Annotated in this window: 59 protein-coding genes and 2 riboswitches (1 of these 61 cut by a window edge); of the genes, 42 read left to right on the top strand and 17 right to left on the bottom strand. The window is 68.4% G+C overall.

Annotated features, from left to right (window positions below; genetic code table 11):
• Positions 1–148, bottom strand: the 5' portion of a protein-coding gene (locus JNJ68_RS07875; RefSeq protein WP_294981099.1) for a type II toxin-antitoxin system HicB family antitoxin. 89 nt of this gene lie to the left of the window's left edge; only the first 148 of its 237 coding nucleotides appear in the window; its start codon is at positions 146–148; its stop codon lies off the left edge, out of view.
• A 27-nt stretch (positions 149–175) separates the two neighbouring features.
• Positions 176–1,057 (bottom strand): LysR family transcriptional regulator, encoded by an 882-nt coding sequence (locus JNJ68_RS07870; RefSeq protein WP_294981096.1) that lies wholly within the window; start codon positions 1,055–1,057, stop codon positions 176–178.
• A gap of 162 nt (positions 1,058–1,219) precedes the next feature.
• Between JNJ68_RS07870 and JNJ68_RS07865 the strand changes: the two genes are divergently transcribed.
• From JNJ68_RS07865 to JNJ68_RS07850, 4 genes are all read left to right on the top strand, one after another.
• The gene (locus JNJ68_RS07865; RefSeq protein ID WP_294981093.1) at positions 1,220–3,403 is read left to right on the top strand and encodes a thiamine pyrophosphate-dependent enzyme; all 2,184 of its coding nucleotides are present in this window, start codon (positions 1,220–1,222) and stop codon (positions 3,401–3,403) included.
• The gene (locus tag JNJ68_RS07860; RefSeq protein WP_294981091.1) at positions 3,400–4,431 is read left to right on the top strand and encodes an ACP S-malonyltransferase; all 1,032 of its coding nucleotides are present in this window, start codon (positions 3,400–3,402) and stop codon (positions 4,429–4,431) included. The genes JNJ68_RS07865 and JNJ68_RS07860 overlap by 4 nt, the downstream gene beginning before the upstream one ends.
• Positions 4,428–5,921, top strand: a complete 1,494-nt coding sequence (locus JNJ68_RS07855; RefSeq protein ID WP_294981089.1) for an aldehyde dehydrogenase family protein — start codon at positions 4,428–4,430, stop codon at positions 5,919–5,921. The genes JNJ68_RS07860 and JNJ68_RS07855 overlap by 4 nt, the downstream gene beginning before the upstream one ends.
• A gap of 221 nt (positions 5,922–6,142) precedes the next feature.
• Positions 6,143–7,222, top strand: a complete 1,080-nt coding sequence (locus JNJ68_RS07850; RefSeq protein WP_294981087.1) for a saccharopine dehydrogenase C-terminal domain-containing protein — start codon at positions 6,143–6,145, stop codon at positions 7,220–7,222.
• Positions 7,223–7,277: 55 nt separating this feature from the next.
• Here the strand turns inward: JNJ68_RS07850 and JNJ68_RS07845 are convergent, their stop codons facing one another.
• The gene (locus tag JNJ68_RS07845) at positions 7,278–8,033 is read right to left on the bottom strand and encodes a pyrroline-5-carboxylate reductase dimerization domain-containing protein (protein ID WP_294981085.1); all 756 of its coding nucleotides are present in this window, start codon (positions 8,031–8,033) and stop codon (positions 7,278–7,280) included.
• The gene (locus JNJ68_RS07840; protein WP_294981082.1) at positions 8,030–9,352 is read right to left on the bottom strand and encodes an aspartate aminotransferase family protein; all 1,323 of its coding nucleotides are present in this window, start codon (positions 9,350–9,352) and stop codon (positions 8,030–8,032) included. Before JNJ68_RS07840 ends, JNJ68_RS07845 begins: the two co-directional genes overlap by 4 nt.
• A gap of 67 nt (positions 9,353–9,419) precedes the next feature.
• Between JNJ68_RS07840 and JNJ68_RS07835 the strand changes: the two genes are divergently transcribed.
• The 5 genes from JNJ68_RS07835 to JNJ68_RS07815 all read left to right on the top strand — a co-directional run bounded on the left by JNJ68_RS07835 (position 9,420) and on the right by JNJ68_RS07815 (position 15,068).
• Positions 9,420–10,010, top strand: a complete 591-nt coding sequence (locus JNJ68_RS07835; protein WP_294981079.1) for an XRE family transcriptional regulator — start codon at positions 9,420–9,422, stop codon at positions 10,008–10,010.
• Between the two features lie 62 nt (positions 10,011–10,072).
• Positions 10,073–11,884 (top strand): DNA mismatch repair endonuclease MutL, encoded by a 1,812-nt coding sequence (mutL, locus tag JNJ68_RS07830; RefSeq protein WP_294981076.1) that lies wholly within the window; start codon positions 10,073–10,075, stop codon positions 11,882–11,884.
• Entirely contained in the window at positions 11,881–13,041 is a 1,161-nt protein-coding gene (gene rmuC, locus JNJ68_RS07825) for a DNA recombination protein RmuC (RefSeq protein WP_294981075.1), read from the top strand. The genes mutL and rmuC overlap by 4 nt, the downstream gene beginning before the upstream one ends.
• 55 nt (positions 13,042–13,096) lie before the next feature.
• Positions 13,097–14,524 carry an aminotransferase class V-fold PLP-dependent enzyme gene (locus JNJ68_RS07820; protein ID WP_294981073.1) on the top strand — a complete coding sequence of 476 codons (1,428 nt, stop codon included), beginning with the start codon at positions 13,097–13,099 and terminating at the stop codon, positions 14,522–14,524.
• 10 nt (positions 14,525–14,534) lie between these two features.
• Complete coding sequence (locus JNJ68_RS07815) at positions 14,535–15,068, top strand: HutD family protein (RefSeq protein WP_294981070.1); 534 nt, start codon at positions 14,535–14,537, stop codon at positions 15,066–15,068.
• 5 nt (positions 15,069–15,073) lie between these two features.
• On the opposite strand, the gene JNJ68_RS07810 is transcribed toward JNJ68_RS07815, so the two are convergent.
• Together JNJ68_RS07810 and JNJ68_RS07805 are read right to left on the bottom strand one after the other, a co-directional pair.
• Positions 15,074–15,715 carry a ChrR family anti-sigma-E factor gene (locus JNJ68_RS07810; protein ID WP_294981067.1) on the bottom strand — a complete coding sequence of 214 codons (642 nt, stop codon included), beginning with the start codon at positions 15,713–15,715 and terminating at the stop codon, positions 15,074–15,076.
• Between the two features lie 15 nt (positions 15,716–15,730).
• Positions 15,731–16,276, bottom strand: coding sequence for a sigma-70 family RNA polymerase sigma factor (locus JNJ68_RS07805; RefSeq protein WP_294981064.1), 546 nt, complete (start codon positions 16,274–16,276; stop codon positions 15,731–15,733).
• Positions 16,277–16,604: 328 nt separating this feature from the next.
• On the opposite strand from JNJ68_RS07805, the gene JNJ68_RS07800 reads away from it, so the two are divergent.
• Complete coding sequence (locus JNJ68_RS07800) at positions 16,605–17,186, top strand: alpha/beta hydrolase (protein WP_294981062.1); 582 nt, start codon at positions 16,605–16,607, stop codon at positions 17,184–17,186.
• A 24-nt stretch (positions 17,187–17,210) separates the two neighbouring features.
• Here the strand turns inward: JNJ68_RS07800 and JNJ68_RS07795 are convergent, their stop codons facing one another.
• Positions 17,211–17,351, bottom strand: coding sequence for a hypothetical protein (locus tag JNJ68_RS07795; RefSeq protein WP_294981059.1), 141 nt, complete (start codon positions 17,349–17,351; stop codon positions 17,211–17,213).
• A 96-nt stretch (positions 17,352–17,447) separates the two neighbouring features.
• The gene (gene cobO / locus JNJ68_RS07790) at positions 17,448–18,080 is read right to left on the bottom strand and encodes a cob(I)yrinic acid a,c-diamide adenosyltransferase (RefSeq protein WP_294981057.1); all 633 of its coding nucleotides are present in this window, start codon (positions 18,078–18,080) and stop codon (positions 17,448–17,450) included.
• Positions 18,081–18,116: 36 nt separating this feature from the next.
• Positions 18,117–18,314, top strand: a riboswitch (cobalamin riboswitch).
• 84 nt (positions 18,315–18,398) lie between these two features.
• Here cobO and JNJ68_RS07785 point away from each other — a divergent pair.
• From JNJ68_RS07785 to cobJ, 7 genes are all read left to right on the top strand, one after another.
• A complete protein-coding gene (locus JNJ68_RS07785) occupies positions 18,399–18,773 on the top strand; it encodes a DUF1636 domain-containing protein (RefSeq protein WP_294981054.1) in 375 nt (124 codons plus the stop codon).
• The gene (cobW, locus tag JNJ68_RS07780; protein ID WP_294981051.1) at positions 18,770–19,804 is read left to right on the top strand and encodes a cobalamin biosynthesis protein CobW; all 1,035 of its coding nucleotides are present in this window, start codon (positions 18,770–18,772) and stop codon (positions 19,802–19,804) included. Before JNJ68_RS07785 ends, cobW begins: the two co-directional genes overlap by 4 nt.
• 295 nt (positions 19,805–20,099) lie before the next feature.
• Positions 20,100–23,492 carry a cobaltochelatase subunit CobN gene (gene cobN / locus JNJ68_RS07775; protein WP_294981050.1) on the top strand — a complete coding sequence of 1,131 codons (3,393 nt, stop codon included), beginning with the start codon at positions 20,100–20,102 and terminating at the stop codon, positions 23,490–23,492.
• 142 nt (positions 23,493–23,634) lie between these two features.
• The gene (gene cobG / locus JNJ68_RS07770; RefSeq protein WP_294981048.1) at positions 23,635–24,819 is read left to right on the top strand and encodes a precorrin-3B synthase; all 1,185 of its coding nucleotides are present in this window, start codon (positions 23,635–23,637) and stop codon (positions 24,817–24,819) included.
• Entirely contained in the window at positions 24,803–25,432 is a 630-nt protein-coding gene (locus tag JNJ68_RS07765) for a precorrin-8X methylmutase (RefSeq protein WP_294981044.1), read from the top strand. Before cobG ends, JNJ68_RS07765 begins: the two co-directional genes overlap by 17 nt.
• A 2-nt stretch (positions 25,433–25,434) precedes the next feature.
• The gene (locus JNJ68_RS07760; RefSeq protein ID WP_294981042.1) at positions 25,435–26,178 is read left to right on the top strand and encodes a precorrin-2 C(20)-methyltransferase; all 744 of its coding nucleotides are present in this window, start codon (positions 25,435–25,437) and stop codon (positions 26,176–26,178) included.
• The gene (gene cobJ, locus JNJ68_RS07755) at positions 26,175–26,909 is read left to right on the top strand and encodes a precorrin-3B C(17)-methyltransferase (RefSeq protein WP_294981038.1); all 735 of its coding nucleotides are present in this window, start codon (positions 26,175–26,177) and stop codon (positions 26,907–26,909) included. The genes JNJ68_RS07760 and cobJ overlap by 4 nt, the downstream gene beginning before the upstream one ends.
• Positions 26,910–26,989: 80 nt before the next feature.
• Here cobJ and JNJ68_RS07750 read toward each other — a convergent pair whose 3' ends face one another.
• The gene (locus JNJ68_RS07750; protein ID WP_294981036.1) at positions 26,990–27,721 is read right to left on the bottom strand and encodes a cobalt-precorrin-6A reductase; all 732 of its coding nucleotides are present in this window, start codon (positions 27,719–27,721) and stop codon (positions 26,990–26,992) included.
• Here JNJ68_RS07750 and cbiE point away from each other — a divergent pair.
• From cbiE to JNJ68_RS07695, 11 genes are all read left to right on the top strand, one after another.
• Positions 27,720–28,895 (top strand): precorrin-6y C5,15-methyltransferase (decarboxylating) subunit CbiE, encoded by a 1,176-nt coding sequence (gene cbiE, locus JNJ68_RS07745; protein ID WP_294981033.1) that lies wholly within the window; start codon positions 27,720–27,722, stop codon positions 28,893–28,895. The two genes, JNJ68_RS07750 and cbiE, sit on opposite strands and share 2 nt — an antisense overlap.
• On the top strand, positions 28,877–29,251 hold the full coding sequence (locus JNJ68_RS07740) for a cobalamin biosynthesis protein (RefSeq protein WP_294981031.1): 375 nt from the start codon (positions 28,877–28,879) through the stop codon (positions 29,249–29,251). Before cbiE ends, JNJ68_RS07740 begins: the two co-directional genes overlap by 19 nt.
• A 67-nt stretch (positions 29,252–29,318) precedes the next feature.
• Positions 29,319–30,104 carry a precorrin-4 C(11)-methyltransferase gene (cobM, locus tag JNJ68_RS07735; RefSeq protein WP_294981029.1) on the top strand — a complete coding sequence of 262 codons (786 nt, stop codon included), beginning with the start codon at positions 29,319–29,321 and terminating at the stop codon, positions 30,102–30,104.
• Positions 30,101–31,420: a cobyrinate a,c-diamide synthase gene (locus JNJ68_RS07730; protein ID WP_294981026.1), complete on the top strand. Its 1,320-nt coding sequence runs from the start codon at positions 30,101–30,103 to the stop codon at positions 31,418–31,420. The genes cobM and JNJ68_RS07730 overlap by 4 nt, the downstream gene beginning before the upstream one ends.
• On the top strand, positions 31,417–32,154 hold the full coding sequence (gene cobA / locus JNJ68_RS07725) for a uroporphyrinogen-III C-methyltransferase (protein WP_294981024.1): 738 nt from the start codon (positions 31,417–31,419) through the stop codon (positions 32,152–32,154). Before JNJ68_RS07730 ends, cobA begins: the two co-directional genes overlap by 4 nt.
• Positions 32,151–32,468, top strand: a complete 318-nt coding sequence (locus JNJ68_RS07720) for a DUF1636 domain-containing protein (protein WP_294981022.1) — start codon at positions 32,151–32,153, stop codon at positions 32,466–32,468. The genes cobA and JNJ68_RS07720 overlap by 4 nt, the downstream gene beginning before the upstream one ends.
• A 57-nt stretch (positions 32,469–32,525) precedes the next feature.
• Positions 32,526–32,746: riboswitch (cobalamin riboswitch) on the top strand.
• A 38-nt stretch (positions 32,747–32,784) separates the two neighbouring features.
• Complete coding sequence (locus tag JNJ68_RS07715; RefSeq protein ID WP_294981452.1) at positions 32,785–32,958, top strand: CbtB domain-containing protein; 174 nt, start codon at positions 32,785–32,787, stop codon at positions 32,956–32,958.
• Positions 32,959–32,970: 12 nt separating this feature from the next.
• Entirely contained in the window at positions 32,971–33,744 is a 774-nt protein-coding gene (locus JNJ68_RS07710) for a CbtA family protein (RefSeq protein WP_294981019.1), read from the top strand.
• A 130-nt stretch (positions 33,745–33,874) separates the two neighbouring features.
• Positions 33,875–34,549: an energy-coupling factor ABC transporter permease gene (locus JNJ68_RS07705; RefSeq protein ID WP_294981017.1), complete on the top strand. Its 675-nt coding sequence runs from the start codon at positions 33,875–33,877 to the stop codon at positions 34,547–34,549.
• A 55-nt stretch (positions 34,550–34,604) separates the two neighbouring features.
• Positions 34,605–35,351, top strand: coding sequence for a precorrin-6A synthase (deacetylating) (cobF, locus tag JNJ68_RS07700; RefSeq protein ID WP_294981015.1), 747 nt, complete (start codon positions 34,605–34,607; stop codon positions 35,349–35,351).
• Positions 35,344–36,294 (top strand): phosphotransferase, encoded by a 951-nt coding sequence (locus JNJ68_RS07695; RefSeq protein WP_294981013.1) that lies wholly within the window; start codon positions 35,344–35,346, stop codon positions 36,292–36,294. Before cobF ends, JNJ68_RS07695 begins: the two co-directional genes overlap by 8 nt.
• Positions 36,295–36,323: 29 nt before the next feature.
• On the opposite strand, the gene JNJ68_RS07690 is transcribed toward JNJ68_RS07695, so the two are convergent.
• Both JNJ68_RS07690 and JNJ68_RS07685 read right to left on the bottom strand, forming a co-directional pair.
• A complete protein-coding gene (locus tag JNJ68_RS07690) occupies positions 36,324–37,211 on the bottom strand; it encodes a DMT family transporter (RefSeq protein WP_294981449.1) in 888 nt (295 codons plus the stop codon).
• Positions 37,211–38,095 (bottom strand): LysR family transcriptional regulator, encoded by an 885-nt coding sequence (locus tag JNJ68_RS07685; protein WP_294981010.1) that lies wholly within the window; start codon positions 38,093–38,095, stop codon positions 37,211–37,213. Before JNJ68_RS07685 ends, JNJ68_RS07690 begins: the two co-directional genes overlap by 1 nt.
• Positions 38,096–38,247: 152 nt before the next feature.
• On the opposite strand from JNJ68_RS07685, the gene JNJ68_RS07680 reads away from it, so the two are divergent.
• The 13 genes from JNJ68_RS07680 to JNJ68_RS07620 all read left to right on the top strand — a co-directional run bounded on the left by JNJ68_RS07680 (position 38,248) and on the right by JNJ68_RS07620 (position 47,543).
• The gene (locus JNJ68_RS07680) at positions 38,248–39,132 is read left to right on the top strand and encodes a glycosyltransferase (protein ID WP_294981007.1); all 885 of its coding nucleotides are present in this window, start codon (positions 38,248–38,250) and stop codon (positions 39,130–39,132) included.
• Positions 39,133–39,327: 195 nt separating this feature from the next.
• The gene (gene ffh, locus JNJ68_RS07675) at positions 39,328–40,845 is read left to right on the top strand and encodes a signal recognition particle protein (RefSeq protein WP_294981004.1); all 1,518 of its coding nucleotides are present in this window, start codon (positions 39,328–39,330) and stop codon (positions 40,843–40,845) included.
• A complete protein-coding gene (locus JNJ68_RS07670; protein ID WP_294981001.1) occupies positions 40,842–41,408 on the top strand; it encodes a demethoxyubiquinone hydroxylase family protein in 567 nt (188 codons plus the stop codon). Before ffh ends, JNJ68_RS07670 begins: the two co-directional genes overlap by 4 nt.
• Positions 41,405–42,004, top strand: coding sequence for a GNAT family N-acetyltransferase (locus JNJ68_RS07665; protein ID WP_294981000.1), 600 nt, complete (start codon positions 41,405–41,407; stop codon positions 42,002–42,004). The genes JNJ68_RS07670 and JNJ68_RS07665 overlap by 4 nt, the downstream gene beginning before the upstream one ends.
• The gene (locus tag JNJ68_RS07660) at positions 42,004–42,297 is read left to right on the top strand and encodes a chorismate mutase (RefSeq protein WP_294980998.1); all 294 of its coding nucleotides are present in this window, start codon (positions 42,004–42,006) and stop codon (positions 42,295–42,297) included. Before JNJ68_RS07665 ends, JNJ68_RS07660 begins: the two co-directional genes overlap by 1 nt.
• A 42-nt stretch (positions 42,298–42,339) precedes the next feature.
• The gene (gene rpsP, locus JNJ68_RS07655; protein ID WP_294980996.1) at positions 42,340–42,693 is read left to right on the top strand and encodes a 30S ribosomal protein S16; all 354 of its coding nucleotides are present in this window, start codon (positions 42,340–42,342) and stop codon (positions 42,691–42,693) included.
• Between the two features lie 4 nt (positions 42,694–42,697).
• Complete coding sequence (gene bluB, locus JNJ68_RS07650; protein WP_294980993.1) at positions 42,698–43,330, top strand: 5,6-dimethylbenzimidazole synthase; 633 nt, start codon at positions 42,698–42,700, stop codon at positions 43,328–43,330.
• Complete coding sequence (gene rimM, locus JNJ68_RS07645) at positions 43,330–43,836, top strand: ribosome maturation factor RimM (protein ID WP_294980989.1); 507 nt, start codon at positions 43,330–43,332, stop codon at positions 43,834–43,836. The genes bluB and rimM overlap by 1 nt, the downstream gene beginning before the upstream one ends.
• Positions 43,837–43,884: 48 nt before the next feature.
• Positions 43,885–44,862: a hypothetical protein gene (locus JNJ68_RS07640; RefSeq protein ID WP_294980987.1), complete on the top strand. Its 978-nt coding sequence runs from the start codon at positions 43,885–43,887 to the stop codon at positions 44,860–44,862.
• A 45-nt stretch (positions 44,863–44,907) separates the two neighbouring features.
• On the top strand, positions 44,908–45,708 hold the full coding sequence (gene trmD / locus JNJ68_RS07635; RefSeq protein WP_294980985.1) for a tRNA (guanosine(37)-N1)-methyltransferase TrmD: 801 nt from the start codon (positions 44,908–44,910) through the stop codon (positions 45,706–45,708).
• Positions 45,709–45,986: 278 nt separating this feature from the next.
• Positions 45,987–46,361: a 50S ribosomal protein L19 gene (gene rplS, locus JNJ68_RS07630; RefSeq protein WP_294980983.1), complete on the top strand. Its 375-nt coding sequence runs from the start codon at positions 45,987–45,989 to the stop codon at positions 46,359–46,361.
• Positions 46,362–46,372: 11 nt separating this feature from the next.
• Positions 46,373–46,594 carry a 50S ribosomal protein L31 gene (rpmE, locus tag JNJ68_RS07625; RefSeq protein ID WP_294980981.1) on the top strand — a complete coding sequence of 74 codons (222 nt, stop codon included), beginning with the start codon at positions 46,373–46,375 and terminating at the stop codon, positions 46,592–46,594.
• A gap of 139 nt (positions 46,595–46,733) precedes the next feature.
• Positions 46,734–47,543, top strand: coding sequence for a division plane positioning ATPase MipZ (locus tag JNJ68_RS07620; RefSeq protein ID WP_294980978.1), 810 nt, complete (start codon positions 46,734–46,736; stop codon positions 47,541–47,543).
• Here the strand turns inward: JNJ68_RS07620 and JNJ68_RS07615 are convergent.
• Both JNJ68_RS07615 and JNJ68_RS07610 read right to left on the bottom strand, forming a co-directional pair.
• A complete protein-coding gene (locus JNJ68_RS07615; RefSeq protein ID WP_294980976.1) occupies positions 47,512–47,685 on the bottom strand; it encodes a hypothetical protein in 174 nt (57 codons plus the stop codon). The two genes, JNJ68_RS07620 and JNJ68_RS07615, sit on opposite strands and share 32 nt — an antisense overlap.
• Before the next feature lie 161 nt (positions 47,686–47,846).
• Positions 47,847–48,632, bottom strand: coding sequence for a GH25 family lysozyme (locus JNJ68_RS07610; protein ID WP_294980973.1), 786 nt, complete (start codon positions 48,630–48,632; stop codon positions 47,847–47,849).
• Between the two features lie 144 nt (positions 48,633–48,776).
• Between JNJ68_RS07610 and JNJ68_RS07605 the strand changes: the two genes are divergently transcribed.
• Positions 48,777–49,787: a glycosyltransferase gene (locus JNJ68_RS07605; RefSeq protein WP_294980970.1), complete on the top strand. Its 1,011-nt coding sequence runs from the start codon at positions 48,777–48,779 to the stop codon at positions 49,785–49,787.
• A gap of 10 nt (positions 49,788–49,797) precedes the next feature.
• Here the strand turns inward: JNJ68_RS07605 and JNJ68_RS07600 are convergent, their stop codons facing one another.
• The 4 genes from JNJ68_RS07600 to JNJ68_RS07585 form a co-directional block, all read right to left on the bottom strand.
• Positions 49,798–50,874, bottom strand: coding sequence for an FAD-binding oxidoreductase (locus JNJ68_RS07600; RefSeq protein ID WP_294980968.1), 1,077 nt, complete (start codon positions 50,872–50,874; stop codon positions 49,798–49,800).
• Positions 50,875–50,969: 95 nt separating this feature from the next.
• On the bottom strand, positions 50,970–52,055 hold the full coding sequence (locus tag JNJ68_RS07595) for a BMP family ABC transporter substrate-binding protein (protein ID WP_294980965.1): 1,086 nt from the start codon (positions 52,053–52,055) through the stop codon (positions 50,970–50,972).
• A gap of 52 nt (positions 52,056–52,107) precedes the next feature.
• Complete coding sequence (locus JNJ68_RS07590) at positions 52,108–53,040, bottom strand: ABC transporter permease (protein ID WP_294980962.1); 933 nt, start codon at positions 53,038–53,040, stop codon at positions 52,108–52,110.
• Between the two features lies 1 nt (position 53,041).
• Entirely contained in the window at positions 53,042–54,121 is a 1,080-nt protein-coding gene (locus tag JNJ68_RS07585) for an ABC transporter permease (RefSeq protein ID WP_294980960.1), read from the bottom strand.
• Positions 54,122–54,126 lie beyond the last annotated feature (5 nt).

Raw genomic sequence — 54,126 nt, 5'->3', positions numbered from 1 at the left:
CGTGGAAGGCCTCGCGCAACCCCCCGACCGTGTCGGCATGGAACCCCACCCCGTCCCGAATCCCAGCCAGCCGTCCGGTGAAAATGCCATCGTCGTCGTCATATTCGACCCGCGCCGAATAGCCCTTGTAATTCATCGCATTGCTCATGGGGTCACTCCGCCTGCTGCAAATCCACTATGGCGATTTCCCCAACCACTCCAACAACATCCCCAGCGGCCTGCTGACCGCCCGCCCCTTCGGCCAGACCAGCGAGTAGCTGCCCTCCAGCTCCTCGAACCCTTCCACCGCGGCCACCAGCCTGCCGCGAGACGCCTCGGCCTCGAAGAGGAACGACGGCAGCAGCGCCAGGCCGAAGCCGAGCGCCGCCGCTTCGGACATATGCGCGAAGGTGTCGAACAGCATCCCCCGCAGCCGGTCGACCGGGACCTTGCGGCGGGCGAACCAGTCCTCCCAGGCGCCGGGGCGGCTTTCGAGGTGGAGGAGGGGGAAGCCCAGCAGTCGGCCGGGCGGCAGCGGGCCGTCGGGAAGAAGGGATGGGGATCCGGCGGGAATGACCCGTTCGCGCATCAGGGGCAGATACTCCACGCCCTGCCAGTCGCCGGTGCCGAAATGTACGGCGGCGTCGAACGGGTCGCGGGCGAAGTCGAAGGAGGCGAGGCGGGTGGAGAGGTTCACCGTCACCTCGGGATGCGCGTCGGTGAAGGCCTTCAGGCGCGGCAGCAGCCAATGCGTCCCGAAGGCGGGCAGGACGGCGAGGTTGAGGGACATCCGCGCCCCGGCGGCGCGCAGTTTCAGGCTGGAGCGGGCCAAGTCCTGCAGGTAGCCGCGCGCGGTAGCGGCATAGTCCCGGCCCGCGGGCGTCAGCGCCAGCGCGCGGCCGGTGCGTTCGAAGAGGGTGACGCCGATCTGGTCCTCCAGGTGCCGCAGCTGGCGCGAGATGGCGGAATGGGTCAGCGACAGCTCCCCCGCCGCGAGGGTGGCGGACCCCAGCCGTTCCACCGCCTCCAATGCCAGAAGCGAGCTGACCGAGGGCAGGAAGCGGCGCGGGGCGATCATGTGCGGAAAGCTCACATATTGGCGACATTTCGTCGGTTCTACTGGAGTTTTTCTTCAGATACACTGCTCAAAACACCGATCGGTCCGCAGATGAACTTGTCCGCCTTCCCGTGCCGCCCCGCCCCCGGTGGCGATCATCCCGCATTTGTGGGAGTGTGACCCGTGGACCGTTGCGAGATCGTGCATGACAATTTCCTGTGCCGCGTGGCGGCGCGGGATTTCCCCGTGGGGAAAGCGCCCAGCGGGCCGCTGACGGCGGAGCTTGCCGTGCAGGCCTTCCGCGCGGGCTGCCTGACCCGGGCGCTGGACCGGCAGAGCCGCGCGATGCAGCGGGCGGGGCAGGGGTTCTACACCATCGGCTCGTCCGGGCATGAGGGGCTGGCGCCGGTGGCCCTGGCGCTGCGGCCGACCGACATGGCCTTCCTGCATTACCGCGACGCCGCCTTCCAGATCGCGCGGGCGGGGCAGGTTCCGGGGGAAAATCCGGCCTGGGACATGCTCCTGTCCTTCGCCTCCTCGACCGATGACCCGATCTCCGGCGGCAGGCACAAGGTTCTGGGGTCGCGCAAGCTGATGATCCCGCCGCAGACCTCGACCATCGCCTCGCATCTGCCGAAGGCGGTCGGCGCCGCCTATTCCATCGGCGCGGCGCGCCGCCACCGGCCCGAACACGCGATCCTGCCGGAAGACGCGCTGGTCATGTGCAGCTTCGGCGATGCCTCTGCCAACCACTCCACCGCGCAGGGGGCGTTCAACACCGCGCAGTGGACCAGCTACCAGTCGGTGCCGCTGCCGCTCCTCTTCGTCTGCGAGGACAACGGGATCGGCATTTCCACCAAGACCCCGAAGGGCTGGATCGAGGCGACGTTCAGCGCCCGCCCCGGCCTGACCTATTTCAAGGCCGATGGCCTCGACCTTTACGACACCTACCGCGTGGCGGCGGAGGCGGCTGACTTTGTCCGAACCCGGAAGAAGCCCGCCTTCCTGCATCTGCGCACGATCCGGCTGTATGGCCATGCGGGGGCGGATGTGCCGACGACCTACCTGCCGCGCGACGAGGTAGAGGCCGAGGAGGCGCAGGATCCGCTGCTCCATTCCGTGCGGCTTCTGGATCAGGCGGGAGTGATGTCCCCGGAGGACGCGCTGACTGTCTATCGCGACACCTGTGCGCGTGTCGAACGGGTGGCGGGCGATGCGGCCAAGCGGCCCCGGCTGAAGACGGCCCCCGAGGTGATGGCCTCGCTGATCCCGCCCGCACGGGTCTGCAAGCCGACCAACGGGCCGACGCCCGAGGCGCGGGCCGAAGCCTTCGGTGCCGACCTCAAGGCGATGGACGAGCCGCAGATCATGTCGCGGATCATCAACTGGGCGCTGACCGACCTGATGCTCGCCCACCGCGAGATCGTGATGATGGGCGAGGATGTGGGCCGCAAGGGGGGCGTCTATGGCGTCACCCAGAAGCTGACCCAGCGCTTCGGGCCTGACCGGATGATCGACACGCTTCTGGACGAACAGTCGATCCTCGGCCTCGCCATCGGCATGGCGCAGAACGGCTTCGTGCCGATGCCGGAAATCCAGTTCCTCGCCTATCTGCACAATGCCGAGGACCAGCTTCGCGGCGAGGCGGCAACGCTGTCCTTCTTCTCCAAGGGCGCCTTCACCAACCCGATGGTGCTGCGGATCGCTGGCCTCGGCTACCAGAAAGGCTTCGGCGGGCATTTCCACAACGACAACTCGGTGGCCGTGCTGCGCGACATTCCGGGGCTGATCCTTGCCGTGCCCTCGAACGGGGCCGACGCCGCGCGGATGGTGCGCGAATGCGTCCGTCTGGCGCGCGAGGAGCAACGGGTGGTGGTCTTCCTGGAGCCGATCGCGCTCTACCCGATGCGCGATCTGCATGGGGACAAGGACGGGCTGTGGATGACCCGCTACCCCGACCCCTCCGAGCGGATCGGGCTGGGCGAAGTGGGCATCAGCGGCGAGGGGGCCGACCTTGCCATCGTGACCTTCGGCAATGGTGTCTACCTGTCCAACCAAGCGCTGCCCGAGATTGCAAAGGCGGGGATCAAGGCCCGGATCGTCGATACCCGCTGGCTCTCTCCCCTGCCGAAAGCGGCGCTGACGGCGGCGGTCGAAGGCTGCCGCAATATCCTCATCGTCGACGAAACCCGCCATTCCGGCGGCGTGGCCGAGGCGCTGATGGCCCACTTCCACGAAGCCGCGCCGGGGGTGTCCTTGGCCCGCCTGACCGCCGAGGACAGTTTCATCGCCACCGGCCCGGCCTATGCGGCGACCATGCCGTCCTCGGCGGGAATCGTGGCGGCGGCGAAAGGGCTGGCCAAATGAAAACCGCCGTCCTGATCTGCCCCGGTCGCGGGACCTATACCAAGACCGAACTCGGCTCGCTGGCGAAGTTCCCCGACGCGGCACTCCTGTCCCGCTTCGACACTGAGCGCGCCCGGCTGGGGCAGGAGACGCTGACCGCGCTGGACGGGGCGCAAAGCTATTCCGTTTCCCGCCATTCGCGCGGCGACAATGCCAGCGCCCTGATCTACGCCTGCACGCTGGGCGACGCGCGCTCGTTGCAGGGCGTGGAACTGGTCGCCGTCACCGGCAATTCGATGGGCTGGTATTCCGCGCTCGCCTGCGCCGGGGCCGTGTCGCCGATGGACGGCTTCACCCTGGTCAACACGATGGGCACCCTGATGCAGGAGGCCCTGATCGGCGGGCAGCTGGTCTATCCGTTCATGGCCGAGGACTGGCAGGACGCCCCCACCCGCCGCGCCGAGCTTCTGGCGCTGGTCGAGGACATCGGCGACCGGCCCGGACATGACCTTGCGCTGTCCATCGACCTCGGCGGGATGCTGGTCATCGCCGGGAACGAGGCTGGCCTCAAGGCTTTCGAGGCTGCCGTTCCCCCGGTGCAGGGCCGCTTCCCGCTGCGGCTCGGCAACCACGCCGCCTTCCATACCGCCCTCCAAGCCCCGGTCGCAGCGAAGGGGCGCGCGGCGCTGCCGGAAAGCCTGTTCACCCAGCCGAAGACCCCGCTGATCGACGGTCGCGGCCATGTCTGGTGGCCCGGTTCGGCCACCACCGGCGCGCTCCGCGACTATACGCTGGGGCATCAGGTGGTGGAGCCCTACGACTTCACCGCTGCCATCCGCACCGCCGCCCGCGAATTCGCGCCGGACTACTTCATCGTCCCCGGCCCCGGCACCACTTTGGGCGGGGCGGTGGCGCAAAGCCTGATCCGCGCCAACTGGCGCGGGTTGTCCAACAAGGCCGACTTCCAGCGGTTGCAGGCCGACGACCCCTTCCTTATCTCGATGGCGCTGCCCGATCAGCGCAAGCTTGTCACCGGAGACACCCAATGACCCATGCCGAAATCCTTGCCGCCGCCGGGCTGACCAAGGCCGACCTGACCGGGGGGACGCTTGCCGTCCATTCGCCCATCGACGGCGCCGAAATCGCGCGGGTGGCCGAGACGAAGGCCGAGGCGATGCCCGCGATCATCGCCCGCGCGCGAGCCGCCTTCCGCCAGTGGCGCGACGTTCCCGCCCCGCGCCGGGGCGAACTCGTCCGCCTGCTGGGCGAAGAACTGCGCGCGGCGAAGGCCGAACTTGGCGCGCTGGTGACGCTGGAGGTCGGCAAGATCACCAGCGAGGGCCTGGGCGAAGTGCAGGAGATGATCGACATCTGCGACTTCGCCGTCGGCCTGTCGCGCCAGCTGTACGGCCTGACCATCGCCTCAGAACGCGCCGGGCACCGGATGGCGGAAACCTGGCTTCCGGTGGGGCCGGTCGGCGTGATTTCCGCCTTCAACTTCCCCGTCGCCGTCTGGTCGTGGAACGCCGCGCTGGCGCTCGTCTGCGGCAACCCGGTGATCTGGAAACCGTCGGAAAAGACCCCGCTGACCGCGATGGCGACGCAGAAAATCCTGGAAAAGGCGCTGGCCCGCTTCGGCGACGCGCCGGAAGGCCTGTGCCAACTGGTCATCGGCGGGCCTGCCGTCGGCGACGCGCTGGTGTCGTCGAAGGATGTGCCGATCCTCTCGGCTACCGGCTCCACCCGGATGGGCAGCGTGGTCGGCCCGAAGGTCGCCGCGCGCTGGGGCCGGGCGATCCTTGAACTCGGCGGCAACAACGCGATGATCGTCGCGCCCTCGGCCGATCTGGAAATGGCCGTCCGCGCCATCGCCTTCGGCGCGGTGGGCACGGCGGGCCAGCGCTGCACCTCCTTGCGGCGGCTGATCGTGCATCGCTCGGTCCGCGACGATCTGGTCAAGCGGCTGGCGAAGGTCTACGCCAACCTGCCGGTGGGCGACCCGCGCAAGGCGGGCACGCTGATCGGCCCGCTGATCGACGCAGGCTCGCGTGACCGGATGCTCAAGCAACTTGACAAGGCCCGCGCCGAGGGCGGCACCGTCCACGGCGGCAAGGCGGTCGACGGCGTCAAGGGCGGGGCCTATGTCACCCCGGCCCTGGTCGAGATGCCGGGCCAGACCGCCACGGTCTGCGAGGAATGCTTCGCGCCGATCCTCTATGTCCTGACCTATGACACGCTGGACGAGGCCATCGCGCTGCAGAACGAAGTGCCGCAGGGCCTGTCCTCCTGCATCTTCACCCTGAACCTGCGCGAAGCGGAGACCTTCCTCTCCGCCTCCGGCTCGGACTGCGGGATCGCCAACGTCAACATCGGGCCTTCGGGCGCCGAGATCGGCGGGGCTTTCGGGGGCGAGAAGGAAACTGGCGGCGGGCGCGAAAGCGGCTCGGACGCCTGGAAGGGCTATATGCGGCGGCAGACCTCGACGGTGAACTATTCCGCCAAGCTGCCGCTGGCGCAGGGCGTTGAATTCCCGGTCTGAGTCCGGGACAGACAGGACCAAGGCGCGCCGGTTCCGACCGGCGCGCCTTTCCATTTTCAGCCTGTCGACCGGCACTGATAGAATGCCGAAAGCGCCGTCATTCTGTCAGGTATTGCCAGTGATTTCGCCGAACGGCCCGGCGCAACCGGCAGCCTCCGCGGATAGCCTTCCGCCGTAAGAAGATCGCCGCGCAGGAACTGCGGCTGAGAAAGGAAATACCCATGTCGTTCAGGAAAGTGGCCGTGCTTGGCCTTGGCAAAGTCGGCCATCTCGCTGCCGAGCTTCTGGTGGAATCGGGCTTCGAGGTGACCGGCGTCGACGCCCGCAAGGTCAACGCCCCCTTCCCGACCCGAACCGTCGACCTGCAGGACCAGACCGCCATCGCCGATCTGCTGAAAGGCCAGGAAGCCGTCCTGTCCTGCCTGCCCTTCCACCTGAACATCGGCGTCTCGACCGTGGCGCATTCTCTTGGCCTGCACTACTTCGACCTGACCGAGGACGTGCCGACGACCAAGCACATCCGCGAGCTTTCCACCACCTCCAAGGGCCTGATGGCCCCGCAATGCGGCCTTGCCCCCGGCTTTGTCGGCATTGTCGGCGCGCATCTGGCCGAACAGTTCGACAAGGTCCGCTCGATCCGCCTGCGCGTCGGCGCCCTGCCGCAGAACCCGACCGGGCTTCTGGGCTATGCGTTCAACTGGTCGCCGGAAGGCGTGGTCAACGAATACCTCAACGACTGCGAGGTGATCGAGGAAGGCGTGCTGAAGACCGTCTCGGCGATGGAATGGCTGGAGACGATCTACATCGACGGCATGCAGCTGGAGGCCTTCACCACCTCGGGCGGGCTTGGCACGATGTGCGAAACCTATGCCGACAAGATCGAGAACCTCGACTACAAGACCATGCGCTATCCGGGCCATGTGAAGCTGATGAATTTCTTCTTCCACGAGCTTCTGATGCGCGAGAACCGGGCCGAGGCGGGCCGCATCCTGACCAATGCCAAGCCCCCGGTCGACGAGGACGTGGTCTATGTCCATGTCGCCGCCGAAGGCTGGCAGGGCGGGCAGCTGCGCCGCAAGGAATTCGTGCGGTCCTATTACCCGATCGAGATCGGCGGCAAGATGCGCACCGCGATTGCCTGGACGACCTCGGCTTCGGTGGTGGGCGTGATCGAGATGGTCCGCGGCGGCCACCTGCCGCAGCAGGGCTTCCTGAAGCAGGAGGCGATCCCGCTGGAGCCTTACCTCAAGACGCGGACCGGCAACTACTACAACATCGGCCACCGCAGCCGCCACGCCTGAGCGGGGCATCCCGTCACGGAGCCTGTCTGGGCTCGTGACGGCTTCCGGGGCGGGCCTACCCGCCGATCCGCTTCAGCACCCGGTCCAGCCCTTCGTCCCAGGCCGCCAGCGCGCCCCTATTGGCCAGCGCTGCCAGCACCATCTCGCTGATCCCGCCCTTCGTCACCACGCTGCGGGCAATGTCCTCCAGCGGCCGGTCCTCGCGCAGCAGCACTTCGGCATTGCCGCGCAGGGTGGCGGCGATCAGGGTTCGGGCGGTCTCGGGCGGCAGGCCCTGACCCTCGAACCAGCCGATGACATGCGCCATCCAGCCGAAAGTGGCGCCCGAGAACCCGCCGAAGGTCGCGGCGATGGTGAATTGCGCCTCGTCGTCGAAGGCGATCACCGGGCCGGTCTTCGACAGGAAATCGCGCCAGAACCCGTCCTCCGGGCACAGGATCGACGGGCCGACGCCATAGGCATTGGCATAGCCCGGCATCATCGTCACCGCCGCGCGGCCCGGGCCGATCAGCGATTGAAGCCGGGCAAGTCCGGTGCCCGCCATCGCCGACAGCACCGGCTGGCCGGGGCGGAAGCGCAGGCCAGCCAACTCCTCCGCCCCGGTGGCCGCAGGCAGCGAGACGAACACCCCCTCCACCGCATCGACCACCGCCTGATTGCTCACCGCAACTTCGCAGCCCTGCTCCGCCGCCAGCCGCGCCGCGACCCCGGCATTGCGGGGCGACAGCACCAGCCGGTAGCCCGACCCCGCCAGCCCCCGCACCATCAGTTCGGCCAGATGCCCGACCCCGAGGATGCCGATGGTGGTCACGGCATTTCCTCCAGCACCTCGGCCATCGCAGAGGCGGTGGCGGCGATGTCGGCCTCGGTATGGACGATGGAGGACAGCGAATGCAGCGTCGCCGAGGGGTTCATGTAGACCCCCTTCTCCATCAGCCGCAGCGCGAAGTCGCGGAACTTCATCCGGTCGACATGGGTGCAGAAATCGCGGTAGTCGCTGATCTCGGGCCGGTCGGTGAAGAAGATCTGGAACATCGAGTTCACCCCCTGCACCACCATCCCGTGCCGGTTGGAATGCTTGGCGAGATTGCGGATTTCGTCCGTCATCGCCTTGCCGAGGTTCTTGATCCGCCGGAACCCGGCCTGATCGTCCGCCAGCATCGTCTCCAGCATCACCTTGGTCACATGCAGCGCCAGACGGCCCGCGTTGTGAGTGCCGAAATGCAGCACCTTGCCCCATTCGAGGCCCGCCATCACCTCGGCCCGCCCGCCGATCATCGCCATCGGCAGGCCCCCGCCAAGCGCCTTGCCATAGGTGACGATGTCCGGGGTCAGGCCATAGAGTTCCGCACAACCGCCCGCCGCCAGCCGGAAGCCCGTCACCGTCTCGTCCAGATAGAACAGCGCCCCATGCGTCCGGCACAGCTCCTGCATCCGGTTCAGGTAGCCCGGCTTCGGCGGGATCACCCCCATGTTGGACATGACGCCTTCGGTCACGACGCAAGCCGCCTGATCCCCATGCAGCGCCATCGCCCGTTCCAGCGCGTCAAAGTCGTTCCAGCGCACGACGATGGTGTCCTTCCAGGCCTCTTCGGGGATGCCGGACGAATCCGGAATGCGGATCGGGTCGTTCGGATGGCCCAAGAGGGTCGGCGGATAGGGGTTGGTGTTGATCAGCACCGAATCCCACCAGCCGTGGTAATGCCCCTCGAACTTGATGATCTTGCGCCGCCCGGTATGCCCCCGCGCCAGCCGGAAGGCGGCCATCGCGGCCTCGGTCCCGGTATTGGCGAAGCGCACCTTGTCGACATGCGGGAGGAGGGCGACCAGCATCTCGGCCACCTCGACCTCGACCTCCAGCGCGGTGGCGAAATGGGTGCCCCGCGCGGCTTCGCGGGCGATGACCTCAACTACCTTCGGATGCGCATGGCCCAGCGGCAGCGCGCCGAAGGCCATCATCCAGTCGATATACTCGCGCCCGTCCACGTCATAGAGCCGGGCGCCTTCCCCGTGGCTCATGTAGCGCGGCGCCCCGCCAAAGGTCGCGGGTCCACGAGAGGCGGAAGAGACCCCCTCGACCAGCACCTTCTGGCCCCGTTCGAACAAGCTTTGCGATTTCGGACCGGCCATCTGATGCCCCTTGTGATTGCTGCGGTGATTGTTATTATAAGAACATCCTGCCGTCAAACGGAACATCATGCCGCCGCTCACCGACCGCCCCCGCGCTGTGGAACCGCATCAGGAACTGGCGAGCCGCATCAAGCGCTGGCGCGAGGCGCGGGGCTGGAACCAGCAGGCTCTGGCCGAGAGGGCAGGGTTCGCCCGCTCCACCCTGTCGAAGATCGAGAACGGGCTTCTCTCGCCAACCTTCGAAATCCTCCTGAAACTGGCGCAGGGCTTCGGCTGTGATCTGGCCGACCTCGTGCGCGCCGAAACCCCCAGCCTCGTGGGCCGCATGGTCATTGACCGGGGCGCGCCGAGTGAGGCGATCACCAACCCCAACACAAGCCTCTGGCCGCTGGGCTCGGCGCTGAAAGGGCGACCGTTCCAGTCGATGCTGGTGGAGTTCACCCAAGCCGACCTTGCCGCTTTCGGCGACTGGAACCGGCATGACACCGACGACCTCCTGCATGTCCTCTCCGGCACCTTGGTCCTGCATACCGAAGGCTACGCCCCCGCCACCCTACACCCCGGCGACACGGTGCATTTCGACGGAACGATGCCGCATGCCTGCCTGAAATCCGGGCCGGAAACCTGCCGCTGCCTCTACGTCTTCGCCCCGCGCTAAGCGAGGACAGAGGCCACGTTTCGTTCTTCCCCGACTCACGGGCGGCTGCTACAGATGGGGGCATGACGCTTCACACCCCCAAGATAACGGGCGCTTCCGGCCGCCCGGTGATCCGGCAACTGGATGAGGCCGCGATCAACCGCATTGCCGCAGGCGAGGTGGTGGAGCGTCCGGCCTCTGCCGTGAAGGAACTGGTGGAGAACGCGCTCGACGCGGGCGCGGGGCGCATCCAGGTCGATATCGCCGATGGCGGCAAGACACTGATCCGGGTGACGGATGACGGCTGCGGGATGGGCGCAGAGGACCTGCCCTTGGCCCTGTCGCGCCATGCCACCTCGAAGATCGACGGCTCCGATCTTCTCGACATCCGCAGCTTCGGCTTCCGGGGCGAGGCGCTGCCCTCTTTGGGAGCGGTCGGTCGCCTGACCATCACCTCTCGCGCCGAAGGCGAGGCCGCGCAGATCGCCTGCGAGGGCAGCCGGATCACCCCGGTCCGCCCCGCTGCCCTGACCCGTGGCACGGTGGTCGAACTCCGCGACCTGTTCTTCGCCACCCCCGCCCGGCTGAAATTCCTCCGCTCCGACCGCGCCGAAATGCAGGCCGTGACCGAGGTCATCCGCCGTCTGGCGATGGCCGAGCCGCAGACAGGCTTCACCCTGCGCGACGTGACCGGGGGCGAGGCCCGCACCCTGTTCCGCGCCGACCCGCAATCGGGCGACCTCTTCGACGCCCTGCAATCCCGCCTTGCCACCGTCATCGGCCGCGACTTCACCGACAACGCGCTGCGCATCGACGCCGAACGCGAGGGGTTGCGCCTGCAGGGTTATGCCGCGCTGCCCACCTATTCGCGCGGCTCCTCGGCGCAGCAATACCTCTTCGTCAACGGCCGCCCGGTCCTGGACCGGATGCTCTATGGCGCCCTCCGCGCCGCCTATTTCGACGTCCTCTCCCGCGACCGCCACCCGGCGGCGGTGCTGAACCTGATCGCCGACCCCCAGCGCGTCGATGTGAACGTCCATCCTGCCAAGGCCGAAGTCCGCTTCCGCGAGCCCGACGCCGCCCGCAGCCTGATCATCACCGCGCTGAAATCGGCGCTGACCGGAGCCGGGCACCGCGCCTCCTCCACCGTCGGCGCGGCGACCTTGCAGGCGTTTCGTCCCGTCTACCAGATGGAGCGCCCCAGCCAGCCAGCCCTCTCCCGCGCCTTCGCCTTCCAGTCGCCCGGCTTCGCCGAGGCCCCCCAAGCCCCCGCCTTCGCGCCCCCCCGCGAGGAGGAGCCGCAGGCGAACGAGGAGCATCCGCTGGGCGCCGCCCGCGCGCAGCTGCACGAGAACTGGATCGTCGCCCAGACCGCAACCGGCATCGTCATCGTCGACCAGCACGCCGCCCACGAACGCCTCGTCTACGAGCGCCTGAAGCGCCAGATGGCCGAGACCGGCATCCGCGCGCAGGCCCCGCTGATCCCCGAGATCGTCGACCTCTCCCCCACCGACGCCGCCCGCATCCTCGACGCCGCCTCTGCGCTGGCGGGGATCGGCCTCGCCATCGAACCCTTCGGCGGCTCTGCCATCGCCATCCGCGAAACCCCCGCCATCCTTGGCCCGGTCAACGGCGCGGCGCTGCTCCGCGACATCCTCGACGAACTGGCCGACTCCGGGGACAGCCAGCTCATCCAGACGAAGATCGACGCCATCCTCTCCCGCATGGCCTGCCACGGCTCCGTCCGCTCCGGTCGCCAGATGCGCGCGGAGGAGATGAACGCGCTTCTCCGCGAGATGGAGGCGACGCCGCTTTCCGGCCAGTGCAACCACGGCCGACCCACCTATGTGGAACTCAGCCTCCACGACATCGAACGCCTCTTCGGCCGCCGATGATCACCCTTTTCGGCCAGACCTACGCCTGGAACGCGCCCGAGATGCTCCTTCTCGGCGGGGCGGCCCTCATCCTGCTTGCCCTCCTGATCCTCATCCTCCGCGCCGCCGGACGCGCCTCCTCCACCGCCGAGCCGCTCTTGCGGGAGGTGTCCTGGCTCGCCTCCCGCGTCCAGACGCTGAACGACGGGCAGGAAAGGCTGGCGGGGGGGCTGCACCATGTTTCCGAAGCGCAGGCCGTCAGCCAGACCGCCATGCTTCAGGTGATGGAACAACGCCTCGCCGAAGTGCAGCGCCAGATGACCGAGGCGCTGCACGGCACCTCCACCCGCACGGCGCGGTCCCTGGGGGAACTCCACCAACGCCTCGAAACCATCGACAAGGCGCAGGCCAACATCGAAAAGCTGTCCGGCAACGTCCTGTCGCTCCAGGACATCCTGTCGAACAAGCAGACCCGGGGCGCCTTCGGGGAGATCCAGCTCCATGACATCGTGCAGAAGGCCCTGCCGAAGGACGCCTATTCCATGCAGGCCACGCTTTCGAACGGCAAACGTGCCGACTGCCTGATCCACCTGCCCAACCCCCCGGGCCCCATCGTCATCGACGCCAAGTTCCCGTTGGAAGCCTATGAGGCGCTCCGCCGCGCCGACACCCCCCGTCTGGCGCAAGAGGCCGCCCAGCAGATGCGCGCCGCCGTCCGCGCCCATATCCGCGCCATTGCCGAGCGCTACATCCTCGAGGGCGAAACGGCAGATGGCGCGCTGATGTTCCTGCCCTCGGAAGCGGTCTACGCCGAACTGCACGCCAACTTCCCCGACCTCGTGCGCGAGGGCTTTGCGGCGAAGGTGTGGATCGTCTCGCCCACCACCTGCATGGCGACGCTGAACACGATGCGCGCCGTGCTGAAGGACGCGCGGATGCGCGAACAGGCGGGGGCGATCCGCAGGGAACTCTCGCTCCTCTACTCGGACGTCGAACGCCTTGGGGCGCGGGTTGAAAACCTCGACCGCCATTTCGGCCAGGCGGCGAAGGACATCGAGGAGATCAAGATCTCCTCTGACAAGGCGACGAAACGCGCCCGCCGGCTCGACAATTTCGACTTCGAGGAACTGGCCCCGGACAGCCCCGCCAAGGTGATCGGCGCGACAGCGGCAGAGTGACTCGACCGACCGCTTCGAAAGGCGCAAGCTGGTTCTTTCGCAGGAGAACCCGGACATGCCTATGACCGAGAGCAATCCATTCCTCAGCCAGAGCCGTCTTGCGCTTGATCCCGAAGACCGGCAGGCGATGGAGGCCGCCCTTCGCCATGCCATCGCCTTTCGCGAAGGCATCGACGGCGGCCCGGCCAGACCGAAGCTGCGGCCCGCCGATCTGGTCGACCGGTTCAGTGGCCCGCTGCCGGAAACGGGCGAACCGGCCCCTGCGGTGATCGAAGCCCTTGCCACCGAAGCACGGGACGGCATCCACCCCCACCTCTCGCCGCGCTTCTTCGGCTATGTCATCGGCGGGTCGATGCCGGTGGGCACGGCGGCGGATTTCCTGGTCTCCGCCTGGGGCCAGAATGCGGCCTCCTCCTGGGAAAGCCCCGCGGTCGCGGTGATCGAACAGACCGTCTGCCGCTGGTGCCTCGACCTCCTCGGCCTGCCTGCGGACAGCGGCGTGGGCATCGTCACCGGCGCGACCGTGGCCAACACCCAAGGCATCATGGCCGCCCGCGATGCGCTCCTCGCCCGGCAGGGCTGGGACGCGGGCGAGCGCGGCCTGTTCGGCGCCCCCGAAATCCCGGTGCTGATCGGCGCCGACGCGCATTCCGCCCCGCTGGCCGCCCTGCGCTATGCGGGCTTCGGCCCGGGCCGGGCGATCCGGCTGGACACCGACGGCCAAGGCCGCATCCGCCTCGAGGCGCTGGAAAACGCGCTGAACGACTGCGCCAACCCGCCTCTGGTGGTTCTGCAAGCCGGACAGATCAACACCGGCGCGTCCGACCCCTTCGCAGAAGCGATCCCGCTGATCCATCGCCACCACGGCTGGGCGCATGTGGACGGGGCTTTCGGCCTCTGGCTCCATGCCGTCCCCGCCCTGCGCGACCGGCTGAAAGGGGTCGCGCAGGCCGACAGCTGGGCGGTCGACCTGCACAAATGGCTCAACGCCCCTTATGACGCGGGCCTCTCTATCGTGCGCGACCGGGCGGCACTGGTCGCCGCGATGACCGCGCGCGGCGCCTATCTGCCCGAGCCCGGCAAGACCTGGGAGCCGAGCGATTCCACCCTGGAACTCAGCCGCCGCGCCCGCGGGGTGCCAAGCTATGCGATCCTGAGACACCTCGGCGCCTCGGGGGTGCGCGACATGATCGCCCGGCACTGCGCGCTGGCCCGCTATCTGGCCGACCGGCTTGCGTCCGATCCGGGGATAACCGTGCTGAACGAGGTCGTCAGCAACCAGGTCGCGCTGGCCTGCGCCGACGACGCGACGACGCAAGCCGTGCTGGACCGCGTCCAGACCAGGGGCCGCGTCTACCCCAGCCATGGCCTCTGGCGCGGTCGCAAGATCATCCGCTGCTCGATCAGCAACCATGCCACCGACCGGGCCGACATCGACGTGCTGGTGGAGGAGTTGCTGGCGGCGCTGCGGGAGGCGGGCTAGGCTTGGCGGCATGATGATCCACCTCACCGCCAAGGACTACGTCCGCCAGCCCTGGAAGAACGGGCGCGGCACGACCGTCGAATTGCTGCACCTCCGCGACCCCGCGAGCGGCGCCACGCTTCTCCGCCTGTCCCGGGCCAGCGTGGTCGAGGACGGCCCCTTCTCGCTCTTCCCCGGCATCGAGCGGAACCTGACCGTCCTCTCCGGCCCGGGCTTCCGCCTGACTGGCCCCGGCCTCAACCTCCGCTGCGACCCTCTGGTCCCGGTCGCCTTCCCCGGCGATGTGCAAGTCATGGCCAGCGAAACCCAGGGTCGGCAAAGTGACGATTTCAACGTGATGACAGCACGGCACCTGCCCCGGCCGCGGGTGATCGTGGCGCAGAATGACAGGTTCGATGGGGAAGGGCGATTGGCGCTCTATGTCCTTGGTCGCTGCCGGGTCGACGGTGCAGCCGCTGCGCAGGACGATCTGATCCTGACCGCCGGACCCGTAAGCCTCACAGGCGACGGGCCGGTGATCGTCGTCAGCTATTCCGGCGTCTGAACCCGTCAGATCCGCAGGAAGGGCTGCGCCAGCCGAGCGATCAGCCCCCGGAACCGCAAGGGAGCATCGGTCGCCGCAAGGCAGATGCAATCCTGCCCGGCAAGGACCGTCGGTGTGTGCTCGACCGTCTCGTCGGAAATCTCCACATCGCCGGGGCCGAAGCTTTCGTCCCGGTCGGCGAAGGCGCCTTGCAGGACCAGCGTCAGCTCCATCCCCCGGTGGCCGTGGTCGGGCACCGCCATTCCCGCCGGGATGAACAGAAGCCGCGCTGTCGCCCCCTTGCCGGTCGGCAGGATCGCCTGCTTCACGCCCCCGCCGACCCGCCGCCAGCGCACCGCATCCGGGCCGCCGCCCACATGACCGGCCAGCGGCGCGGGGAAGATGCCCGCCGGCTTCGGCCCCTCGGTCCGCGCCTGCGGCAGGCCTTCGATCCGTGCCAGCGCCTGTGCCAGGGCATCCTCGCCCATGGCACTCTCCCCGGCCTCTTCCAGAAGCGCGCCACCCAGCGCGTCGAAGGACCCGGCCTGCGCCCGGCAGTCGTCACACAGCGACAGATGCGTGGCCACGACCAGGCTGAACGCCTCGGGCAACCGGCCGGCCGCATAGGCCATCAACAGCTGGTCGGAAAGATGGTGGCGTATCGTCATTCGCTTCCGCAGTCCCTAGCTCATCTGGCGGCGCAGCTTCTCCAGCGCCAGCCGTATCCGTGACTTGATCGTCCCCAGCGGCAGCCCGGTCTCCGCCGCGATCTCGCTGTGCGAGAGGTCGCCGTAGAAGGCGCGCTCGATCAATGTCCTCTGCGGGGCAGGTAGCGCCCCCAGCGCGCGGGCCAACCGCTCGGTTTCTTCCTGTGCCGCCAACGCCTCGGCCTGGTCGGGCGCGGGCTCCGGCCCCCAGTCCAGCTCTTCCGGCTCGGCCCGGCGCGCCTTGCGCAGCGCGTCGATTCTCCGGTTGCGGGCGATGGTGTAGACCCAGGTGGCCACGCTGGCCCGTGCGGGGTCGAAGAGCTGCGCCTTCTGCCACAAGACCGCCATCACGTCCTGCGCGCATTCCTCGGCCAGCGCAGCCCCCGCGCCGGACTTCATCAGGAAGGCCTTCACCCGCGGCGCGAAATGCCGGAACAGCTGTGCGAAGGCCGCCGGGTCCGCATCGTCGCGCACCCGTTGCAGGAGACCTGCCCAGTCAGTCTCGTCTTCCGGCGTCGCCACCGATCCTTCCCTCGACCATGACCTGCCACAGCATGCAATCACCCCGATCCAGTGCGGTGGCCCGGTCTTGCCTGTCATGGCGGCGCAATCGGCGTCAAGCATCATGGTCCGTGATACGCCGGTCGAGCGCTGTCGGATCACCAGTCTGCGCCCGGGCTTCCTTCCGGCCGGGCAGGTCTCGCCACCGCAGCCGACCATGATCTCGCGAAGCGTCGGGCCCGCACCTCCGGCAGGGGCATCCCCGCCTTGCGCCCCTCGGCGCTTCCGCTTTACGCTCCACGCGCGGCCGGGCGCGTGGTGCTCCCGCTTTCACGGTGAAGACCCGGCCATGCCAGACCTCCTGCACGCCTTCGACTTCCTGCTGCTTCCCTGCCGCGACAATGCGGGTCCGGGTCACTGGCAAAGCCACTGGCAGGCAGCGCTTCCCAACATGACCCGGGTCGAGCAGGACGAATGGATCTCGCCGAAGCTCGGCCCCTGGGCGGCGCGGCTGGACGACCATGTCGCCCGGGCGCGGCGGCCCGTCGTGCTGATCGCGCACAGTCTGGGGACATCGCTCATCATGCATTGGGTCTTGCGCGGGAATACCTCACGCATTGCGGGGGCCTTCATGGTCGCGCCCTCCGACCGTGGTCCCGCCGACATCTGGCCCGAGGCTGCGGACAGCGGCTTCGCGCCGATGGTGCTGCAACCCCTGCCCTTCCCGGCGATGGTCCTTGCCAGCCGCGACGACCCCTATGTCGCCTTCGACCGCGCCCGGACCTTCGCCGCAGCCTGGCGGGCGACCCTGGTCGATATGGGCATGTCCGGCCACATGGGCAATGCGGCCAACCTCGGGCTCTGGCCTGCCGGCCTCGTCCACCTCGGCGCCTTCCTCGCGACGCTGGGTCGCGTCGCGCAAGACCCGTAGGTCGGGGCTTGCCCCGACTCTCCCTCAGAACAGCCCGTCGCCGCCCTTGTCCTGCTCGACCGCTTCGTCGGCCACCACCGCCGCAGCGCCACCGACCAGCAGGGGGGCACAACCCGCCGTGGTCAGCACCAGAAGCGCCGCCAGCATCAGACCTGTCTTGCTCATCCTCGTCTCTCCTGTTGCAGATCTTGCCAATCCGTTAACGTCCGCGACCAACATATTGATATCATTGACGCTGAAATTCTGTCCACCGTGGACAGATCAGAACTCCACCCCCGGCTGGCCCTTGACGCCTGCCCGGAACGGATGCTTCACCAGCGTCATCTCCGTCACCAGATCCGCCGCCTCGATCAGCTCTTCCTTCGCATTCCGCCCGGTCAGCACCACATGCGTCAAGGGCGGTTTTTCGGCCTTCAGGAACTCTAGCACCTCGCCGATGTCCAGGTAATCATACCGCAGCGCGATGTTGATCTCGTCCAACAACACCATCCTGATCTCCGGGTTCCGGATCAGCTCCTTCGCCTTCTCCCACCCCGCCCTTGCGGCGGCGATGTCGCGGGTCTTGTCCTGCGTTTCCCAGGTGAAGCCCTCGCCCATCGCGTGGAACTGGCAGAGGTTGCTGAAATGCCCGGTGATCAGCCGCCGTTCGCCCGTATCCCAGGCCCCCTTGATGAACTGCACTACCGCGCAGGGCATCCCGTGCGCGACGCAGCGCAGGATCATCCCGAATCCGCTGGAGGACTTCCCCTTCCCCGCCCCGGTGTGGACGATGATCAGCCCCTTCTCGCCTTCCTTCCCCGCCATGATCTTGTCCCGCGCGGCCTTCTTCTTGGCCATCTTCTGGGCGTGCCGGGCAAGCTCGTCGGTCTCGGGTGTCGCAACATGCTCGGTCATGGTCGGTCGTGTCCTTGACAAGGGGGGGCTGCTTGCCTCAGGTGGGCTGGCGCTGGTTCCTGTTTATGACAGGCGAAGAGGGAATGCGACAGGTCGGAATCGACCCAGGCAGCCGCCCCCGCGACCGTGACCGGAGAGGTCCCAAGGCCACTGGCGTCAGCCGGGAAGGCGGGGTCCGTTGGGGCAACCCAGTATCCGCAAGCCGGGAGACCTGCCAGCGCGACGGAAGAAACCGGCGGACGGGGTGTTCCGCGACCGGGTGAGGGTGGAAGCGCCCTCGCTGGCCCCTGCCCCCCCCATGCCACTTGGAAGGCTTCGATGGGCGCGACCCTCTACGTCTGCACCACCTGCAAGGCCGGCCTGCCGGTGCCCGAGGGGGAACTCCCCCCCGGCCTGCACCTCTATGCCGCCCTGAAACGCGCAGGCGCGCCGGAAGGGGTGCGGATCGTCGGGGTGGAGTGTCTGTCGGCCTGCAACACCGGCTGTGCGGTCTCGCTGACCAAGCCCGGCGCCTGGTCCTATGTCTACGGTCGCCTGACCCTTGACGACGTTCCCGCGATCCTGGAAGGCGCCGGGAAATATGCCGCCAGCGCCGACGGCATCGTCCCCTGGCGCGACCGCCCGACCGTCTTTCGCAAGCAAAGCATTGCCCGCATTCCCCCCCATCCGCCCCATGAAGAGGCCGCCGAATGACCGACCTGACAAAAATCCCCGTGACCGTGATCACCGGCTTCCTTGGCGCCGGAAAGACCACTCTGATCCGCCACCTGATGCAGAACCCGCAGGGCAAGCGACTGGCCATTCTGGTCAACGAATTCGGCACCGTGGGCGTCGACGGCGACATCCTGAAATCCTGCGCGGATGAGAACTGCCCGGTGGAAAACATCGTTGAACTCGCCAACGGCTGCATCTGCTGCACCGTCGCCGACGATTTCATCCCCACCATCGAGACGCTGATGGCCATGCCGCAGCGCCCGGACCATATCCTGATCGAGACCTCGGGGCTGGCTCTGCCGAAACCGCTCCTGAAAGCCTTCGACTGGCCCGCGATCCGCAGCCGCATCACCGTCGATGGCGTGATCGCGCTGGCCGATGCCGAGGCGGTTGCCGCCGGTCGCTTCGCCCCGGACGTGGAGGCGGTGGAAGCCCAACGCGCCGCCGACGCCAGTCTCGACCACGAAACGCCGCTATCCGAGGTCTTCGAGGACCAGATCCTCTGCGCCGACCTGATCCTGCTGTCGAAAGCCGACCTCGCTGGGGAAACGGGCCTGCAAGCCGCCCGCGAGGTCATTGCCGCCGAGCTGAACCGCCCGGTCCCGATGCTGCCGATGACCGAAGGCGTGATCGACCCCCGCGTCGTGCTGGGCCTTGCCGCCGCTGCCGAGGATGATCTTGCCCAACGCCCCTCGCACCATGACGGGGCCGACGACCACGAGCATGACGATTTCGACTCTGTGGTGATCGACCTGCCCGAGGTGTCCGACATTGACGCCCTGACCGCCTCGATCCAGCGCCTCGCCCGCGAGAACCGCATCCTGCGGGTCAAGGGCCATGTCGCCGTGACCGGCAAGCCGCTGCGCCTCCTGGTGCAGGCCGTGGGTGCGCGGGTGCGGACCCAGTTCGACAAACCCTGGGGCAGCGCCCCGCGCCGGTCGCAGCTTGTCGTCATCGCGGAACATGACGACATCGACGAACCGGCGATCCGCAAGGTGCTGGGGGCCTGACAGCGTGATCCGTGCCCTGTCCAACCCTGGCCGCATGGAGCCACCCTCCCCCCCGGTGGGGGAGGGATGGGGTGGGGGGGCACGCCTGGCATCTGGCGCGACTTTCGGCAAGCTCCCCCCGCCCCCGACCCCTCCCCACGCGGGGGAGGGGAGGCGCCCGACCGCCGCCCTTCGTGCAAGGCTTTTCGCCGCCAGTCGGTCCCGCCACTTCCGCCCCGCACCTCCCTCCCCCCTTCGTGGGGGAGGGTCGGGGTGGGGGGGCGTTCCCCAAGCACCCCGCAAGGGGGCCTGACCGATGCACGTCGTCTTCCGCGAAAGCCACGGCCTCGAAGAAACCGAAACCCCCTTCGACCTGGGTCAGGACCCGGCCGATCTCATCGTGCTGTCCTTCTCCGACAGCGACCTCGGCGCTTTTGCAGCGGGTTATGAACGGATGCGCCGCGCGGGCACCGCGACCCCGACCGTCCGCCTCGCCAACATCGTCGCCCTGAAGCATCCCGTCTCGGTCGACACCTATGCCGAGCGCACCCTCTCCGGGGCGAAAGCCATTCTGGTGAGACTGATCGGCGGCGAGGCCTACTGGCCCTACGGCCTCGCCACGCTGCAAGACCTCGCCCGCCGCAATGGCACCGCACTGGCGATCCTCCCCGCCGACGGCCGCCCCGACGAAAGGCTTGACCAGCTTTCCACCCTCCCCGTCTCCACCCTCCGCCGCTTGCAGGCCTTGTGCGACGAAGGCGGGGCGGTGGCTGCCCATGCCGCGCTGGCGCAACTGGCACTGGCCGCTGGCCTCTATGTCCCGCCCGTCACCGGCGACAAGACGGTCCCGCAGATGGGGTTCTACGACCCCGACCGGGGCGTCATTCCCGCCCCGGAAGCCCCCCACCCCCCACCCCTCCCCACAGAGGGGGAGGGGAGGCACCAGGCTGCCGCCAGTTCCACAAATGCGACGCCGCAGGATCATCCCGACACCACAACCCGCGCCTCCCTCCCCCCTTCGTGGGGGAGGGATGGGGTGGGGGGAGCGCCCGAGCCAAAAGGCGCCGTCCTCGTCACCTTCTACCGCAGCTACCTCACTTCCGGCGATACCGCCCCGATCGACGCCCTGATCCACGCCCTGCGCGCCGAGGGCTTCCCCGCCCACGGCGTCTTCGCCCCCAGCCTGAAATCCCCCGGCTTCGCCACCTGGCTGGCCCCGCACCTGACGACCAACCCCCCGGTCGCCATCCTCAACGCCACCGCCTTCTCCGCCAAGTCCGACGACGGCTCCACCCCCTTCGACGCCGCCACCTGCCCGGTCTTCCAGGTCGCCCTCTCCGGAGCCCGCCGCCGCGACTGGCTGGCCTCCGACCGCGGCCTCTCCCCCGCCGACCTCGCCATGCACGTCGTCCTTCCCGAGGTCGACGGCCGCATCCTCGCAGGCCTCGTCAGCCACAAATCCCCCGGCAGCCGCGACCCCGACCTGCAATTTTCCCGCTTCGCCCATCGCCCCGACGCAGGCCGGATCAAGGCCGTGGTCGACCGCATCACCCACTGGCACCGCCTCGCCGCCACCCCCGCCGCCGACCAGCAACTGGCGGTGATCCTCTCCACCTACCCCGGACGCGCGCACCAGATGGCCCATGCCGTCGGCCTCGACGCGCTCGCCTCGACCGAGGCGCTCATCGAAACCCTCGCCGCCGAGGGCTATACCACCACCCAAGGCGCACCTCTCCCGGATGCCCTGACGGAAACCCTCACCTGGCCCCTCCCAGCTTATGAAGCCGCCCTCGCCACCCTGCCGGACCCCCTCCGCGCCGACCTCACCCAAGCCTGGGGCGACCCCGCCTCCGACCCTTCCGTCCACCAGGGCCAGTTCCACTTCCCCGCCACCCGCCGGGGCAACGCGCTCATCGCCCTGCAACCCGAGCGCGGCGATGTCGCCCAAAGGGACAGCGACTACCACGACCTTTCCCGCACCCCGCGCCACGCCTATGTCGCCTTCTACCTCTGGCTCCGCGCGCAATCCCTCCACGCCCTGATCCACATGGGCGCGCATGGCACGCTGGAATGGCTCCCCGGCAAGTCCGTCGCCCTGTCGGAAACCTGCTGGCCCGAGGCCCTGATCGGCCCCACCCCGGTGATCTACCCCTTCATCGTCAACGATCCCGGCGAAGCAGCGCAAGCCAAGCGCCGCATCGGGGCCGTCACCCTCGGCCACCTGCCGCCACCGATGGCGCAAAGCCAGGTCCCGCCCGAGCTTCTCCGCCTCGAACGCCTGCTCGACGAATATTCCACCGCCGATGGCCTCGACCCCGCCCGCCGCACCCGCCTCATCTCCAGCATCCGGGATGAGGCCAGCGCCTCCGGCGTCGCCGCCGACCTCGGCCTCGCCGCCAATGCCACCCCGGCGGAAGCGATCACCCGGATCGACCGCTTCGTCTGCGACCTGAAGGAAAGCCAGTTCGGCCAAGGCCTGCACATCTTCGGCGACGGCCAAGGCGAACGCGAAGGCCTCCTCGCCGCCCTGAACGGCCACAAGGTCGCCCCCGGCCCGGCCGGTTCCCCCAACCGGGGCCGCAGCGATGTGCTGCCGACGGGAAGAAACCTCTTCTCCGTCGACCCCCGCGCCGTGCCCTCGCGCAACGCCCATGCGCAAGGCGTAAAGCTGGCCGAGGAGCTGGTCCGCCGCCACCTGCAGGACCACGGCGACTACCCGCGCGGGCTGGTGGTCGACCTCTGGGGCAGCGCCACCATGCGCACGGCGGGCGAGGAATTCGCCATGGCCCTCCACCTCGCAGGCCTTTCGCCGAAATGGGACGAAGGTTCCGCCCGCGTCTCCGGCTTCGACATCCTCCCCCTCGCCCTCCTCGGCAGGCCACGCATAGACGTCACCCTCCGCGTCTCCGGCCTCTTCCGCGATGTGTTCCCCACCCTCGCACAACTCTTCGAAGCCGGCGCCGTGGCCCTGTCGCACCGCGAAGAAACCCCCGAGGACAACCCCTACACCACCCTCAGCGCAAGGGTCTTCGGCCCCAGACCCGGCCTCTACGGTCTCGGCATGGGCACCGCCGCCGACACATTCACCGACGAGGCCCGCCAGGCCGCGGGAGAGGCCTGGCTCGCCGCCTCAAGCTGGGCCATCGGCCCCGACGGCGGGTCGACCGAGGCCCGCGAAGCCCTCGAACAGCGCGTCCTCAGCGCCGAGGCCTTCGTCCACGCCCAGGACTTGCCGGAAACCGATGTCCTCATCGCCGCCGACTACGCCGCGCATGAAGCCGGGTTCGCCGCCGCCGTGGCAAAGCTCGGTGGCACGAAACCCACCCTCTACCACCTCGACGCCACCCGTCCCGACACCCCCCACGCCCGTACCCTGACCGAGGAAATCGCCCGCGTCACCCGCGCCCGCGCCGCCAACCCCGACTGGGCGCAGGGCATGATGACCCACGGCTTCCGCGGCGGCGCCGAGATCGCGGCAACGCTCGACCACATGGCCGCATTCGCCCATCTGGCGCAGGTCGTCCCGCCGCATCTCTTCGACCTCTACCACGAGGCCACGCTCGGCCGCGACGAGGTCCGCGACTTCCTCGCCCGCGAGAACCCTGCCGCGCTGGCCGCGATGGAAGACCTCTTCCGCCGCCTGCGCGACGCGGGCCTCTGGCAGACCCGCCGCAACTCCATCGCCGCAAGGCTGGACGGTGCCGCATGACGCCCGTTCATTTTCTGTCGCCAAATATCCCCGCCGGAGGCCGCCCGAGCCGGTTGCGCGCCCTTCGCGCGCAGAGGCGAGACAAAAGGCTTGCGGCGCAGCCGCTCGATTCAACACCCGCCCCAACCCAAGGGCGCTCCGCATGACCGCCTGGAAGATCAAGGGCTGGTGCCCCGGAGCCCTGCGACCGATGCAGTCGGGCGACGGCCTCGTTGTCCGCATCCGCCCGCCCCTGGGCCGCCTGACCTCGGCGCAGGCACAGGGCATCGCCCAAGCCGCCGCGACCCACGGCAACGGCGTCATCGACCTCTCCGCCCGCGCCAACCTGCAACTGCGCGGCGTGACCGAGGCCAGCCACGGCCCGCTGATCGACGACCTTCGCGCGCAAGGCCTGATCGACCCCAACATCGAGACCGAATCGCTGCGGAACCTTATCGTCACCCCGTTTCGCAGAAGCCCCTTCGCGTCGGGAAGCTCTCCGGTCAGACAGGCGCCTGACGACACCGACACCCTCGCCGCCACCCTCACTGCCGCGCTGGCGAGAATGCCCCGCCTTCCCGGCAAGTTCGGCTTTGCGCTGGATACCGGCCCCCGCCCCGTCCTGACCGCCGCCTCAGTCGACATCCGCGTCGAGCGCGCCGCTGACGGAAGCCTGATCCTGCGCCCCGAGGGCCACCCGCTCGGCCAGCCCGTCGCCGACCTGGCCCGCGATGCCATCGCCATGGCAGGCTGGTTCGTCGCCCATGGCGGCATCAGCGACGGCCGGGGCCGCATGGCCGCCCTCATCGCCAGGGGCAGCATCCCGCCCGGCTGCACCCTCGCTCCTGCCGAGCCGCTGCCAAAGCCTTCCCCCGGCCTCCACCCCGACGGAGCCATCGTCGCCCTCGCCTTTGGCCAGATGCGGGCCGAAACGCTCCAGACCCTCGCCGCGCTTGGCCATGAAATCCGCCCGACCCCCTGGCGGATGCTCCTCCTCGTCGGCGCGACGACGGTCCCGGACCTCCCCGGCCTGATCACCGATCCCGCCGATCCGATCCTCCGCATCACCGCCTGCACCGGCGCTCCCGGCTGCCCGCAGGCCCAGGGCGACACGCGACACCTCGCCCGCCGGCTTGCCCCGCACCTTGCGGAAAACCAGACCCTCCACCTCTCCGGCTGCGCCAAGGGCTGTGCCCATCCCGGCCCCGCCGAGACCACCCTCACCGCCACCGGCCAGGGCTACGACCTGATCCGGCACGGCACCGCCCATGACACCCCCAGCCTGACGGGCCTGACGCCCGAGGCGATCCTGACCTACCTGAAAGCCCCCGATGCCCCACGCTTATGAAACCGACGGCGCCGCGATCTATCTGCAAAGCTTCGCCATGATCCGGGCCGAGGCCGATCTTGCCCGCTTCACGCCCGAAGAAGAGATCGTCGCCGTCCGCATGATCCACGCCGCCGGGATGGTCGAACTTGCCCCGCACATCCGCTTCACCCCCGGCATGGCCACCCAAGCCCGCGCGGCCCTGGAGGACGGCGCCCCCATCCTCTGCGACGCCCGCATGGTCAGCGAAGGCATCACCCGCGCCCGCCTGCCGCGAAACAACGAGGTCATCTGCACCCTGCACGACCCGCAGATCCCCGCGCTGGCGAAGGAGATGCAGAACACCCGCTCCGCCGCCGCCCTCGAACTCTGGCGCCCGCACCTCGCCGGGTCCATCGTCGCCATCGGCAACGCCCCGACCGCCCTCTTCCACCTTCTGAACATGCTGGAAGACCCCGCCTGCCCCCGCCCCGCCGCGATCATCGGCTGTCCCGTGGGCTTCGTCGGCGCCGCCGAGTCGAAGGACGCCCTCATGGCCGCCCCCCCCGTCCCCAGCCTCATCGTCCAGGGCCGCCTCGGCGGGTCCGCGATCACCGTGGCCGCCGTCAACGCGCTTGCCTCCCGGAAGGAATGATCATGGCCCCGACAACCGGCAAGGTGATCTGCGCAGGCCTCGGCCCCGGCGACCCCGACCTGATGAGCCTCCGCGCCGCCCGGGCCATCGGCGAAGCCCGCCATGTCGCCTATTTCCGCAAGGCCGGGAGGGCCGGTCAGGCGCGGCGGATCGTGGAAGGGATGCTGAACCCCTCGGCCACCGAATACCCGATGGAATACCCGGTCACGACCGAGCTTCCGTTCGACAGCCCCGATTACACGCAGGCGCTGGCGCATTTCTACGACGACTGGGCCGACCGCCTCGCCACCCTGGCCGCGACCGACGACATCCTCGTGCTCTGCGAGGGCGACCCGTTCTTCTACGGCTCGTTCATGCACCTCCACTCCCGCCTGCAAGGCCGCGTCCCCGTCGAGGTGATCCCCGGCATCACCGGGATGACCGGCTGCTGGAATGCCACCGGCACGCCGATCACCTGGGGCGACGACGTGCTGACCGTGCTGATGGGCACCCTGCCCGAGGAGGATCTGGTCCGCCACATGGAACAGGCCGATGCGCTGGTGGTGATGAAGACCGGCCGCAACCTGCCCCGCGTCCGCCGCGCGCTGGAACGGACCGGGCGGCTGGATACCGCCTGGCTGGTGGAGCGCGGCACCATGCCGGGACAAAGGGTCGCGCGCCTCAGCGAGGTTCAGGACCACGACTGCCCGTATTTCGCGATCGTGCTGGTCCACGGCCATGGCCGCCGCCCGGAAATCGCCGAATGACCGGCTGGCTTGCCATCGCGGGCCTCGGGCCGGGAGATGACCGGCTGGTAACGCCGGAAGTGCAGGCCGTGTTGGCCGAAGCGACCGATGTCGTCGGCTACATCCCCTATGTCGCCCGCATCGCCCCGCGTGAGGGCCTCGCCCTCCACCCCTCCGACAACCGCGTCGAGCTGGACCGCGCCCGCGCCGCGCTGGAGATGGCCGCCGCGGGTCACCGCGTCGTTATCGTCTCCTCCGGCGACCCCGGCGTCTTCGCCATGGCCTCGGCCGTCTTCGAGGCGCTGGAGGGCCGCCTCGACTGGCAGGCGCTCGACATCCGCGTGTTGCCTGGCATCACCGCGATGCTCGCCGCCGCCGCCGCCGCCGGAGCGCCGCTCGGCCACGATTTCTGCTGCATCAACCTCTCCGACAACCTGAAACCCTGGGAGGTGATCGAAACCCGCCTCCGCCACGCCGCCCGCGCCGATTTCGCGATGGCCTTCTACAACCCCCGCTCTGCCTCCCGCCCCGAAGGCTTCGCCAAGGCCCTCGCCACCCTGCTTCAGGAATGCGGACCCGACCGCCTGATCACCTTCGCCCGCGCCGTCTCCACCCCCGACCAGCACCTCACAACCGTCACCCTCGGCGAGGCCACGCCCGAGATGGCCGACATGCGCACCGTGGTCATCCTCGGCAACTCCGCCACCCACCGTGTCGGGCGCTGGGTCTACTCCCCCCGGAGCGTGCGATGACCCGGCCCCTCGTCGTTCACTTCGTGTCCTCCTCGGAGGCGCCAAGCGAGGAGGCAACGAAGTGCCCGACGAGCCCTCCGTCAGCGCCCCAGCCAGCCCATGACCTCGCCCACCGTCCGCGCCACCCGTCGCTCCGGCACCAAGGGCCGGTCGATCAGCACCACCGGCAGCTTCAATTCCCGCGCCGCGACCAGCTTCGCCTCGGCCCCCGCGCCGCCCGCATTCTTGGCGACGATCACCTCGATCCGGCGATCCTTGAGCAACGCCAGATCCCCGGCCACCTCGAACGGCCCGCGCGCGATCACCGCCTCGGCGTGGGGCAGGGGCAGCGGCTCGATGGGCGGGTCCACGAGTCGGAGAAGATAGTGATGCTGTGGCGCCCCCGCGAAGGCGCTCAGGTTCTGCCGCCCGATGGCAAGGAACACCCGGCGCGGAGCCTCTCCCAAGGCGGCGACGGCGGCGGCGAGATCCGGCACATGGGTCCAGCGGTCGCCCTCGCCCGCCTGCCACGGCTCCCGCTCCAGCGCGATCAGGGGAAAGCCCACTTCGGCACAGGCCTCTACCGCGTTCCGGCTCATCTGCGCGGCGAAAGGGTGGGTGGCGTCGATCACATGGCTGATCCCTTCGGCCTTCAGGTAGGCCGCCAGCCCCGCCACCCCGCCGAAGCCCCCAACCCGCACCGGCAGCGGCTGCGCGACCGGAGCCTCGGTCCGGCCCGCATAGGAATAGACCGCATCCACCCCCGCCTCGGCCAGGGCACGGGCCATGGCCGCGGCCTCGGTGGTTCCGCCCAGAAGCAGGACGCGGGTCATGGCTGATCCTTGGCTCACGATCATCGGTCTGGGCGAAGATGGACCGGAGGCCCTGTCGCCCGCAAGCCGCGAAGCACTCGCCGCCGCAACGGCCATCTTCGGCGGCCCGCGTCACCTGTCCCTTGTCGGCGCCGGAGAGAGAGGCCAGCCCTGGCCCATCCCCTTCGACCCCACCCCCGTCCTCGCTCACCGGGGCGCACCCGCCGTCGTCCTCGCCTCCGGCGACCCGTTCTGGTTCGGCGCGGGCGGCAGCCTCATGGCCCGTCTCTCCCCCGGCGAATGGATCTCGCACCCTGCCCCCTCCACCTTCCAGCTCGCCGCAAACCGCCTCGGCTGGCGGCTTGAGGAGACGCTGACCCTCGGCCTCCACGCCGCCCCCTTCGCCCGCCTTCGCCCCGTGCTGGGCAAGGGCATCCGCGCCATCTGCACGGTCCGCGACGGGGCGGCGGTCGGTGAAATCACTGAATGGCTGAGCGACAACGGCCACCCCAACGCCCGCCTGACCGTCCTCGAACGCCTCGGCGGCCCGCACGAACGCATCCGCCCGATCACCGGCGAACCCCCACAGGACATCGCCGCCCCCGTCGCCCTCGCCATCGAGGGGCACGACCCCGGCCTGCCCCAAGCCTCCGGCCTGCCCGATGACCTCTTCCAGCACGACGGCCAGCTCACCAAGCGCCCGGTCCGCGCCCTCACCCTCTCCGCCCTCGCCCCCCGCCCCGGCGAGACGCTGTGGGACATCGGCGCTGGCTCCGGCTCCATCGGCATCGAATGGCTGCTGGCCGGGGGCGCCCGCGTCGAGGCGCTGGAGGCCGACCCCACCCGCGCCGCCCGCGCCCGCTTAAACGTCGAAAGCTTCGGCCTCAGCCACCGCCACCGCCTGCACGAGGCCCGCGCACCCGAAGGACTGTCCACCCTGCCCACCCCCGACGCCGTCTTCATCGGCGGTGGCGCTTCGGACGCCCTCCTCACCCACCTCTGGACCCTGATCCCCCCCGGCACCCGCTTGGTGATGAACGCCGTCACGCTGGAAACCGAGGCCCTCGTCCTCGACTGGTCCGCCCGCCACGGCGGCCATCTCCTGAAGGTCGAGCTTTCGGAAACCGCCCCCATCGGTCGCAAACGCGGCTGGAAAGCGGCGCTCCCGATCCTGCAATGGAGCACCACCCGATGATCGTCGCGGGCTTTGGGTTCCGCTCGGGCGCGACACTGGCCGCGCTTCTGGACGCGCTGGTGAAAGCCGGGGGGCCGGAGGGCGTGACCCATCTGGCTACCCTCGCCGCCAGGGTCGAGGGATTGCGATCCCTGGCGCAGGCGCTGGTCCTGCCGGTCGTGGCGCTGGAGCCAGACGCCTTGCGCGGTATCCCGACACTCACCCGTTCCGACCGCATCGAAGCGCTCTTCGGCACGGGTTCGGTCGCCGAGGCGGCAGCTTTGGCAGCGGCAGGGCCGGGGGCGCGGCTGCGGGGGCCTCGGGCCGTATCGGCGGATGGGACGGCGACAGCGGCGATTGCGGAGGGCTCTGGATGAAGAGCCTCCGGCGGGGATATTTGGGCCAATGTGAAAGGGCAGGGGTGCACCTCTGCATGGAGAAGCGATGACCGTTCATTTCATCGGAGCCGGACCGGGCGCGCCGGATCTGCTGACCTTGCGCGGGCGCGACCTGATCGCCGCCGCGCCGGTCTGCCTGTACGCCGGATCGCTGGTGCCCGAGGGCGTTCTGTCGCACTGCCCCCCCGGCTGCCGGATCGTGAACACCGCCCCGCTGTCGCTTGACGAGATCGTCGCCGAAATCCAGGCGGCCCATGCCGCCGGGCAGGATGTGGCGCGGCTTCACTCCGGCGACCTCTCGGTCTGGTCGGCGATGGGCGAGCAGCTGCGCCGCCTGCGCGACCTCGGCATCCCCTATGACGTGACGCCCGGCGTGCCCTCCTTCGCGGCGGCGGCGGCGGCGCTGGGGGTGGAACTCACGCTGCCCGGCCTCGCCCAGTCGGTCGTCCTGACCCGCACCGAGGGCCGGGCTACACAGATGCCGTCCCGTGAAAATCTTCCCGCCTTCGCCGCCACCGGGGCGACGCTGGCGCTGCACCTCTCGATCCACCTGATCGACAAGCTGACTGCCGAGCTGATCCCCCACTACGGCCCCGACTGCCCGGTGGCCGTTGTCTGGCGCGCCAGCTGGCCCGACCAGCGGATCATCCGCGCGACCCTCGCCACGCTTGCTGCCAGCGTTCCGCCCGAAGTGGAGCGCACCGCGCTGATCCTCGTCGGCCCCTCGCTGGCGCAGGAGGGGTTCGACGAAAGCCGCCTCTACGCCGGCGACTACGACCGTCGCTACCGCCCGGTCGGCACCCATCCGCGCTTTCCGGGAACGGGCAGGTGACCCCCGGCCTGATCATCGCTGCCCCGGCCTCGGGCACTGGCAAGACCACGGTCATGCTGGGGCTCCTGGCCGCGCTGCGCGACCGGGGGCTGACGGTGCAGCCCTTCAAGAACGGGCCGGACTACATCGACCCGGCCTTCCACCGTGTCGCCTCGGGGCGCCCTTCGGTCAACCTCGACACCTGGGCGATGGGGCCTTCGATGCTGGCGGGGCTGGCCTCGGCAGGGCAGGGGGCGGATCTGGTGCTGGCGGAAGGCTCGATGGGCCTTTTCGACGGGGTGGCGCGCAAGGGGGCCACGGGCACCGGCGCGGGGGCGGACCTCGCGGCGCTGATGGGTTGGCCGGTGGTGCTGGTGATTGACGCGAGCGGGCAGGCGCAGACGGCGGCGGCGGTGGCGCTGGGATTGGCGCGGTTCCGGACGGATGTGCGCGTGGCGGGGGTGATCGTGAACCGCGTCGCCTCGCCCCGGCACGAGGCGCTGGTCCGCGCGGGCATGGCCGAGGCGGGGTTGCCGGTGCTCGGCGTCCTGCCCAAGCGCGGGGCGATCGCCATGCCAGAGCGTCATCTGGGGCTGGTGCAGGCCGAGGAACAGCCCGCCCTGCAGGCGCTGATCTCCGACGCCGGCCAGCTTGTGCGCGAGAATGTCGATCTCGACGCCCTGATCGCCGCCGCCGCCAGCACGGCCGCCCCCGCAGCGCCGCCGAGGATCGCGCCCCCCGGCCAGCGCATCGCCCTTGCCCGCGATGCCGCGTTTTCCTTCGTCTATCCGCATCTCCTGCAAGGCTGGCGCGATGCGGGGGCGGAAGTTCTGCCCTTCTCGCCCCTCGCCAACGAAACCCCCGACCCCTCCGCCGACGTCTGCTGGTTGCCCGGCGGCTATCCGGAACTGCATGGGGCAACCCTTGCCGATGCCAACAACTTCCGCACCGGGCTCAGGGCCTTTGCCGAAACCAAGCCCGTCCACGGCGAATGCGGGGGCTACATGGCGATGGGCGAGGCGATCATCGACAAGGACGGTATCCGGCATCCGATGGTGGGGCTTCTGAGTCTGGTGACAAGCTACGAGAAGCGGAAGATGCATCTCGGCTACCGGCTGGCGCGCCTGGCGCAGCCGATTCCGGGCCACACCAGTGGCAGCAGTCTCCGGGGGCACGAGTTCCACTATTCCACCATCCTCAGCCAACCCGATGCGCCGCTTGCCGAGGTGATCGACGCCAATGGCGACCCGGTCCCGGAGACCGGCAGCACTCGACTCCAGCCGGGGGGCGGGCTATCGACCGGCACCTTCTTCCACCTGATCGCGGGCGCATCATGACCGGCAGCACCAAGGGCCATGTCACCTTCGTCTCCGCCGGTCCCGGCGACCCGGACCTCTTGACCGTCAAGGCGGTGAAGGCCTTGGCCGCCGCCGATGCCGTGCTTTACGACGACCTCTCCTCTGGCCCCATCCTGGCGCTGGCAAGGCCGGGGGCCGACATGGTGGGCGTGGGCAAGCGGGCCGGTCGTGCCTCGCCCAAGCAGGATCATGTCAGCCGGCTCTTGGTGGACTACGCCCTTACAGGCTCCAACGTGGTGCGGCTGAAATCCGGCGACAGCGGCATCTTCGGTCGGCTGGAGGAAGAGCTGACCGCCGTCCGCGCCGCCGGAATCAGTTGCGAGATCATCCCCGGCGTGACCTCGGCCGCCGCCGCCGCCGCCGCCGCGGGCATCCCGCTGACCCGCCGCCAGCATGCCCAACGGATCCAGTTCATCACCGCCGCCGACGTGACCGGCAACCTGCCCCCCGGCCTGAACATCCCGGCCCTTGCCGACCCGCAGGCGACGACCGTCATCTACATGGGCAAGCGCACCTTTCCAGCGCTCGCAACCCTCCTGATCGCGGCAGGCCTGTCGCCCGACACCCCCGCGCTCTTGGCCGAGGCCGTCTCTACCCCCGAGCAATACCTGCACCGCACCACCATCGCCGGGCTGGCCGCGTCGCTGGCTGAAGACCGCTCGCCCCGCCCCGGCCTGATCATCCTGGGCGCGCTGGCCGAGGGGTCGCTGTGATCGTCACCCTCTGCGCCGGTTGCGCGCTTGGACGCACCGGCTTTGCCACCCCCTTGCAAGCCGCACTGACCGCCGAGGGCCTGACCGCCCGCGTCGCCACTGTGGACTGCATGTCCGGCTGCACCCGCCCCTCGACCTGTGCCTTCCGCGCGCCGGGCAAGACCGCCTATCTCTTCGGCGACCTTACCGCCGACGACCTGCCCGACCTCCTGACCTTCGCCCGCCATTACGCGGCCTCGCCCGATGGCAACCTGCCCGATGCGCGGGTACTGGGCGGGCTGCGGATGAAGGCCATCGCGCGGATTCCCGGCTGATCGGTCGCAAACCGCCCGAGAGGGACGCAAATCGCCTTGACCCGGCGCCAGTCATGGTGGCAACTGAACGGGCATGGTGTCCGGCAAGACGCAAAGCGTTCGGACTGAAACGGGAATGGGACCAAGCGTACTGATCACAGCGCCTTGAACCCCGACCGCCCCCGCGACTGTATGCGGAGAGCGGCTTTCCATCGGCCACTGGCCCCTTTCGGGCTGGGAAGGCGGAAAGCAGCTTCGACCCGCGAGTCAGGAGACCGGCCAGGCGAAGGAAACCCGAACTGCCGTCGGGTGTGACGGCAAGGAGCATATGATGAACATGACGACCACCACCTCGACCCGCGCCTCGGAAAAGACCACCGCCCTGCTGTCCGTTCTGGGCATGCTGATGCTGGGCATGGTGATCCTGTTCGCCGCCGGTCACGCGCAATCGGCCACCCTGCATGACGCCGCCCATGACGTGCGTCACGCGACCGGCTTCCCCTGCCACTGACGCCTTGATCCCATGATCCAACGGATGCTGACCAGCGCGCTTGTCGCTGGTTGTGCGGCATGGCTGCTTGCGGTCGTGCTGCATTTCGCTTTCGTGCAGAAGTACATCCTTCTGGGCGAGGAATATGAAACCGGGGCAGCCGTGCATTATGCCGGTGTCGCCCCCGCGACCGATGCCGTGGCAGAGGAGGCGCACAGCCACGACGATGCCGCCGCCGAAGCGGGTCACAGCCATGACGGGGCCGAAGCAGCCCATGACCACGGGGACGGCGAAGAGGTCTCGACCTTCACCCGCAACCTGTGGACGACGGTGTTCTTCGGCCTCGTCTATGTCGCCTATGCCCTGATCCTGGTCGCGGGCTTCGGCCTTGCCCGGGTCTACGGCAAGGTCGTCACCGCGCGCGAGGGTCTGCTCTGGGGCATCGCGGGCTTTGCCGCCTTCCAGATGGTTCCCGCCATGGGCCTTGCGCCCGAACTGCCCGGTACGCTTGCCGCCGATCTGGGCGCGCGTCAGCTCTGGTGGTGGGGCACGGTCGCCGCGACGGTCGCAGCCCTTGGACTCCTCGGCTATGGCCGCAGCCTCGTGACTGCCGGGCTCGCCATCGTCCTGCTGGCCCTGCCGCATGTCATCGGCGCGCCTGAACTGGACGGCTTCAGCGGCGTCGCCCCGCCCGAGGTCGCCGGGGCCTTCTCGGCCCGGGTCCTGGGCGTCGGCCTTGCGGTCTGGGCTCTGATGGGCTGGGTCGCGGGCTTGGTCTGGGCGCGAGACACCGGCACTCTGGCCTGACCCTGCACATAGTACCGCAACCCCGTCGGGGTTGCGGAGCGTGGCTGCGGTTTGCGGGAAACCTGCCTGCCGCCCGCGCTTCCCCGAGTCCACTTCAACCGCCGTCGCACAGGACGGACAGGAGCACCAAATGCATATCGAACCGGGCCTCGTCAGCGAGGCAAAGATCGCGCTCAGCTATGCCACCGCCGCTGCGGCGGGCGGGGTCGCGCTTTTCCACATCGCCACCACCGCGCGGGAGCAGGGCATCGCCTCGCTCGCCGCCCGCGCGGTCATCGCCACCCTCGGCGTCTTCATCTTCTTCGAGGTGATGCCGCATTTCCCTGTCGGAGTGTCGGAGGTCCACTTCATCCTCGGCTCGACCCTGTTCCTGATCCTTGGTGCCGGTCCGGCCGCCATCGGGCTGGCGCTGGGTCTGCTGATCCAGGGGCTTTTCTTCGCGCCCTTCGACTTGCCGCAATACGGGATGAACCTGACCACGCTTCTGGTCCCGCTCTTCGCCCTGCATGAAGTGGCCAAGCGCGTCATCGCGCAGGGCACGGCCTATGTCGATCTGCAATACCGTCAGGTGCTGGCGCTGTCGCTGGTCTATCAGGGCGGCGTGGTGGCCTGGGTCGCCTTCTGGGCGATCTACGGTCAGGGCTTCGCGGCCTCGAACCTTGCTGCGATCGGCACTTTCGGCATCGCCTACATGGCTGTTGTCCTGATTGAACCGCTGGCTGACCTTGCGGTGCTGGCGGCCGCCAAGGCGATCAGGGCTCACGGATCAGCCTTCGTGACACCGCGCCTCTACACGGCGATCTGACCCGTTCCCGCGGCGCGGCCTTGCAAAGGGCGGCGCCTCTTTCTATGGCGCTGCCATGACCACCCTTTCCCTCATCGGCATCGGCACCGGCAATCCGGACCATGTGACCGGCCAGGCCATCCGCGCGCTGAACGCGGCCGACCTGATCCTGATCCCGCGCAAGGGCGAAGCGAAGTCCGACCTCGCCGACCTGCGCCGCCTGATTCTTGCGCAGGTGCTGACCGCCCCGGTCTTGGTGGCGGACTACGACGTGCCGCAGCGCGCCGACCGGGATGATTACCTCGGCGCGGTGAACGACTGGCACGACGCCATTGCACAAGTCTGGGCCGAGACCATCGCCGCCCACAGACCCGGTGCGGCCAATGTCGCGCTGCTGGTCTGGGGCGACCCCTCGCTCTACGACAGCACGCTGCGCATCGCCGCCCGGTTGCCCGGTCTGACGGTCAAGGTGATCCCCGGCATCACCTCGCTTCAGGTGCTGACCGCAGCCCATGCGATTCCTCTGAACACCCTCGCCGCCCCCGTCACCATCACCACCGGGCGACAGGTTCGCGATCACGGCTGGCCGGAAGGAGCCACGACGCTGGCCGTCATGCTGGACAAGGGCGGCGCCTTCACCGCTCTCGACCCCGCAGACACGCATATCTGGTGGGGCGCCTATGTCGGCATGCCCGAGGAGACCCTGATCCACGGCCCCCTTGCCGCCGTCGCGCAAGAGATCCTCGCGACCCGTGCCCGCCTTCGCGCCGAACACGGCTGGATCATGGACATCTATCTCCTGCGCCGCGGCACCGATGTCTGACCTGATCGCCCGCGCGCTGCCGATCTACGGGCTGCCACCGGATACGCCCCTCACCCTGCTCAACCGTTCGGAAAACGAGACCTGGAGGGCCGGGCCGCTGGTTCTCCGCCTGCATCGCCAAGGCTATCATACCAGACCCGAAATCGCCTCCGAACTCGCCTGGCTTGGCACCTTGCAAGACCTGCCCGGCCTGAACACTGTCCGCCCCGTTCCCGGTGCGCAGGGCCTCGTCACCGAGGTGGATGAACGCTTCCTCGTCGCCTTCGCCCCGATCCCCGGCCAGGAACTGCAACCTGGCGACGACCTCGCCCGCTGGTTCGCGCCGCTGGGAGAGATCACCGCCCGCCTGCATCTGCACACCCGGCAATGGACCCCGCCGCCGGGCTTCACCCGCAAGCGCTGGGATGTGGAGACGATCCTCGGCCCCGATCCGCACTGGGGCCACTGGCACCAGGCGCAGGGCCTCGACCAGCCGGGTGCCACGCTTCTCGCCCGCGCGACAGAGGCCCTTGCCGCAAGGCTTGCCGCCTACGGCACCGGGCCGGAAGTCTTCGGCCTGATCCACGCCGACCTGCGGCTTGCCAACCTGATGGTCGACGGCGACGCGCTCACCGTCCTCGACTTCGACGATTGCGGGCTCAGTTGGTGGGCCTACGACCTCGCCGCCGCCTTGTCCTTCTACGAGACCGACCCGCGGCTGCCCGATCTGATCGCCCGCTGGTGCGAGGGCTACACCGGCATCTCCCCCTTGCGCCCCGAGGATCGCGCGATGATCCCGTCACTGATCTTCCTGCGCCGGGTGCTGCTCACCGCATGGCTCGCCACCCGCGCCGACAGCGACACCGCGCAGGGCTTCGGCGGACCGGCGTACACGCAAGGCACGCTGCAACTGGCCGACCGCTACCTGACCGACGGCCTTGTCGCGTTTCGCCCCGCAGCCTAAAAATTTTCTAGAAAATTTTTAGGCTTCGCTCATTCCTCCAGCAGCAACCCCAGCGCCAGCACCGTCAGCGCCACGCCCACCAGCACCAGCCCCGGCGGCACGGACCCATGCAGGATGATCTCCCACAGGATCACCCAACTCGGGACCAGATAGGTATAGGCCATGACCTTCGCCGCGGGCAGCCGCAGGCTGGCGTATTGCAGCAGGACGAAGGTCAGCGCGCTCGCCGCCACCGCCACATAGACCAGCGTCACCCAGACCACCCAGGGCAGCGTCGCCCAGTCGGTCGCCAGCACCGCAGGTCCGGCATAAAGCGCCAGCAGGACCGTCCCGGCCAGCATCATCCCGAAGGTGAAGACCACCGCCGGCTCGCCCCGGTTCAGCTTGCGCACCAAGGGCGCATAGGCGGCATGGGCCACGCAGCCGACGAAATAGATCACCTCGCCCCGCCCGATCGCCATCGCCTTCAGCGCGGCAAGGTCAGCGCGGAAGATCACCCACAGCGCCCCCACCCCGCCGATCCCCAGCGCCACGGCCATCCGCCCGGTCAGCCGCTGGCGCAGGAACAGCCAGCCGAACCCTGCCGCCATCAGCGGCGTCAGGGTGAACACCGCCGCCGCCGAGACCGGGGGCGCCGTCTTCAACCCCTCGAACATCAGCACGAAATAGGCGCCCAAGAGGCCGCCCAGCACCAGATAGCGCCAGGGCGCCACCCAGGCGCTGCGCGGGATACCTGTCGTCGCCACCGCCGCCGCACCGACCAGCACCCCCGCCAGCACGAAGCGTGCCACCGACAGCGCGCCGGGGTCGATATGCGGCGCGGCCAGCACCCCCAGCGAGAACGACCCCGCCACCAGCGCCGAAAACGCCAGCATCGCTAGGTGCCCGCGCGCGGATTGGCTCAGGCCCGCCAGCATCAGGTGCAGAACTTCCACTCCTTCGCGGCGTCCTTCAGATGGGTCAGGAAGGCCTGCACCTTCCGGGTCCGGTGCAGGTCGACATGGGTGACGATCCGCAGCGCCGATTCCCACTCGGGCCGCGGCGGCAGCACCTCGGCCAGACCCGCATCCTCCGAGGCGCGGAAGCGCATCATGAAACCGATCCCCGCCCCCTGCCGCACCGCCTGTTCCAGCGCGGCGGGTTCGGTCGCGGCATAGGCGACCTGCTCGGGATGCACGGTCGCCCGCAGCCAGCGGTGGAAGGGCGCGCGCGTCACCTCGGCATCGGTGCAGACGAAACGATGTCCCGCGAACTCCGCCTCGGACGCAGGCTTGCCGAAGCGGTCGACATAGGACTGCGCGGCGTAAAGCCCCACCTTCATCCGCACCAGGGGCTGCACCACATTGTCCGGCTCCTCCGGCCCGTTGCCCGCCCGCAGCGCCACATGCGCCTCGCCGTAGTCCAGCCGGAACACCCGCATGTCGGTCAGGAACCGCACCCGCACCTCCGGGAACTTCTCCTGGAACCCCACCATCACCGGGGTCAAGAGATCGGCGATCCCCGCGATCGAGGTCACGACCAGCTCGCCCGAGACCGTCTCGCCCTGGCCCTTGATCCGGCTGACCAGATGGGCGAACTGCTCCTCGGTGGTCTGCGCCACCGCCAGAAGGTCGCGGCCCGATTCCGTCGGCGTGTAGCCCCGCGCATGGCGCTGGAAGAGCTTCACCCCCAGCCGCTTCTCCAGCGCGTCGATATGGCGGATCACCGTGGCATGATGCACCCCCAGCACCTCGGCCGCGCCTGACACCGTGCCCAGCCGGGCCACCTGGAAGGCCGTGCGGATTTCGTCCCAGTTCTCCATGCCCGGCCCTTTCCACTGTGCGGGGATGCACAGGAAACCTTGCATTCCGGCGCAACACAAGGGGCGCTCTTACGGATTTCCGCGACCGGGTTCCTTGACAGCGCCGCGACGCCCGGTCCTTTCTGGCACCTCGAGACAAGAACGAGGCGCGCGTGTTCGATCATCGGCCCATCTACGGGCATATCCGGTTTTCCTTCTACGGTTTCACCGACACCCGTCTGAAGCCGGACCCTGACGACAGCGCGCTGGCCGAGCTTTACGACGAGACGCGGATGGCGCGGCGGTTCTTCCTGTTCGAGAACCTGACGCTGCCCAGCCTGATCGCCCAGACCGACCGCGACTTCACCACCGTCCTCATGTCCTCGGACGTGATGCCCGACAGGTTCAAGGACCGGCTGGTCGCGCTGGCAGCCCGGCTTCCCGGCGCCGTCGTGGAGTTCTCGGCCTCGCGCCGCGGCGATCTCGCCTTCCGCAAGTTCATCGCGGAGTCGCTGGCGCCCAGGATGAGCGGAACCGCAGTCCATTTCCGGCTGGACGATGATGACGCCCTTGCCATGTCCTATATCGCCCGGCTCCGGCAGATCTCGCAGACCCTGCCGCCCAGCACGCATATCTGCTTTCCCTCCGGGATCATGCTGTTTCCCTCCGGCCGGGACGAGCCCTCCGGCGCCTCCATGCCGCACCAGCGGTTTCTGACCGCGATCGGGCTGGCGACGGTGAACAGCGCAAGGTTCACCAAGAACCCCTTCCAGATGATGCACAGCAATGTCTGGACCCGCTGGCCTGTCATCTCGGACCCCAGCTTCCCCGCTTTCATCCGCACGCAGCATTTCGCGAATGATACCGCGGCAAAGCAGGACCGGATCGTAAGCGGGCTTCAGCGGGAAAGATTCAGCCGCCGTGCCGGTCGCTACACCACGGCGGTCGAGGCGATGCTCGCGCAGCATTATCCCTTCCTCACGCGAGAGCGGCTGGACGGGCTTCTGGGCGAAAGCCTGGCGATCAGGGGCATGGCCGACCTGCCTCCGGTCGGCTGACCGCCTTCCCGCTTGACTCGGGCGACCCGCAGGCGTATCCGCCCGTGAATTCCCCGGAGGCATGCGCTTCCGGTCCCTTGGGCATTTCCCGGGATCGCCATCCGTCAGCGCGTCTGCGCCCACGGGTGCCCTTCCGCTTTGCAGCAGGGTTTCGCCGCCCCATATCGGGGCGAACACGACTGAAAGGGTGACGCGATGTTCGAAAGCCTCTCCGAACGCCTTGGCGGCGTCTTCGACCGCCTGACCAAGGCCGGTGCCCTGACCGAGGCTGACGTTGTCACCGCACTGCGCGAGGTTCGCGTCGCCCTGCTGGAAGCCGACGTTTCGCTGCCCGTCGCCCGCGACTTCATCAGGCGCGTCACCGAAAAGGCCACCGGCGCCGCCGTGACCAAGTCGATCACCCCCGGCCAGATGGTCGTGAAGATCGTCCATGACGAGCTGATCCGGGTGCTGGCCGGAGACGATGCTCCGGAAGCGCTGAAGATCGACAACCCGCCCGCCACGATCCTGATGGTCGGCCTGCAAGGCTCGGGCAAGACCACCACCACGGCCAAGCTGGCGAAACGCCTGAAGGAAAAGAACGGCAAGAAGGTCCTTCTCGCCTCGCTCGACACCAACCGCCCCGCGGCGATGGAACAGCTGGCGATCCTCGGCACCCAGATCGGCGTGGACTCGCTGCCCATCGTCAAGGGCGAAACTGCCGTCCAGATCGCCAAGCGGGCGAAGACACAGGCCAACCTCGGCGGCTATGACGTCGTCTTCCTCGACACCGCCGGGCGTCTCCACATCGACGAAGTCCTGATGGACGAGGTCCAGTCCGTCCGCGACATCGCCCAGCCGCGCGAAACCCTGCTGGTCGTCGACGGCCTCACCGGCCAGGACGCGGTGAACGTCGCCACCGAGTTCGACGGCAAGGTCGGCATCTCGGGCGTCGTCCTGACCCGGATGGACGGCGACGGTCGTGGCGGCGCGGCGCTTTCCATGCGCGCGATCACCGGCAAGCCGATCCGCTTTGTCGGTCTGGGCGAGAAGATGGACGCGATCGAGCCCTTCGAGGCCGAGCGTGTGGCGGGCCGCATCCTCGGCATGGGCGACATCGTGGCGCTGGTCGAAAAGGCGCAAGAGACGTTCGAGGCCGAGCAGGCCGAACGCATGGCCAAGCGCTTCGCCAAGGGCCTGTTCAACATGAACGACCTGAAGATGCAGCTCGACCAGATGCTGAAGATGGGCGGGATGCAGGGCCTGATGGGCATGATGCCCGGCATGGGCAAGATGGCCGGTCAGGCCGAGGCCGCGGGCATCAACGACAAGATGCTGCATCACCAGATCGCGCTCATCAACTCGATGACCAAGAAGGAACGCGCGAACCCCGACCTTCTCGCCGCCAGCCGCAAGAAACGCATCGCCGCCGGGTCAGGCCTCGACGTTGCCGATCTCAACCGCCTCCTGAAGCAGCACAAGCAGATGGCGGACATGATGAAGAAGATGGGCAAGGGCGGGATGATGAAAAATCTCGTCAAGCAGTTCCTCGGCAAGGGCGGGATGCCCGACCCGTCGAAGATGTCGCCCGAACAGCTGGCAGAGATGGCCAAGGGCATGCAACAGGGCGGCGGGCTTGGCGGCATGGGCGGCGGCCTGCACCCCGGCCTCGGCGGCCTGCCGCGCGGGATCACTTTGCCAGCGGGCCTCTCGGGGCTGATGCGGAAGAAATGACTCAGGCCGAGCGCCTCTCAGCGATCCGCATCGCCAAGGTCAATCATGCCGGGGAATACGGCGCGATACGGATATATGGTGCGCAAATCGCGATCAGTCGCTGGTTCTGGCCACGGCTTGCCGACCGGCTGGCCGAGTTGAAGGCGCATGAGGTCACCCATTGCCGCCTTTTCGCACAGTCGCTTGCCGAACGCGGCGGGCGCCCTTGCCGCGCCATGTATCTGTGGAGCGCGGGGGGTTGGGTTCTAGGCGCCGCCTCCACTCTTTTTGGCCCTAACATGATCTGGGCCTGCACCGAGGCGGTCGAGGATACGGTCCACCACCACATGACCGACCAGCTCGCCTTCCTGCATAGCCGGGATGCCGGGCTGCACCGGCTGATCGAAAGCATCCGCGCTGAGGAAGAAGGCCATTTGTCCCTCGCACGGCAAGAGAAGACCCGCACCACGTGGCTGACCCGCGCTTTCGAGACCGTAATCCGGGGTAGCGTTGAAGTGGTCATCTGGCTGTCAACCTGGGGCGACTCTACCCGAATGCGTCGCGACCTCTCGGGGGCCGCATGACCTACGCCCTCCCCCTCGCAATCCCCACCCTGCAAACCGACCGCCTCACCCTGCGCGAACCGCGCGAGGCGGATTTCCCCGCCATGCTCGCCTTCAACGACAGCCCCCGTGCTGCATTCGTCGGCGGCACGCTGGAACGCCGCTGGATCTGGCGCGGCATCCTCGCCAACATCGGCCACTGGGCGTTGCGCGGCTATGGTTTCTTCTCGGTCGACACCCGCGACGGCGATTTCATCGGCCGCGTCGGGGTGATCTTCCACGACGGCTGGGACGAGCCCGAACTCGGCTGGCACCTGTTCGACGGGTTCGAGGGCAAGGGCTATGCGCTGGAAGCCGCGCTGGCTGCCCGCGCCGACTACCACGCCCGGATCAGCAACCACCCGCCGATCAGCTACATCGACCCGGCAAACCGCCGGTCGCAGGCATTGGCAGAACGTCTGGGCGCGGTGCCCGAACGCGAAGCCGTCTTCCACGACCATGCCATCACCGTCTGGCGGCACCCGGCCCCGGAGGTGCGGAACCCAGGCCAGACCGACGCCCATACGGTTTCCATACCGAAGCCATACGCTTTCCAGACGTCGAAAAGAGGGGACTGATGGACACCGCCACCCATGCCGCCACCCTGCTGAAGGACCACCGCGAGTCGATCGACCGGCTGGACGCGATCCTTGTCTTCACGCTTGCCGAACGGTTCAAGCACACCCAGGCCGTGGGGAAACTCAAGGCCGAACACGCCCTTCCGCCGTCGGACCCGGCGCGCGAAGCACGGCAGATCGAACGGTTGCAGCGCCTGGCCGAAGAGGCCGACCTCGATCCGGAATTTGCCAGGAAATTCCTGAACTTCATCATTTCCGAAGTCATCAGGCACCACGAAACCTTCCAGAAATGACCGGGATCATCCCGGCACCCAGCCATCCAAAGGAGTAACATCATGGCTATGAAGATCCGTCTTGCGCGCGGTGGTTCCAAGAAGCGCCCGTTCTATTCCATCGTTGCGACCGACTCGCGGATGCCCCGCGACGGCCGCTTCCTGGAAAAGCTCGGCACCTATAATCCGCTGCTCGCCAAGGACGACGAAAAGCGCGTCGTGATGAACATGGAACGCGTGCAGCACTGGCTGAGCCAGGGCGCCCAGCCGACCGACCGCGTTGCGCGATTCCTCGAAGCCGCCGGTGCCCGCCCGAAGGCCGCCCGCAACAACCCGAAAACCGGCACCCCCGGCAAGGCGATGGCCGAGCGCGCCGCCAAGAAGGCCGCCCGCGCCACCGAGCCGGCTGCCGAGTGACCCTGTGACCGGCCAGTTCAGCCCTGCCTTCCGGGAGGAGCTGGCCGCGCTCATGCGGTGGCGGCGCGACGTGCGCCGCTTCCGCACCGACCCCGTGCCCGAGGACAGCCTCGCGCGCGCCCTGCACGCCTTCACGCTCGCCCCCTCGGTGGGCCTTTCCGAACCCTGGCGCCTTCTCCGGATCGACTCCGCCTCCGCCCGGGCCGCCTGCCTTGCCAATTTCAGCGACTGCAACGCCCGGGCCCTGAACGGCTTCGACGGCGACCGCGCCGCGACCTACAGCCGCCTGAAACTCTCGGGCATGGCCGAAGCGCCCGTCCACCTTGCCGCCTTCTGCGACGACAGCACGCCGAAGGGCCACGGCCTCGGCGCCGCGACCATGCCCGAGACCCGCGCCTGGTCCGTGGTCGGCGCGATCACCCACCTCTGGCTTGCCCTCCGCGCCGAAGGTCTCGGCCTCGGCTGGGTCTCGATCCTTGACCAGGACCGCCTTCATCGCGACCTTGACGTTCCCGACAGCTGGCGTTTCATCGGCTATCTCTGCATCGGCTGGCCGGAGAAGGAGGATACCGTGCCCGAACTGGAACGCGCCGGATGGGAGAGCCGCGCCCCCGCCCTGCATCTGGAGACCCGCTGATGTCCGACCTGATCTGCATCGGCGCCATCGCCGGGGCCTTCGGCGTCGGCGGCGAGGTGCGGCTGAAGAGCTTCTGCTCGGAACCGACCGACATCGGCACCTACGGCCCGCTCTCGACCGAAGACGGCAGCCGCAGCTTCCACATCACCCTGACCCGCCCCGTCGCCGGGGGCCTCGGCGCGCGGATCGAGGGCGTGAAGACCAAGGAACAGGCCGATGCCCTGCGTGGCACCAGCCTCTATGTCCCGCGCGACCGGCTGCCCTCGCTCCCCGATGACGAGTTCTACCATGCCGATCTGATCGGCCTTTCCGCCTATGACACCGGGGGGGAACTGATCGGCAAGGTCACTGCCATCTACAATCATGGCGCGGGGGATATCGTCGAAATATCGCCCACTCGTCATAAATCGGCCCTGCTTTTGCCCTTTACCACGGCAATCGTGCCCAATGTCGATGTGACGGCGGGCCGGATTGTCGTGAACCTGCCGGACGAGTCCGGCGAATAGTCGCGTTTCGGGCAGATCCGAGGCGCGCAGGGACAGAAAGGGGGGACCATGCTGACCCGCATGCGCCTTGTGAAGGGGGCGACCGCGCTCCTGTACATCGGCCCGCTGATCGCCGGTCTCTGCGGTTTCGGCTGGGACATGGTCGCCCCGTTTGCCGCCATCTTCGTGGTCTGGCTCATGGTGCTGCGCCCCGAGCAATGGCCGACCACCCCCGGCGAATGGCTGACCGGGCAGGCCTGGCTCGCCGCGCTGGCCCAGATCCTGTCGCAGGTCCTCCTGATCGGCGTCCTTTTCGGTGTCGGGCGTGGATTCGGCGGGCTGGCGAACATCGGCGCGCTGGATGTCAGCCCCATCCTGCCGCTGGCCGTGTCCTTCCTGTCGATCCCGCTCTGCCGGATGCTCTGGGACGCGAACGAGGCCGCTGCCCAAGGCTATTTCCTGGATGAGGAGGCGGCCTTCGCCCATGCCGACAATGCCGCCGGGCAGGCGGCGACGGCGATCATTCCGCTGCTGAACCTGCCCGACAGCGCGCCGGACGCCCAGGTGGCGCAAGCGGTCGCCGCCGCGCTGGACGTGCCCGCCGCCGAGCTGCGGCTGAACGCGGTTACCGCTGCGCTGGCGCGTCCCGACCGCAGCCATGCCGCACTGCGCCGTGCGCTGGTGCTCTGGGCGACCGAGCCCGAGATCGTCGCCCCCGGCCACGTTCCCGGCAGCATGGCAAGCGCCTTCAACATCGCGGGCGGGAATCTCGACCTGCTGCGGCTCTACGTCCCGCGCGCCATCGCGCTGATCGCGGCCTTCCCGAACCGGGCCGAGGACTTTCCGCCGCCCGACCGGCTGATCGAGATTGCCGAGGCAGAGCCTGCACCCGATTCGGACCTGCCCGCCCATCTTCAGGCCGACCTCAGCGACGGCCTGCGGGCGCTGGCCCGGTCGGTCGAGGCGGCCCTGGGCGGTGCGGAGGACCGGGCGGTGGCGGCGCAAGGCCCCGCGCCCGTGGCAGTCATCACCCGACGCACCGCCTGAGACCCGGGGCTTTCCGCAGCCCCGCTTCTGCGCTAATCCCGGCCCATGTCCGACCCTGACGACAAACCGAAAAGCCACGGCCGCCTCTCGATGCGCGCCAGCCTGAAACCCCGCGACCTGATCGAGGAGCCGCGGCTGGTCAAGGGCGCCTTCACCGCGAAGATCATCACCCTCTTCCCGGAAGCCTTCCCCGGCACATTGGGCCTGTCGCTCACCGGCAAGGCGCTGGATTTCGGGCTCTGGCAACTGGAAACCATCGATCTGCGCGACTTCGGTCAGGGCAAGCACCGCAACGTTGACGACACTCCGGCGGGGGGTGGCGCGGGCATGGTCCTGCGCCCCGACGTGGTCGACGCCGCCTTCCGCCACGCGCGCCAGGGCACCCCGGTCGACCGTGCCCGCTGGCCCGTGGTCTACCTGTCCCCGCGGGGAAATCCCTTCAGCCAAGACACCGCCCGCCGCTTCGCCGCCGCAGAGGGCATCACCCTCCTCTGCGGTCGCTTTGAAGGCGTGGACCAGCGTGTCCTCGACCACCACCAGGTCGAGGAAGTCTCGCTCGGCGATTTCGTCCTCACCGGCGGCGAGATCGCGGCGCAAGCGATGCTGGACGCCACCGTCCGCCTCCTCCCCGGCGTCCTCGGCAATGCCGCCTCGACCGAGGAGGAAAGCTTCTCCGACGGCCTTCTGGAGCATCCGCAATACACTCGCCCCGCCACTTGGGAGGGCCAGGACATCCCCGCGATCCTGCAATCCGGCAATCACGGCGAGATCGCGAAATGGCGCCGCGAACAGTCCGAGACGCTGACCCGCGCCCGCCGCCCGGACCTTTGGGCGAAGCGAAAGTAGGGTGGTCTTCAGGCGCACCATGATGCGGCCCACCTCTTGACCGGACCCCCCCTTCCTCCTATACGCGCCCGGTCCGGGGCGTTCAGCCCGTCGGACCCGATTCCCTTTGCCTGCCTGCCTTCTTCCGCAGGGTCATCGCGACGGGACGGCCATATCAAAGCAGGCGCCACCTGCGGCGGGCTTCTTGCGCAAGCAAGGGGGACCCGGACGAAGACCGGAAGCTCTGGCGCGGCATCACCTCTGCGGAAAATACCGCAGGCAGAAAAGGAACCCGCGAGATGAATCTCATCGCGCAGATCGAGGCGGAGCAGATCGCCGCCCTCGGCAAGACCATCCCGGACTTCAAGGCCGGCGACACCGTTCGCGTCGGCTACAAGGTGACCGAAGGCTCGCGCAGCCGCGTGCAGGCCTACGAAGGCGTCTGTATCGGCCGCAACGGCGGGCTGACCATCGGCGCCTCGTTCACCGTCCGCAAGATTTCTTTCGGCGAAGGCGTGGAACGTGTGTTCCCGCTCTACTCGACCAACATCGACTCGATCGAGGTCGTCCGTCGCGGCAAGGTCCGTCGCGCCAAGCTTTACTACCTCCGCTCGCGCCGTGGCAAATCCGCCCGGATCGCGGAAGATTCCACCTACAAAGCCAAAGCCGAATAAGGAGCGGGACGATGAAAGCCGAAATTCACCCCGACTACCACACGATCACCGTCAAGATGACCGACGGCTCGACCTACACCACGCGCTCGACCTGGGGCAAGGACGGCGACACCATGTCGCTCGACATCGACCCGCTGGCGCACCCGGCTTGGACCGGCCAGCAGGCCAAGCTCCTGGACACCGGCGGCCGCGTGTCGAAGTTCAAGAACAAATACGCCGGCCTCGGGTTCTGATCCGCGCCGACGCCAAGGTTCTGGGGCGCGCCGAAAGGTGCGCCCCTTTGCTTTTCCGCTCCCGCCGCTTCGGCGAAATCCCGCTTCCCCCCCGCCAGCGCACCGCATAAGAAAGCGCCGGGACAATTCAGGGAACAGCATGGCGCGGATCATCGTCGTCGGGAACGAGAAGGGCGGCTCGGGCAAGTCCACCACCTGCATGCATGTCGCGACCGCGCTCGCCCGGCTGGGGCAAAGGGTCGGCGCACTGGACCTTGACCTCCGCCAGCGCTCCTTCGGCCGGTACATCGAGAACCGCCGCGCCTTTCTCGACCAGTCGGGCCTGACCCTGCCCACGCCGGACTATCGCCTCCTGCCCGAGGTCGACGCCGCCAGCCTGGCCGAAGGCGAGAACGCCCAGGACCAGCGCCTGACCCGCGCCATCGAGGCGATGGACCGGGAGATGGATTATATCGTCATCGACTGCCCCGGCAGCCACACGCGCCTGTCCCAAGTCGCGCATACGCTGGCCGACACGCTGATCACTCCGCTCAACGACAGTTTCGTCGATTTCGACCTGCTGGCGCGGATGGACGGGCTGACCGGCAGGATCAAGGGGCCGTCGATCTATTCCGAAATGGTCTGGGGCGCGCGGCAGATGCGGGCGCAGGCGGGGCTGCAACCGATCGACTGGATCGTGGTCAGGAACCGCCTTGGCGCCCAGCAGATGCACAACAAGAAGAAGGTCGGCGCCGCGCTGGAGGAACTGTCCCGGCGCATCGGCTTTCGCGTGCTGAACGGCTTCTCCGAGCGGGTGATCTTCCGCGAACTCTTCCCGCGCGGGCTGACGCTTCTGGACCTCAAGGACACCGGTGTCGATCAGCTGAACCTGTCGAACATCGCGGCCCGGCAGGAACTGCGCGACCTGATGGCCGGTCTCAGGCTTCCGTCTCTGACTGTCGGCTTCTGAACACCGGGCCGCCCAGCCCGCGATGGTTCACCACCAGGGTTCGGTTGACCTTCTTAAGGCGCTTTTCAAAGGGTTCGTCGACCTCGGTCCGCTTGACGCGGCCAAGGCCAATCTTCTTCAGCAGCATGATCGTCTTTTTCATTGGGGCCGTCCTCTCGGTCATACCCTCTTGTCCTGCTCAAGCGCGGCAGGACTAAGGCATGGTAGGACAAATGCCGCGTTCGGTTTGCGCTCATTTGGCGACAATCCGTGTCCGTTTCCGCCACACAATTTAAGCGGGAATTAATCGCCTGCGTGATCGCCTTACTGCATCCGGCTGCCCAGCCAGCCGGCCCAGGCCTGTTTCGACCCGGCGAAGACGTTGATATCGACCCGCCCCGCGATCCCCGGCACCAGCCCGGTCGAGGTATATTGCCAGAAGCTCCAGGAGATGCCGTCATAGACCCCATGCGGATGATCGGCGACGGACCGCAGCCAGAACTCCACGCCCTGCATCCGCCACAACTCGGTGTCCTGGAAGAAATCGACGGTGGTATAGATCATCGGGCGCTGGCCGTAATGGCGCTCCAGGATGTCTAGGAAGATGCGCGCCTCCTCGCGGATCGTCGCGCCATCACGGCGGAGGGTGCAGGTCGGGCTGGTCGGCGTCCATTCCATGTCGAGGACCGGGGGCAGGGCGCCCGGCGTTTTCGGCACATGCTTGATGAACCAGCGCGCCTGCTCCGCTGCCGGGCGGCAGTGGTAGAAGAAATGGTAGGCCCCGCGCATGACCCCGGCTTGACCCGCGCCGCGCCAGTGCGTCTCGAACATCGGGTCCACCCGGTCGCCGCCCTCGGTCGCCTTGATGAAGGCGAAATTGACCCCGTTCGCCCGCGCCTGGCCCCAGTCCACGCTGGTCTGGAACCGCGACAGGTCGATGCCATGCACCGGATAGCGGTCGGGCGACCGTCCCGGCCAGTCGGTCGGATCGGCATCCTGGAAGTTCGAGGTGATCACGGTCACTTCGGACGGTGGCGCGGCGCTGTCGTGACGGGCGGGGCCGCAGGCGGCCAGGAACAGAAGCAGGGCAGGAAGGGTCGTTCGGATCATGTGGCCATGCTGATCCGGTTTGCGGCGACTGTCACGCCGGATCTGGGAACGGCAAGCGGCAATGCTCAAGGATTTGCCGACGCCTTTCCGTCCGGCGGGGGCTGCGCTATCGTCCGCGCGACCCATCGCTGCGAAGAGGCCCCGATGCATGTGATCAGCACCTCCGACCTGATGGGACCGGACTGGAATTTCCTCGCTGATCTGAACTCCGATCCCGCCCTGACCTTCCGGTCGTTCTCCTCGCAGCAACCGTCCGGTCTTGCCGCCCTGGTTCGGCATCCGGTTGCGGCACGCGTGCAAGCCGCCGCGCGCGCCTGCCGCGCCGCGCGCCACAGGTCCGATGCGGTCCTGTTCACGCATCTGCCGATGTCGGCGGCAATCACGAATCTGACCCGGCGGGTCATGGCGCCCCGCGTGCCGCTGGTCGCCTTCGCCTTCAATTTCACCACCCTGCGCGACGACACGCGCCGAAAGTTCTTTGCCAGGGCATTTCGGGGCATAGCCGAGTTCGCCGTCTTCTCCACCTATGAACGCGAGCTTTATGCCGAAGCCTTCGGCATCGACCCCGCCCGGCTGGCGTATCTGCCCTGGACGATGGAGACGCCCGTTCCCGGACCCGAAAATCCGATGGCGGGGAAGGGCCCCTATGTCTGCGCCGTAGGCGGCGAGGCGCGCGACTACGCGACCTTCGCCACGGCCATGCGGGCGCGGCCGACGCTTCCCGCCGCAGTGGTCGCCCGGGACTACAGCCTTGCGGGCGTCGACATGCCGCCGAATGTCAGCATCTTCACCAACCTGGCCGCCTCGAAGACCTGGGCGCTCCTGGCCGGAGCCGAGGCGATGGTGCTGCCGCTGCGCGATGCCCGCGCGGCCTGTGGCCATATCACGCTTGTCGCCGCCAGGCTGCTCGGCATCCCGATCATCGTCACCGACAGCGTCGGCATCAGGGATTACACCGGCGCGGGACGCGTGGCCGCGCTGGTCCCGCCCGGTTCAGCCGAGGCCATCGAGGTCGCGCTCGATCGCGTTCTTGGCGATGACGTGCAGCGTCAGCAGGCCAGAACCGGCGTGGCGTTGGCCAGACAGGAACACGATCCGCGGCTCTGGCTGGACTATGTTCGCGAAAAGGCGGCGCTTCTCGGCCCTGCCGGCTGAACCGCCCCGTTCACCCGAAGCGGCCGGGCGCCAGCTGCGTCACCAGCCCCGCCTCCAGTTCCGGTGCCCGGCCCCCGATCAGATCCGCCGCCAGTCGGCTTGCGGCGGCACTGGTCTGGAAGCCATAGCCGCCCTGACCCGCCAGCCAGAAGAACGAAGGCTCCCGCGCGTCCGGCCCGATCACCAGCACCCGGTCCGGCGCAAAGGTGCGCAAGCCCGCCCAGTTGGAAATCAGCCGCGTCACCGGCTCGGTCACCATTTCCTCATACCGCGCCAGACCCTCGGCCAGCACCATGTCGTCGGCCCAGGCGTCATGCGGCTCCATCAGGTCCTCCTCGGCGGGGCTGACGATCAGCGCCCCCGCGTCGGGCTTGGCGTACCAGTCCTCCCCCGGCCCGAACAGCATCGGCCAGCGGCTCACGTCATGCCCGCCCGGCGCCGGAATCCGTGCCATCGACCGGCGATAGGGGGTGAACCCCAGCGGCCTGACCCCCGCCAGAAGGGCCACCTGGTCCACCCAGGCCCCCGCCGCATTCACCAGCATCCGCGCGGTGAAGCTGCCCGCCGAGCTTTCCACCCGCCAGCCCGCGCCGTCCTTGGCAACGCCCGTGACCTTCGCCTTCGTCACGATCTTCGCCCCGCGGCCCCTCGCCTCACGCGCGAAGCCCTGTACCAGAAGGTCGGTATCCACATCCTCGGCGTGCGAGGCATAGCCCGCCATCGCCACCGTTTCCGGGTTCAGGATCGGCACGATCCCCCGCGCCTCGTCCACGCTGATCCGGTCGAAGGCCATCGCCTTCAGGTCATGCTCGAATGCCTCCGCGCCTTCGACCTTGCCCACCAGCAGAAGCCCGCGCGGGGAAAGCACCCCCGGAACGCTGCGGAAATAGGCCTCCGACGCCATCGACAGCCCCACCACCGCCGGCGCCCCATAGCGCGGCTCGAACAGCGCCGCCGACCGGCCCGAGGCATGATGCGCCAGCGCATCCTCAGCCTCCAGCAGGATGACCGAGCCCAGCTCCGACATCCGCGCCGCCGCCGAGACCCCGGCGATCCCCCCGCCGATGATCAGAAAATCCGCGTCCATACCGTCCCTCCCGATACGGAAAGGGGCACGGAATCCCATGCCCCTTCCTCCTGGTTCAAATACTCAAAGACGCCGGAGGCCGAAACCCCCGTCGGTCACTGGGGAATGTCGCCGGTTATGCCCTCGACGTAGAAGTTCATCCCCAGGAGGTCGCCGTCCGGGGCTGTCGCGCCCTCAGCCAGCCAGTCCGACCCGTCCTGCTTCTTGATCGGGCCGGTGAACGGATGCACCGTGCCCGCCGCGATGTCGTCGCGCAGCTTCTCGGCCTCGGCCTTCACCTCGGCCGGAACCTTGTCGGTGATCTCGCCGATCAGCACTTCGCCCCCCGCGATGCCCTCCCAGGCGTCCTGCTGGGCATAGGAGCCGTCCAGCAGCGCGCCCACGCGCTTCACGTAATACGGACCCCAGTTGTCGATGATCGAGGTCACGCGCGGCCCGTCCTTGTATTCCGCCATGTCGCTCGCCTGGCCGAAGCCGATCACCTTGCCGTCGGTCTTGGCCGCCTCGGCCAGCACGGCGGTGGAATCGGTGTGCGACGCGATCACGTCGACGCCCTGGTCGATCAGCGCCTTGGCGGCGTCGGCCTCTTTCGCCGGATCGAACCAGGTGAAGGCCCAGACCACCGACAGCTGCACATCCGGGTTCACCTTCTTGGCGGCGAGGTAATAGCTGTTGATCCCCATCACCACTTCCGGAATCGGGAAGGACCCGATGTAGCCGATCTTGTTCGACTTGGTCATCCGGCCCGCGATAACCCCCTCGACCGCCCGGCCTTCATAGAAGCGGGCGTTATAGGTCGAGACGTTGGCGCTGTCGCGCTTGAAGCCGGTCGCATGCTCGAACTTCACGTCCGGGAACTTGGCGGCGACCGCGTTGGTCGCGTCCATGTAGCCGAAGGAGGTGGTAAAGATGATGTTGCAGCCACCCAAGGCCATCTGGGTCAGCACGCGCTCGGCGTCCGCGCCTTCCGGCACGCTCTCCTGATACTGGATCTCGACCTTGTCGCCGAATTCCTCCTGCACGGCCATCGCGCCCTGATGGTGCTGGAAGGTCCAGCCGCCGTCGCCGATCGGGCCGACATAGACGAAGCAGGCCTTCACCTTGTCCATGCCCTGCGCGAAGGCGCCCGATGCCAGCATCAGCCCCATCGCCGCGCTTGCCAGCAGATTTCTACGTTTCATCTCGTTACTCCCGTTGGTGGCGGGGCCTTTGCCGACCCCGCAGTTATGTGCCTCAGCGCGAGGCGTGGAAATTCTGGCCGAGCGAGGCCGGAGCCCCGTTGGCCTTGCCCTTGCGTCCCGCCGACATGATGACCAGCACAAGAATGGTTATCAGATAGGGGGCCATGGACAAGTACTCCACCGGAATGCCGCTGCCCGCGACCTGCAGGTTCAGCTGCAACACGGTGATCCCGCCGAAAAGGTAGGCGCCGATCAGCACCCGCCAGGGCTTCCAGCTGGCGAAGACCACGATGGCCAGCGCGATCCAGCCCGCCCCCGCGGTGATCCCGTCCACCCATTGCGGCACGCGCGCAAGGCTGACATAGGCCCCGCCCATTCCCGCCATCGCCCCGCCGAAGGCGATGCACATCAGGCGGATACGGTTGACCTTGTAGCCAAGCGCATGTGCCGCCTCGTGGCTTTCGCCGACCGCGCGGATGATCAGGCCGATCCGGGTCGCCTTCAGCACCCACCACAAGACCGCCGTCATCAGGATGCTGAAATAGACCACCCAGTCGTGCCCGAAGAGGATCGGCCCGATGACCGGCAGGTCCGCCAGCGCGTCGGGCAGCAGTTGCCCCGTCCGCGGCGGCTTGATCCCGTTATAGCCCTGCCCGCCCAGAGAGGAGACCCCCAGCCCGAACAGCGTCAGTGCCAGCCCCGTCGCCACCTGGTTTGCCAGGAAGACCTGCGTCAGAAGCGCGAAGATCAGGCTCAAGGCCGCCCCCGCGGCAGCCCCGCCGATGAACCCCAGCACCGGGCTGCCGGTCTGCACCGCCACCACGAAGCCGCCAAGCGCGCCGATGATCATCATCCCCTCGACGCCGAGGTTGAGGACGCCCGAGCGTTCCACCACCGTCTCGCCCAGCGCCGCCAGCAGGATCGGCACCGCCGAGGCCATTAGCGTTGCGATCAGGATGACCGGATTGATACCGCCAAAGTCCATCTCAATGCGCCCCCACAGCCAGCCGGAACCGATAGTTCGTCAACACATCCACCGCGAGAAGGAAGAACAGGAGCATCCCCTGGAACACCTGGATCGCCGCATCCGGAAGACCCAGGTTGGTCGAGGCCATCTCGCCCCCCACATAGGTCAAGGCCATCAGGAACCCCGCCAGCACGATCCCCAGCGGGTTCAGCCGCCCCAGGAAGGCCACGATGATCGCGGTGAACCCGTAGCCGGTGTTGAAGTCGATGCTGATCTGCCCCGCCGGGCCCGTCACCTCGAACATCCCCGCCAGCCCCGCCAGCGCGCCCGAGATGCCCATGCACAGCACGACCAGCCGCGTCGGCGAAACCCCGTGGAACCGCGCCGCCCGTGGCGCCTGGCCGGCCAGCCGGATCTGGAACCCCGCCTGATGCCGGGTCAGCAGGATATAGGCCAGCACTCCCGTCACCAGCGCAGCCACGCCGCCCCAATGCAGGCCCAGCGGTTCGTACAGGAAGGCATTCTGCGCCGCCGGATAGCTGGAGAAGTTCCGGCTGCCCGGAAAGCCCATCCCCTCGGGATTCTTCAGGAACCCGGTCGATGCCTTGGCCAGGATCGTCTCGGCCACATAGACCAGCATCAGGCTGACAAGGATTTCATTGGTGTTGAACCGCGTCTTCAGGATCGCCGGGATCATCGCCCAGAGCCAGCCGCCGAAAGCCCCGGCAACCACCATCAGCGGAAAGATCCAGCGGCTTTCCGTCGGAAACACAGCCAGTCCCACCGAGGCGCCGAAGATCGCCCCCATGATGTACTGTCCTTCGGCCCCGATGTTCCAGATTCCCGCCCGGAACCCCAGCGCAAGGCCGATGGCAATCAGGATCAGCGGCCCCGCCTTCACCAGAAGCTGCCCGCGCAGGTAGAAGGCGAACTCGCCGAAGACCGGGTCCCAGAAGATCGTGCGGATCACCTCGAACGGGTTCTTCCCCATCGCGGCAAACAGGATGCCTCCCGCGATCATCGTCAGGATCACCGCCACCGGGGGCGTTGCATACAGCCAGAACCGGCTCGGCGTCGGGCGCTTTTCAAGCCTCAGCACGACAA

Source organism: Tabrizicola sp. (assembly GCF_016793705.1).
Lineage (GTDB): Bacteria > Pseudomonadota > Alphaproteobacteria > Rhodobacterales > Rhodobacteraceae > Tabrizicola.
The sequence above is the reverse complement of the archived record's forward strand: the minus strand, read 5'-3'. Positions and strand labels throughout refer to the sequence as shown.

Coding starts and splice junctions, on each gene's coding strand:
- JNJ68_RS07610 (WP_294980973.1), bottom strand. CDS start 48,632: ATGATCCGAACGACCCTTCCTGCCCTGCTTCTGTTCCTGGCCGCCTGC.
- cobN (WP_294981050.1), top strand. CDS start 20,100: ATGCACGTCGTCTTCCGCGAAAGCCACGGCCTCGAAGAAACCGAAACC.
- JNJ68_RS07855 (WP_294981089.1), top strand. CDS start 4,428: ATGACCCATGCCGAAATCCTTGCCGCCGCCGGGCTGACCAAGGCCGAC.
- mutL (WP_294981076.1), top strand. CDS start 10,073: ATGACGCTTCACACCCCCAAGATAACGGGCGCTTCCGGCCGCCCGGTG.
- JNJ68_RS07810 (WP_294981067.1), bottom strand. CDS start 15,715: ATGACGATACGCCACCATCTTTCCGACCAGCTGTTGATGGCCTATGCG.
- JNJ68_RS07710 (WP_294981019.1), top strand. CDS start 32,971: ATGATCCAACGGATGCTGACCAGCGCGCTTGTCGCTGGTTGTGCGGCA.
- JNJ68_RS07605 (WP_294980970.1), top strand. CDS start 48,777: ATGCATGTGATCAGCACCTCCGACCTGATGGGACCGGACTGGAATTTC.
- JNJ68_RS07850 (WP_294981087.1), top strand. CDS start 6,143: ATGTCGTTCAGGAAAGTGGCCGTGCTTGGCCTTGGCAAAGTCGGCCAT.
- JNJ68_RS07620 (WP_294980978.1), top strand. CDS start 46,734: ATGGCGCGGATCATCGTCGTCGGGAACGAGAAGGGCGGCTCGGGCAAG.
- JNJ68_RS07590 (WP_294980962.1), bottom strand. CDS start 53,040: ATGGACTTTGGCGGTATCAATCCGGTCATCCTGATCGCAACGCTAATG.
- cobM (WP_294981029.1), top strand. CDS start 29,319: ATGACCGTTCATTTCATCGGAGCCGGACCGGGCGCGCCGGATCTGCTG.
- JNJ68_RS07695 (WP_294981013.1), top strand. CDS start 35,344: ATGTCTGACCTGATCGCCCGCGCGCTGCCGATCTACGGGCTGCCACCG.
- JNJ68_RS07840 (WP_294981082.1), bottom strand. CDS start 9,352: ATGGCCGGTCCGAAATCGCAAAGCTTGTTCGAACGGGGCCAGAAGGTG.
- JNJ68_RS07715 (WP_294981452.1), top strand. CDS start 32,785: ATGACGACCACCACCTCGACCCGCGCCTCGGAAAAGACCACCGCCCTG.
- cobF (WP_294981015.1), top strand. CDS start 34,605: ATGACCACCCTTTCCCTCATCGGCATCGGCACCGGCAATCCGGACCAT.
- cbiE (WP_294981033.1), top strand. CDS start 27,720: ATGGCTGATCCTTGGCTCACGATCATCGGTCTGGGCGAAGATGGACCG.
- cobW (WP_294981051.1), top strand. CDS start 18,770: ATGACCGACCTGACAAAAATCCCCGTGACCGTGATCACCGGCTTCCTT.
- JNJ68_RS07670 (WP_294981001.1), top strand. CDS start 40,842: ATGACTCAGGCCGAGCGCCTCTCAGCGATCCGCATCGCCAAGGTCAAT.
- JNJ68_RS07870 (WP_294981096.1), bottom strand. CDS start 1,057: ATGATCGCCCCGCGCCGCTTCCTGCCCTCGGTCAGCTCGCTTCTGGCA.
- JNJ68_RS07860 (WP_294981091.1), top strand. CDS start 3,400: ATGAAAACCGCCGTCCTGATCTGCCCCGGTCGCGGGACCTATACCAAG.
- JNJ68_RS07785 (WP_294981054.1), top strand. CDS start 18,399: ATGGGCGCGACCCTCTACGTCTGCACCACCTGCAAGGCCGGCCTGCCG.
- JNJ68_RS07815 (WP_294981070.1), top strand. CDS start 14,535: ATGATGATCCACCTCACCGCCAAGGACTACGTCCGCCAGCCCTGGAAG.
- rimM (WP_294980989.1), top strand. CDS start 43,330: ATGTCCGACCTGATCTGCATCGGCGCCATCGCCGGGGCCTTCGGCGTC.
- cobA (WP_294981024.1), top strand. CDS start 31,417: ATGACCGGCAGCACCAAGGGCCATGTCACCTTCGTCTCCGCCGGTCCC.
- JNJ68_RS07740 (WP_294981031.1), top strand. CDS start 28,877: ATGGAGCACCACCCGATGATCGTCGCGGGCTTTGGGTTCCGCTCGGGC.
- JNJ68_RS07750 (WP_294981036.1), bottom strand. CDS start 27,721: ATGACCCGCGTCCTGCTTCTGGGCGGAACCACCGAGGCCGCGGCCATG.
- JNJ68_RS07690 (WP_294981449.1), bottom strand. CDS start 37,211: ATGCTGGCGGGCCTGAGCCAATCCGCGCGCGGGCACCTAGCGATGCTG.
- rpsP (WP_294980996.1), top strand. CDS start 42,340: ATGGCTATGAAGATCCGTCTTGCGCGCGGTGGTTCCAAGAAGCGCCCG.
- JNJ68_RS07685 (WP_294981010.1), bottom strand. CDS start 38,095: ATGGAGAACTGGGACGAAATCCGCACGGCCTTCCAGGTGGCCCGGCTG.
- JNJ68_RS07705 (WP_294981017.1), top strand. CDS start 33,875: ATGCATATCGAACCGGGCCTCGTCAGCGAGGCAAAGATCGCGCTCAGC.
- JNJ68_RS07615 (WP_294980976.1), bottom strand. CDS start 47,685: ATGAAAAAGACGATCATGCTGCTGAAGAAGATTGGCCTTGGCCGCGTC.
- JNJ68_RS07640 (WP_294980987.1), top strand. CDS start 43,885: ATGCTGACCCGCATGCGCCTTGTGAAGGGGGCGACCGCGCTCCTGTAC.
- JNJ68_RS07595 (WP_294980965.1), bottom strand. CDS start 52,055: ATGAAACGTAGAAATCTGCTGGCAAGCGCGGCGATGGGGCTGATGCTG.
- JNJ68_RS07835 (WP_294981079.1), top strand. CDS start 9,420: ATGCCGCCGCTCACCGACCGCCCCCGCGCTGTGGAACCGCATCAGGAA.
- JNJ68_RS07665 (WP_294981000.1), top strand. CDS start 41,405: ATGACCTACGCCCTCCCCCTCGCAATCCCCACCCTGCAAACCGACCGC.
- JNJ68_RS07660 (WP_294980998.1), top strand. CDS start 42,004: ATGGACACCGCCACCCATGCCGCCACCCTGCTGAAGGACCACCGCGAG.
- JNJ68_RS07600 (WP_294980968.1), bottom strand. CDS start 50,874: ATGGACGCGGATTTTCTGATCATCGGCGGGGGGATCGCCGGGGTCTCG.
- JNJ68_RS07820 (WP_294981073.1), top strand. CDS start 13,097: ATGCCTATGACCGAGAGCAATCCATTCCTCAGCCAGAGCCGTCTTGCG.
- ffh (WP_294981004.1), top strand. CDS start 39,328: ATGTTCGAAAGCCTCTCCGAACGCCTTGGCGGCGTCTTCGACCGCCTG.
- JNJ68_RS07765 (WP_294981044.1), top strand. CDS start 24,803: ATGCCCCACGCTTATGAAACCGACGGCGCCGCGATCTATCTGCAAAGC.
- cobJ (WP_294981038.1), top strand. CDS start 26,175: ATGACCGGCTGGCTTGCCATCGCGGGCCTCGGGCCGGGAGATGACCGG.
- JNJ68_RS07795 (WP_294981059.1), bottom strand. CDS start 17,351: ATGAGCAAGACAGGTCTGATGCTGGCGGCGCTTCTGGTGCTGACCACG.
- JNJ68_RS07760 (WP_294981042.1), top strand. CDS start 25,435: ATGGCCCCGACAACCGGCAAGGTGATCTGCGCAGGCCTCGGCCCCGGC.
- rpmE (WP_294980981.1), top strand. CDS start 46,373: ATGAAAGCCGAAATTCACCCCGACTACCACACGATCACCGTCAAGATG.
- cobG (WP_294981048.1), top strand. CDS start 23,635: ATGACCGCCTGGAAGATCAAGGGCTGGTGCCCCGGAGCCCTGCGACCG.
- rmuC (WP_294981075.1), top strand. CDS start 11,881: ATGATCACCCTTTTCGGCCAGACCTACGCCTGGAACGCGCCCGAGATG.
- cobO (WP_294981057.1), bottom strand. CDS start 18,080: ATGACCGAGCATGTTGCGACACCCGAGACCGACGAGCTTGCCCGGCAC.
- trmD (WP_294980985.1), top strand. CDS start 44,908: ATGTCCGACCCTGACGACAAACCGAAAAGCCACGGCCGCCTCTCGATG.
- rplS (WP_294980983.1), top strand. CDS start 45,987: ATGAATCTCATCGCGCAGATCGAGGCGGAGCAGATCGCCGCCCTCGGC.
- JNJ68_RS07800 (WP_294981062.1), top strand. CDS start 16,605: ATGCCAGACCTCCTGCACGCCTTCGACTTCCTGCTGCTTCCCTGCCGC.